This is a genomic window from Leucobacter sp. cx-328 (assembly GCF_014530035.1).
Lineage (GTDB): Bacteria > Actinomycetota > Actinomycetes > Actinomycetales > Microbacteriaceae > Leucobacter.
The window spans coordinates 1-57,671 of record NZ_JACVMX010000011.1 but is presented as its reverse complement, the minus strand read 5'-3'; the positions used below and the strand labels follow the sequence as shown (position 1 = coordinate 57,671).

Sequence of the window (57,671 nt, the reverse complement as noted above, 5' to 3'; positions counted from 1 at the left end):
TGAAGGAGGACGCCGCGATCGGGATTGTGTTCACGACGCTCTTCGCGCTTGGGCTGGTACTGATCTCGGTGACACCGTCCAACACTGATTTGAATCACATTATCTTCGGCAATCTCCTTGGAGTATCGAGTCAGGATCTCGTGCAGATCTTCGTGCTGGGTGCGCTCGCACTGGTGGTGTTGGTAGTGAAACGACGTGACTTCACGCTCTACGCGTTTGACCCTACGCACGCGTACGCAATTGGGCTGAATCCGCGTTTGCTCGGTGCGGTGCTGTTGGGACTGCTTGCTGTGACATCGGTGGTTGCGCTGCAAGCGGTCGGCGTGGTGCTCGTGGTAGCGATGTTGATCATTCCTGGCGCAACTGCCTATCTGCTGACGGATCGTTTCGGACGAATGCTCGTTATCGCGCCGCTGATTTCCGCAGTGTGCGCAGTGGTGGGGTTGTATACGAGCTATTACCTTGACACTGCTTCTGGTGGCATGGTGGTGCTTGCGCAGGGAGTCGTGTTCGGGCTGGTGTATTTGTTTAGCCCGCGGCATGGCCTTGTGGGGGTAAGGCTCCAGGCGTGGCGGCGGAGCAAAGAGCTCCAGCAGGCGGGTTCCGTGGCAAATGTGTGATTGGTAGTGGCCTGGGGGAAGAGTAACGCTTCGATTTCAGTCGTCAAATTTGAAATTGACTACTGAATCAGTGCCCATATAATGAATTCACCAACGTATACGTGCAAAAGAGGGGTAACGGTTGCCTCCCGCGTAGCGTTGCATCATTTGGAGTGATACTCGTGACCGCCCCAGGCCACACCCCCGGTTTGCCTTCGCAAACCACACCCCCGTCCAATACTCATGCCATTCCGGCCGAGATTCTTTCCGCAACAGTGACCGGCCCGATCGCCGCAATCACCGGGGGCATTTCGCTCCCTGTTGTCTCCGCTAGCGTGAAGCCTGCGCGCTTCTTCGGGGGTTCCCCCGTGCTGCGCCGCGTGGTATTCGTTATCGGATACGAAGGATTCAGCCTGCTCTTCACGATCTTCGTGCTGGGTATGCTTCTTGGTCATGGCGGAGCCAACTCAACCCTGACCGCGGTGCTGCTGACGCTCACCGCGACCGGCTGGAACTATGTCTGGAACATGATTTTCGAGTTCATCGAACGTCGTTCCGGAGTCACCCACCGCGGCCCACTCATGCGTGCGATCCACGCATTCGGCTATGAAGGTGGCGTACTCATCTTCACTATTCCGCTCGTTGCCATCACCCTTGGCGTGAGCCTGCTCGAAGCGCTCGCTATCGAGTCCAGCCTGCTTGTCTTCTTCCTTGTCTTCACCGTCGTCTACACCTGGGCGTTCGATAAGGTCTGCGGCCTACCCTCCGCTGAATAGTTGTGGCGCGGATCGATCCGCCCATAGAGAAAGCCCCCGGTGTTGCGATCTGCAACCCCGGGGGCTTTTGCTAGTTAGCTACTTGCGTCGCTAGTTCCAGGCTACGTGTGAACCGTCTGCCTGGGTTGCCTGCCAGACCCCACCGCACTGCTGGATGTCGGTCAGAGCGCCGTCTGCAATGAGCAGGATGCTCGCGGTTGAGTTGGGTGATGCATCGCCAGGCTTGCAGCCATTGGTCATTGCGTCACCTTTCCAGGCGATCGCGAACTCGTCGTCGTTTACTTCAACGCGAAGATCCTTGGTTGCAGGGAAGTCCTTGGGAATGCTGCCTGCGTTCTGCAGGTCTCCGAAGAGGGTGTCAGCGTCTTGAACTGGCGAGGTGTCGTTCGTGCCTGTGTTTGTGCCAGTACTCGTTCCGGTTTCTTCGTCGGTGCTGGTGTTGTCGGCGCCGCATCCGGTGAGGAGGAGGGGGATTGCGGCCGCAAGTGCTACCGCGGAGATGAGGGGTGTCTTCATTGGTCTTCCTCTCTTGTGGAACTCCCAAGTTATGTTTTGGGGGTGTAATTGCACTGTATGCCTACTGTGAATCCCCTGCAAGCAATTCTGTGGTTACCTCACAGGGAATGCCTAGATAGTCGCTTCTTCGCTGCGTTCTTGTGGGGGCGGGCAGCGGAAGTGAGTCGGCTTGCCCGGGCCGCCGCGGTCAAAGTGGTGCTGGTTCATGGGGGATTTGCAGATTGGGCAGGCGGGGTTCGCCGGACGCACATACGCCGGTTCGCCACGCTTGCCCAGCTGTGACGGGCCCGAGAACTGATAGATCAGTCGTCGGAGGAAGGGCGCCAAGCCAGGATCGCCATCCCACGGGGTTTCATGCCAGAGTCTTCTTCTTCGTTCGCGCACAAACGAAATCATAGCATGTTCGTTTGTGCACAAACGAGGGTAGGATTGCGGGGTGAAACTCAGCCCAGACGATGCACTCGAACTCGACCGCCAAGTGTGCTTTGCGCTTTCCGTAGCGAGCCGCAGCGTCATTGGAATTTATCGGCCGATTCTCGAGCCGCTTGGGCTGACGCACCCGCAGTATTTGGTGATGCTTGCGCTCTGGGGTGACGCACCCCTGCGATTCCGTGAGGTCGTCGAGATGCTGCACCTCGACCCCGCGACACTTTCACCGCTTATTAAGCGGCTTGAACAATCGGGGCTTATTGAGCGCGTTCCCGTCGACGGTGACGAGCGCACCTTTGCGCTCGTGCCGACTGACGCGGGCATGGCGCTGCGAGAGAAAGCACTCGCAGTGCCGCCGGCCGTCGTCGACCGCCTGGGGTTGCCGGTCGAGCAACTCATGGCGCTTCGCGATGAGCTTTCGGTGTTGATTGATTCAGTCCACCGCAAAGAGGACTGATTATTCGGTGATGGGATCCGCCAAATCGACGAACTCGGCGTCGAAGGCGGCTGCGAACTCATCAACGTTCACGCGGGCTGCCACCTGCGGCTGACCAGCGCCGAGCATGATCTGCGTGCCAGCAAGGCGCACATCGATATACACCGGCCAGGGAATCTTCGCTCCGAGCGGGCTGATGGTGCCCGGGTGGTAGCCGGTCGCTTCGTAGGCGACCTCGGCGTCTGGCAGTGAGACACGGTTCACACCGAGGTGCTTGCGCAGACGCGGCCAGCTGAACCGTGAGGCAAGCGGCGCGATGACGAACGCGAAGGTGTCGCCCTGCTTCACAACCACGCTCTTCGCGACGGGGGTGCCGTCGAAATCTGCGAGCGTGGGGCGGCCAGTAGATTCGCGGGTGAGAAACTCCACGGCCAGCCCGCGGTTGTCAGCATCCTGCTGTGCGCGCTCGGTCACGCTGACTCCAATGTTGGGGTGTGCTGTGTGTCCTTCGCGCGGTGTTCGCGCACGACATTGTACGAACGCTGCAGCGCAGACATGACGGGCGGGCCGAGCACCATGCCGAGTGCGCCAGCGATGACGCCGCCGGCCATGGTCGCAACCAGCACGGTGACGGGGTGGATCTTGAGCGACGAGCCAAGCGCCCACGCGCTCACTACGTTCTGGACCGGGCCGTTCGAGATGAGCAGGCCGAGACCGACAATGAGGGCGGCCGAGGGGCCGCCGTATCCGAAGGCGATGAGGATTGCGAAGACACCGGTGAGCCACGCACCAAGGAACGGGATGAACGACAGTACGAAGTACAGAATGATCATCGGGATGACGAGTGGGATGCCCAAAATGAGCAAGGGGATCACAAAGATGGGCCCGGTGATGAGCGCGGTGACTGCGGTGCCGCTGAAGTAGCCGCGCAGCGACTGCTGCACCTGGGTGTCGATCTCGGTGAAGAGTGCCTGATCCTGGCCGGTCATCCGTGCGAGCCACGCAGGGAACATGCGGCCGTCACGGAGCACGAAGAACAGGAAGTAGATTGCGAAGAAGAGTCCGAGCGCGAGGGTGATAGTCCCGTAGACCGCACTTGTGACGAAACCGAGGGCTCCGCCGCTCAATTTGCCGATGAGGTCGTCGCCTGCTGTGCGCAGCTGATCGAGCCAGCTTGAATCAAGATCCAGGGACTGCATCCAATTTGCAAACTGAACCCAGCCACGAGCAAGCTGATGCGAAATTTCCGGAATCTGATGTACGAACCCGCGCACGAGGATGATCGTGAGTACGGTCGTGACCGCGCAGGCGAGCAGGAGCACGATCGTCGCGGCGAGCGTGCGCGGAATGCGGTACCTCGTCAGCCAGGTCACGATCGGTTCGAGCACGGTGCCGAGAATGACCGCGATGACGAGCGGCACCACTACGTTACTTAAGGCAGCGAGGCCGGCCGCGATGACCAGGACCAGCAAGATGATGCCGATGGCCGACCAGCTGCCCATGCCCAATCTGCGGAGCTTGCCGTACCCGGATCCTGGAGTTTCACTCATAGAGAGGAGCTTACTGCGGGCTCGCTGCGAGGCTGAGGTCGGGTGCCGGCAAGCCGTAGTCGTCGCGCAGTGACCTGAGCGCGGCGTACCAGCCAGACAGGCCGTGTACGCCTGGGCCAGGCGGGGTCGCTGACGAGCAGAGGTAGACGCCTGTTGCCGGAGTCTTCCACGGCGCTGCAGAAATCGTGGGGCGTGCGAGGAGCTGCGGCAGCGATACCGCGCCGGCGCTAAAGTCGCCGCCAACATAGTTTCGGTTGTAGCCTGCGAGATCCGCCGCCGTCGTCACGTGCACCGATCGAATGCGGTCCCGTACACCAGGCGCATATCGCTCGATCTGGGCGATCACTCGCTCCGATACATCGAAGTTGGAATTTGCGGGAACGTGCGTGTAGCTCCAGACCGCGTTGGCATCGGCGGGATTTCGGCGCGGATCAAACGCAGTCGGCTGCGCGAGCAGCACGTATGGGCGGTCGGGATGCTGCCCACGGGACACTGCGAGTTCAGCGCGGGCGGCCTCGGCGCGCGATCCGCCAAGGTGTACGGTTGGCGCGAGTGAGACCCGGTCGTCAGCCCACGGAATTGGGCCGTCGAGCACCATGTCAACCTTGGTTGCGGCATCGCCAAACTTGAAACGGCGCAGCGCGCGCAGGTAACGAGCGGGGAGCCGTCGCCCGGCAATTTCCGCGAGGCCGCGCGCTGACGTGTCGAAGAACACGGTGTCGAAGCTATCAAGCTCGCCAATGTCGCTCACTGCGTGATTGGTGCGGATCGTGCCACCGTGCGCCACGAGGTCGGCCGCGAGGGCGTCGGTGATTGCGCGGGAGCCGCCGACCGGGACTGGCCACCCGTCTGCGTGGCCGAGTACGCCAAGCATGACACCGACCGCTGACGTTGCGAGGTTTGGCATCTTGCCAATGCTGTGTGCAGCGACGCCGGAGATGAGTGCCGGTGCGGCAGACTCGGTGAAGCGCTGGTTCCAGAGTGGAGTGCCCTGCTCGAGGGTGCGCAGGCCAGTTGCCGCGGCGGCAAGAAGGTCGCGTGGCATGCGCAGCATGCTGCCGCCGAACGCAAAATCGATCGCGCCGTCGAGGCGGTTGAGGAGTGGGGCGTAGAAATCTGCGTATCGCTTGCCATCGCGGCCGAGCTCGTCTGCGGTGCAGTCGAGATCACGGTAGGCGATGGCCGCGCGATTGTCAGGGCTTCCGCCTGCTGCGTCGAGGGGATTTGCATACGACGCGTCGGGTGTCACGAACTCCATGCGCTTTTCGAGTTCAAAGGCCTTGAAGAAGCCAGTGGCCACCGCGGTGGGATGGATAGCGGAGCACATGTCGTGCAGCACGCCTGGCTCGACAATCTCAAGCGTGCGCGTGCCGCCGCCGATGGTTTCTGCCGCCTCGTAGACCGTGACCGAGACGCCTGCGCGGGCCAGGGTGACAGCAGCGGCAAGGCCGTTGGGGCCTGCGCCGACGACGGCTGCGGTCATGCGCTTACTTCGCGCCGGGGAAACCCTGCTGGCGCCACGCCTCGTACGCTGCGATTGCTGCGCAGTTGGCGAGGTTCATTGACCGCCTGCCTTCAAGCATGGGAATGCGAAGGTGGGCGGTCACAGCCGGGTGCTCAAGCACCTCGACTGGCAGGCCGGTGGGCTCTGGGCCGAACATGAGAATGTCGGTCGGTTCGTACTGCACGTCGGTGTACCGCGTGGAGGTGTGCGCGGTGAATGCGAACAGACGTGCGGGGAGCAGCACCTCGAGCGCGTCCTCCAGGGTCTCGTGCACGGTGACGTTTGCGAGGTCGTGGTAGTCGAGACCTGCGCGACGAAGCTTCGCGTCTTCGAAGTCGAACAACGGCTTCACGATGTGGAGTTCGTCGCCGGTGCCGGCGGCCAATCGGATGGTGCTTCCGGTATTCCCGGCGATACGTGGTTCGAAGAACAAAATGCGGCTCACCTGTAAAAGCGTACCCGGTCGTGCTGAGGATGTGAGTGTCGAGACTTCACCGACCGTTCACCGGCCGGTGGTGTTGCGGGCTGCTTTCGGCTCGTACCGTTGGCGGTATCGGGCAACGTGCCTGGTCGGGGCGGTGAACTTTCACCGCAGTGAGAAAGGGATAGCCGCCCTGCGAGAAGTAACCGTCTCGAAGGAGTCCCCGTGACCGATTTCCCACGCACCCACCGCACCGCACACTTTGCCGGCACAGTCTCGCCCGAGGTGCTGCCACAGGATGAGCGCACCTACGTGCTTGATACGTCGGTGCTGCTGAGTGATCCGCGCGCCATGTTCAGGTTTGCCGAGCACGCCGTAGTGATCCCGGTCGTGGTGATCTCTGAGCTGGAAAAGAAGCGGCACGATCCCGAGCTCGGGTACTTCGCGCGAACGGCGCTCCGATTGCTCGACGGGTTGCGCGCCCAGCACGTGCGTCTTGATTTTCCGGTGCCAGTGGGGGAACAGGGTGGCACGGTCTACGTCGAGTTAAACCACTCGAACGAGACGGCGCTTCCGAGCGGGATGCGGCTCGGAGACAATGATTCGCGGATCCTCGCGGTCGCGCTCAACCTCGCGAGCGAAATGCCGAACGTGACGATTGTCTCCAAGGATCTGCCAATGCGAGTCAAAGCGGCTGCCCTCGGGCTTGGTGCTGAGGAATACCGCGCGGAGCTTGCCACTGATGATTCCTACACCGGCGTCGTCACGGTTGATGTCGCTGAGCAAGCGCTCGCCGATCTATGGGCTGAGGGTCAGCTTGACGGGGTAGCTGAGGTAGCAGACGTGCCACTTGGGACCGGTGTCATCGTGTCTTCAGTGGGAGGATCCGCGCTCGCGCGAACGACTGGTTCAGCATCACTGCGGCTCGTGCGGGGCGACCGTGAGGTGTTTGGGGTGACCGGGCGTAGTGCTGAGCAGAGGCTCGCCATTGACTTGCTCCTCGATCCCGCTGTGGGGATCGTCTCGCTCGGTGGCAGCGCGGGTACGGGAAAGTCAGCCCTCGCGCTTGCGGCAGGTCTCGAAGCTGTGCTCGAGCGACAGGAACACCGGAAGATTATGGTCTTCCGGCCCCTGTATGCGGTGGGCGGGCAGGAGCTTGGATACCTGCCAGGGGACCAGCACGAAAAGATGGGTCCGTGGGCTGAAGCTGTGTTTGACACACTTGGCGCGATTGTCTCGCCAAACGTGCTTGCAGAAGTTGAAGCGCGTGGGCTTATCGAAGTGTTGCCGCTGACGCACATTCGTGGGCGATCGTTGCACGACGCATTTGTGATCGTCGATGAAGCGCAATCCCTCGAACGCAATGTCTTGTTCACGATGCTGAGCCGCATTGGTCTCGGGTCGCGAGTGGTGTTGACGCACGATGTTGCGCAGCGTGACAACCTCCGGGTCGGCCGACACGACGGTGTTGCGGCGGTAATTGAACAGCTCAAAGGTCACCGTTTGTTCGGGCACGTCACACTGACGCGGAGCGAACGAAGTGAGATTGCGGCTCTCGTGACGGGCATCCTGGACCGGTAGAACATGGTGAGGTATTTCTGCCCTATCAGGCCTACATCGGCCGCCACTCAAAAAATTCAGTGCGTTGACGGGATATCCCATGTACTGTTGAAAGCAGCGTCCGGCTCATATGTCATGCGCGTGAGAGCGTAGTCATAGATGCCTGCGCACTCTTTTGTTTCATCGGTCGCTCTGCGACCCAACTTGATCGGCTTTAGTTCTTTTTGCAGTACCTCGCCAGGCTTACAGCCTCAGCTTCTTTCGCGTCACGGGTGATCTAACAGTGCAGTTAGTTGTTTCCCTGAATGCGGCATCGCTGCGCCGAGCTGCGCCCACAATCTCCGGGGCGACGCCGTCGCTGCGGTACCCCCGGTCGTAAACCGACCCAAAATGAAGGAAATAACATGGCTACTGGCACCGTGAAGTGGTTCAACTCGGAAAAGGGCTTCGGCTTCATTGCTCCCGACGACGGATCGCGTGACGTTTTCGCTCACTACAGCGCAATCATCGGCTTCGGTCACCGTAACCTCGAAGAGAACCAGAAGGTTGAATTCGAGATCGAAGAGGGCCCCAAGGGTCCCCAGGCTGCATCGATCAGCCCCCTCTAAAGATTCACCGCAAAGTGCGGGTGGCCTTTTGGTCACCCGCACTTTGTCATTTCTTGGGCTGAATCTTTTTCCTCTCGGCAAGCTGGCGCCGCACCCTTCTCCTGTGGTACAAATGTACCGTTACATTTGTACCGTAAGGTCTGCAGATGAGTAGACCTGCAAGAGGGGGCGACGTGGTGGAGCCAAAGCCGCGCAAGCGCGATCCAGAAGCGCGTCGCCAGGCGATCCTGCAAGCGGCAGCCGACATGACCATTGAGAGTGGATCGGCATCACTCACGCACCGCGCCGTCGCCGCCCGTGCTGGTGAATCGCTCGGTTCAATGACCCGCTTGTTCGCCTCGATCGAAGAACTTCGCGATGCTGCTCTCCAGCGACTTGCCGTTGAACTCACCGACGAGCTCAGCGGTATTGAGCGCACAATAGCGGCTGCTCCGAACTTTATCGCGGGATGCACGCAGATTATGGTCGAGTTTCTTGCAGACAAACATGTGGTGCGTTCGAGCATTGCGTTGGTCACTACCTCGACGACTGACCCCAAAACCTGTGCGCTTGAGCTGGCCTGGTCAGCACGATTCAATGCGATCCTGCAGCAGTATGTGAGCACGCCAGCTGCGGCCGCGCTAGAACAATATTTCAACGGACTCATGGTGCACGTCGCGTTGCACGATGAAATGCCTGTTGAGGCAGAAATGGCTGCGGTGATCCGCGCCCTCGGCGATCTCCCGGATATCGCCGCCGTCGACCCGTCAGCCGCGGCAAGTGCGTCGGCGTTGGCAATCCGATAGCGGCAGCCGACCCGCAACACAAACGCATTTTCTGCATTCCCAATGCTTGACATATCTCAAAGGATTTACTGTGACTCAGCTCACGCGCGCACGCCGCTGGGGCGCGCTGGTCGTACTTAGCGCGAGCCTCTTCGTCGTCATTATGGATATGACGATCCTGAACATTGCCATGCCAGAATTGGCTGGCGAACTACACCCGACCGCGACACAGCAGTTGTGGATCATCGACATTTACTCGCTTGTCCTCGCCGGATTGCTGGTGTCGATGGCAGCGATTGGTGATCGCTGGGGTCGCAAGCGCATGCTCATGCTGGGCTACGCGATTTTCGCGGTGGCGTCTGTGCTCGTGCTCTTTGCCGATACGGCAAACCATGTCATTGCGATCCGCGCCCTGCTTGGCGTTGGCGGCGCCATGATCATGCCGACAACGCTTTCGCTCATTCGTGTGATTTTCACCGACTCGAAGGAGCGCGCGACCGCGCTCAGCGTCTGGGCAGCGGTGTCGGGTCTTGGCGGCGCGATTGGCCCGCTCGTTGGTGGCCTGCTGCTTGAGCACTTCTCGTGGCACGCGGCATTCCTCGTGAATGCGCCGCTTATGGTGGTCGCGGTAATCGCTGGCATCATTCTGCTGCCAGAGTCGAAGGTGTCGAACCCAGGCCGCTGGGATGCGTTCGCCGCACTCCTCTCGTTCGTCGGCATGGTGCTCCTTGTCTGGAGCATCAAGGACTTCACCGCGCAGGCAAGCTTTGCCGTGCCGCTTGCGTGGGCAGCGCTGCTCGGTGCCGCTGCGGCACTCTTCTGGTTCGCGCGCCGCAGCATGAAGAGCGATGCGCCGCTGCTCGACCTGCGACTGTTTGAGAGCCGCACGTTCACGGCCGGTATCATCGCGGCGTTCGGTTCGACCTTCGCGATGGGAGCATCCTCGCTGCTCATTGCACAGTGGATGCAGCTCGTCGACGGTGCAAGCCCGATCGAGGCTGGCCTGCGCATGGTTCCGGGTGCGATCACCGCGGCGCTCGCATCGCTCGCGGCGCCCCCGCTCGCACGCCTGATCGGTACCCGTACCGTGCTCGCTGGCGGGCTCGGCTTTGCGGCGCTGGGTATGTTTATGCTGGCGATCCGCCCCGATAATCTCACCCTCACGATGGTGATGGCATGCATCGCGCTCGTCGGCGTTGGTATGGGTGCGCTGTCGATTGCCTCGGTGCTGATCATGAGCGGATCGCCAGAAGAAAAAGCCGGCAACGCTGGCGCGCTGGAAGAAACCTCCTACGAGCTTGGCGCGACCCTCGGTATTGCAATTCTTGGCAGTATCTCGGCGTTGCTCTACCGCGCGACCATGATCGGCAATGGCGCAATCACGGGCGTCCCCGCAGAACTCGCGGTGGAGGCTGAGAACTCCCTTGGAGCGGCCGTAGCGATCGCTGAGGAGACCGGAAACCCCGGGCTCGCGGAACACGCGGCTGCAGCGTTCGTTGAATCGCTCCAGCTCGCGGGTCTCGTTGGCGGCGTTCTCATGACTGTTGTCGCGATTACCGTGTTTATTCTCACGCCGAAGGGTACCGAGGCCGTCGGCTCACACTGAGGCTAGGAGCGGCCATCAGCGGGGTGCATAGCGCCAGGTGCGCAGCACGCCTCATCTCTGCCGCTAACCCCGCGATACTCAACCCTGCGAAACTCAACCCCGCGATACTCAACCCCGCGAAACCGACCGTTTCTCTCGAGATCGCCCGTTTCATACGTATGAAAGGGTCGATCTCGGCAGAAACTACAAGTTTCGCGGGGTTGAGGCGCGGGTGAGGACGCGCTGCGCGGGCAGCCTTGTCAGAAGCAGTTACGCCCGAGCGGTGCGGTCGATGAGTTCCGCGAGCAGTGCGACGCGGCCGGGCACAGATGCCAGCTCGAGCCACTCGGTAGGGCTGTGATCGCCACCACCGACCGGGCCGAGGCCGTCGAGCGTCGGCACACCGAGCGCTGAGACGCGGTTGCCATCGGACACTCCACCAGTGCGTGCGAGGCCGGGTGTGAACCCGAGCTCAGCGGCAATCGCCACCGCTGTTTCACCGAGCGCCATGCTTGCGGAAGTCTCCTCGAGCGGCGGGCAGAAGTCGAGTTCGTGCACGCTGATGGTGGTGCGATCCACCACGGGTGCTGCGGCGCGGGCGCGGAGCTTTGCGAGCGTCTCATCGAGCACCTCGCGCTGGGCCGCGCGCATCTCCACCTTGAGGAGCGCGTGATTGGGCACGATGTTCGTGCGATCACCTGACTGCAGAATGCCGACGTTGACCGTGAGCTTGCGGCTGGGGTCAGCGAGCTGCTGCAGGAAAATCGTCAGGTGAGCGGCCTCGAGAGCAGCGTGCGCGCCGCGCTCGGGCTCAATGCCAGAGTGAGCAGCGACGCCGTGCACCTCGATGTCGAGGTCAACCGCACCCTTGCGTGCAATGACCAGATCCCCGTTCTCGCGGGCGCACTCCAAGCTAAAGCCAGCGTCAGCATTCGCAGCGAGTGCGGCAAGCGCAGGCGCACCAACGGGGGAGCCGATCTCCTCGTCGGGGGTGAATGCGAGCACCAGCTCGCCGTAGTTCTCTTCGCCGAGCGCGATGAGGTGCTCTGCGGCGTGAATGCCAGCAACAACACCGGCCTTGTCGTCGGTGACACCGGGCCCGCGACCGTGACCGCGCTCGTCGATCGAGAACGGTCGCAACGCTGCGTCGCCCTGCTCGAAGACGGTGTCCATGTGCGCGAATAGCAAGATGCGGCGTGAGCCTGTGCCCTGTCGGCGGGCCACGATCACGTCGCCGTGGATCCCATCGGTGGTGATTTGGCGTTCAATGGTGAAGCCTGAGCGAGTGAGGCGATCCGCGACCCAGTCAGCGACGCGATTCACGCCCGCAGCATCGAGCGAACCTGAATCAATTCCTACGAGGGCTGCGAGATCGCGCTCGTAGGTGTCCTGCGCCGCTTCAGCGAGGCGCAGTAGGTCGAGTGCTGGCATGCACGAGCCTCCGAATTCCATAGTCGCAATGTTTGTTGCGATGTTGCAATGAGTATTGCAGTTCCGCAACATACGTTACATGGAAGAAACGTCCGTTTCAACGACGTTTTAGGAATACAAGTGAAATGCTGGGAGAAATGGGTGCTGCGCGGTGTGTGAGATTGAAATCTGGCAGGCCAAAATGGCCGCGCACTTCTCGCTGCGCGCCCGGCTGTTGCGCGAACTAGATGAGTTGGTGCTCCTGCGCTGACTGCTCGATCGCTTCCATGCGCTCACGCGCTGCGGGGCCAATGCGATCCATGGTGGCGGTGAAGATGGCCTCGATAAGTGCCATGACAGGGACCACGGAGTCGAATGCGCCGCGCTCCACCGACAGGCTTGTGAGTACGGCGTCGGCATCGCCCGCACACGGAGACACCCATGCGTCGGTGATCAGAATGATGGTGGCCTTGCGGTTCTTTGCGTGCTGCACGACCTGGCGGGTGCGCTCTTCGTAGCGACGGAAGTCGAACGCGATAATGACATCTTTTGCGTCGAGGTCAATCATGGTCGCCGCGCGAACGCTTGCCATCTGGGGAACCATGCGTGCGCCGGGTCGCAGTTGCTCCAGGCTCGAAGCGAGGTATTCGGCGAGGTAGGTGCTGTAGCGACCGCCCGTGAGCCAAATGCGACGCTTGGGGTTTGCGAGCGCTTCAATGGTTGTGTCGAAGTCGTGTTGTGAGAGCCCAGCAAATGTCGCTTGAATGTCTGAGGCCGGCCCCTCGCCAAGCTGGGCAAGGTCTCCAAGGGGCGCGGATCGCTCACCGGTGGTGCGCGCATACAGCGCCGCGGGAGACGCGCTGCGAAGCTCAAGCTCTTCGCGGAGTGCGCGCTGAAGATCGGGGAAGCCACCGAAGCCGAGGCGGGTGCTAAAACGAACGACCGTGGCGCCGCTCACGCCTGCGAGCTCTGCAAGTCCAGCGACTGTTTCGAACCCTGCGACCGGATAAGCCGCAAGTAATGTGCGTGCAACCTTGCGTTCTGCGGGAGAGTAATCGCCCATGCGTTCGCGAATGCGTGACGCAACAGTCTCGCGCTCGACCTGCTCGGCTCGGGTATCTCCGGATTCGAGATTCACTGCTTCTCCGATCGGTAGCGCGTGGTCACTGCGCTCGAGCGAAGTGGCTAACCGCGGCCAGTGCGGTCGAACCTGAGTGTATCAACCGGCAAGTGTGCATTGTCGAGAGCGAATCTGAAATATCTGTTTCGAGATTGCAAAAAACCCAGCAGTTATGAAACACTTTGTTCAACCTGCGGTTCGCCGCACCCTCATCGTCGAGAATATGGAGACTGCGTTGCTCAACACACACCATCAGCGTGCAGCCGATCTCATATTGCCCGGGCCGCTATTTCTTATCGGTGGCGCCCTCGACGAAGACCCAGTCCTGCTCGAGCGTTTTGCGGCCCTCACTCGCGAAGCACATCAAGCACATCAAGCGCACAATCACGCAACCGACGCAAAGACACTGCCGCGGATCGGTATCTTCACCACCGCGTCCGAGCCAGCATTTGCGCCACTCGATGGGAACCCTGAGACCGAGAGCGACGAAGCCGACGGCGAGTATTACCGCGAGGTATTCGCGAGACATCAGCTCGAGGCGATCCCGCTTCCTGTGGGCCGTGCGGCTATCGCGCCGTACCCTGGCGCACCCTACATTCGCGAGGCCGCAGACGACGCGCAGCTTGCTGAGCTGGTTGCAGGCCTCGACGGCCTCTTCTTTGGCGGTGGCGACCAGACGAATTACATTTTTGCGCTGTTCCGCGACCCTGCGAGCGAGACCGCAACCGGGAGCTCGGCAGAAGGCACCCCGCCAGGTGTTGGCCGCACTGAGACCGCGGTTATGCGCGCGATCCGAGCCCTGCACGCCCGCGGCGGCGTGATCGCTGGAACAAGCGCAGGCCTTGCGATCCAGCAGGGGAGCGGCATGGTGACGGGCGGAACGAGCGTACGTGCGTGGCACGACGGTGTAACCCCCGGCTACGAGGACGACGAACAGACTCGTTTCTCGGTAGCCGGTGGCTTTGGATTCTTCGCAGAAGGGCTGCTCGACTCACACTTCAATGAGTGGGACCGGGTAGTGCGAGCTGTCTGTCTCGGCCGTGCAACCGGCAATCGCCTCGTGTTTGGCGTCGACGAACACACCGCGCTCCTGTACTGGCCAACGGAACGCACCGGCGAGGTGATCGGCTCGGGCGGCGTTTCCATCATTGATCTCGAAGAGGCAGAGTGGAGCAGCGAAGCAGCCGCTGCCACGGCGCTCGGCGTTCGCTGGCATCACTTGCTCGCGGGCGACCAGTACCGCTTCGACACCGAGGTGATTACGCGCGCCGCAACCGAGCAATTCGAGCCAGGAACCGGTCCGCTCCCCGAGACCGCACAGTCGACCGGCGGCGAAGACGTCGGTCCGGTGCTGCTCCGCCAGGCACAGGCACTGACGAGATCCGCCGGTGCTGTTGCTGCGCTCGACTACATCGCGACCGATCCTGGCTATCACGTCACGCTTCTCCGCGATGAGCGGACGATCTGGACGGCCGCTGGCGGATTCTCCGCTCTCAAGCTCTCAATCACCCCACTCAAGCATTCCCCGATTCACCAGAAGTAAGTAGTTAGAAGTAAAGGAAGGCACAGCATGCTGAAGCACACTGCACCACGCACCGCGCGCCGACTCGCTGCCGGCGCTGCCGTCATCACTGCGGGCGCGCTGCTCCTCACCGGTTGCTCCGGTGGCGGCTCAGAAGCGAAGGACGCGAAGACTGACGTCGTCAACCTCGTGACTCCTGCGCAGCCGGAGAGTCTCGATCCGCAGATTTCGACCGATTCGATCATGGGCGAGATCACCCTCCCCGTGTTTGAGTCGCTCGTCACGATCGACAAGGATCGCCAGGTTGTTCCGATGCTCGCTGAATCGTTCGAGACGAGCGATGACGGCAAGGAATTCACGTTCAAGCTTCGCGAAGGCGTGAAGTTCCAGGACGGCAGTGATCTCGATGCTGACGACGTCGTCGCATCGATGAACCGCTGGAACCGCGTCTCGATTGCAGCACAGGAGCTCTTTGCCGGCGCAGAGTGGACGAAGGTTGACGAGACGACCGTGAAGCTCACCGTGCCAAGCGCGAGCTTCATGCACCTGCTCTACCTCTCCTCGATCGGTACCGCATACTCGGCGATCATGCCGTCTGAGGTCATCGACAAGGTTGGCGACGAGCCGATCCAGGACATCGCTGACATCATTGGCACCGGCCCATACAAGCTCACTGAGTGGCAGGCGGATCAGAAGATTGTCATCGAGAAGTGGGACGACTACGTCTCGGTTGACGAGCCTTCGAGCGGCCGCGCTGGTAAGAAGGACGCAGTCCTCGACCAGGTCATCTTCAACTTCGTCGCTGACGCGCAGACCCGTACCCTTGGCCTGCAGTCTGGTCAGTACGATGCGACCACCGAGCTGCCATTCGACAGCCTGGACCAGTTCAAGGATGACCCGAACATCAAGCTCGACACCTACATGGTTGGGCCGATCAACCTCGTGTACAGCGATGCTCCCGATGGCGTTTTCGCCAATGTTGAGAACCGTCAGGCTGTGAACGACGGCCTCGATCGCGACCCGATCATGCTTGCGGCTGTCGGTAGCGAAGATCTTTACGATCTCGTGCACCACAACATGACGCTTGAGCAGCAGGCGATCTGGGACACCGAGGTTGGCAAGGCTGACTTCAACAAAGCAGACGTCGCCGGAGCGAAGGCTGCGCTTGAGAAGACCGGTGCTGCTGGCAAGAGCATCACCGTGCTCGCGAACAAGGACTACTCGGAAGCGTACAACTCGGCAGTTGTTGTCGTTGAGCAGCTCAAGGAGCTCGGCTTCGACGCAACACTCGACGCATACGAGTGGGGCGCGTTCAGCGAGAAGTACCGCGAGAAGCGTGACGAGTGGGATGTTGTGGTCTTCCCGTTCGGCACTGAGACTGACCCTACGCAGACCCTCGGCTTCCTGCCCGACCGTGCCTGGTACTCCGATGCACCTGAGCTCCAGGATCTCCTCAAGCGATTCCGTGCGGCACCGACGCAGGCAGACGCGAGTGCGATGTTCGATGAGATGCAAACATACATCGAGGAGACCCGTCCGATGAGCCGTCTCGGCGACGCACACAATGTGTACGCTGCGAACAAGGATCTTGACCTTGCATGGTTCGACGGCCACTTCACTTGGTGGAACGCCGCCTGGAAGTAAGCGATCACGGGGCGGTAGCTGGGCATCTGTCGAGCCGCCGCCCCGTTTTTAATTGTCATTTGCGATGTGAGTCGCCGACTTTGGAACACCGATGTTCAAATTCATTCTTCGCAGGCTGTTGAGCCTGATTCCGGTTCTCTTCGTGGTCTCCGTGGTGATCTTTTCGCTCATTCACTTGACCCCTGGTGATCCTGCTCGCCGTATTCTCGGCGAGAAAGCCTCCGATGATGCGGTTGCAGCACTGCACGCAAGCATGGGCCTCGACCAATCGATTATCGTGCAGTACCTCAAGTGGGTGGGCGGCGTCGTGACCGGCGACCTTGGCGATTCGTACTTCCTCCATAAGTCGGTCGTGCAAGCGATCGCTGACAACTCCGTGCCGACGATCCAGCTCGCGCTCATCGCGATGCTCGTCGCCGTCGTGCTGTCGATTCCGTTTGGCACGCTTGCCGCGCGCTACCGCAACGGTGCGTTCGACAAGGCGGTGACAGGGTTCACCCTGCTCGGTATGACGGTGCCCAGCTTCGTCCTCGCACTCGCGATGATGCTGCTCTTTGGCCTGACCCTTCGCTGGCTTCCGATCTCGGGCTATGTCAATCCGCTCGAAGATCCGGTGGAAGGACTGCGCACCCTGCTGATGCCGGGTATCGCACTTGGTGCAATCACTGCGGCGCTCATCACACGAACGACCCGTGCAGCAGTGCTAGATGTGCTCAACGCCGACTACATTGACTCGGCACGGTCACGCGGTGTCGATGAGGGCCGTCTGCTCTTCATGCACACGTTGAAGAACGCGAGCCTTCCGGTGCTGACAATCGTCGGATTGTCACTCGGCTCGCTCGTCACGGGCGCAGCAGTGACCGAGACGATCTTCAATATTCCTGGTCTTGGACAGCTGCTCGTGAACTCGATTTCACGTCGTGACTACCCGGTGATTCAAGGCGTGATCCTATTCATCACCCTGATCTATCTCTTGACGAACCTGCTCATCGACCTGCTGTACGGCATCGTTGACCCGCGGGTCCGAGTCGGAAAGGGGAACTAACCATGAATGCCCCCATCGAACCCACCGACCCGCGCGCGCCTGAGGGTGAAAAGCTGCGGCGATCCGCGCCCTCGACGCTCGCCGTCGACGTGCCGAGCACGCAGATGCTCTCGCTAGTTCCTGAGCGAGACAAGACTCCGAACTCGATCTGGCGTCGCATGCTCGATAACACCCAGCTCATGGTCGGCATCGTCATCGTGCTCGCGATCTTCATCATCTCGTATGTGCTGCCGCCGCTGTTGAAGCTCGATCCGCTCGCGGTCGACCCGGCGAACCGTCTTGCGCCACCGTCGGCTGAGCACATCTTTGGCCTCGACAACTTCGGCCGCGATTTGTTCGCGCGCATCGTCTCGGGTGCCTCGACTTCGCTCATCGTTGGTTTTGTCGTTGCACTCGTCAGTGGTGTGCTCGGCGTCATCATTGGTGTTGCTTCAGTCTTTAACAAGGTGCTCGATGCGATCCTCATGCGTGTGTGCGACGGACTCATGGCGATTCCTGCGATTCTGCTCGCGGTTGCCCTGACGGCGGCCCTTGGCCCAAGCGTCTCGAACCTCATCATCGCGCTCTCGATCGTCTATACGCCCGGTATTGCTCGCCTTGTGCGTGCGCGTGCGCTCGCAGTGATGAGTGAGACGTTTGTGACCGCGAGTGTCATGCAGGGCGCAGGCCCGCTCCACATCATGTGGAAGCACATCCTCCCGAACACCATGTCCGTGCTCGTGGTGCAGGCGACCTTCACCTTCGCAGAGTCAGTCATCACCGAGGCGGCCATGAGCTTCCTCGGCGCCGGCGTTCCCGCACCGCAGGCATCGTGGGGCAACATCCTGTATGACGGCAAGTCCGTCATCATGCAGGCGCCTCAGATGATCATCCTCACAAGTGCGTTCCTCATCATTACCGTGCTCGCGCTCAACATGATCGGTGACGGGCTGCGTGACCTCGTCGATCAGCGCTCACGCGCGCTTGTCGGCAAGCCCGGCATCTTCTCCCGTTTGCTCGGTGTCGTCGGCCCGCGCCGGGTGCGCACGCTGCCCACCGCCGCACGCGGTACCAACTCAGAGGAGGCCGGACGATGACCACGAATCAGAAGCACGCCGCGGCAACCCCCGCGTCGCCACTCGCCTTCGCCAATTTCACTATCGATATCGATGCACCGCAGGGCACGGTGCACGCGGTCAAGAACCTGTCGCTCGAGCTTGAGCAGGGGGAGATCCTCGCGATCGTAGGCGAATCAGGGTCGGGTAAGACCCTCACCGCCCGCGCCGCGCTTGGGCTGTTCCCGCCACGCACCCGCACCCGCGGTGCAGTCGTGCTGCAGGGCTCAGATGTGCTCACCGTTGACGCCGCCGAACTGCGCCGCATGCGTGGTAGCGAGGCAGCAATGATCTTCCAGGAGCCGTCGACCGCACTGAACCCTGTATTCCGGGTGGGCTGGCAGCTCGAGGAAGGACTGCGTGCGCACGGCATGACCGATCGCACCGCGCGTCGCACCCGCGCGCTCGAAATGCTGCGGGCCGTCGGTATTCCCGACCCCGAGCGGCGGATCAATGACTACCCCCACCAGTTCTCCGGTGGCCAAAAGCAGCGCATCGTCATCGCGATGGCGCTCGCGCTTCGACCGAGCGTCATCATCGCCGATGAGCCAACGACGGCGCTCGATGTCACGGTGCAGGCCGAGATCCTCGATCTACTGCGCGAGTGCCGTGACGAGTTTGATGCGTCGATCGTGCTCATCACCCACAACATGGGTGTCGTGGCGGATCTCGCAGACCGCGTCGCAGTCATGTACCGTGGCGACCTTGTCGAGGTGGCACCCGTTGACGAACTGTTCGCGAACCCCAAGGAGCAGTACACCCGCGACCTGCTCGCTGCGGTACCCCGGTTGGGAAGCGGCCTCGGACCCGGTGGCGAGGCGCGCGTGCTCGGCGAGGTTGCAGACGGTGCAGCTGGCACGGCTGGCACGGCTGGCACAGCCGGCACCGCTGCGGCGAGCGCTGCCGACCCTGCGGTGCGGCTCGACAACGTTGAGGTGACGTACTCCAGTGGGTTCGGCAAGCACCCGGTACGCGCGGTGCAGGGCGTGAGCCTGGAGATCGCCCGTGGTGAGGTCGTTGGTCTTGTGGGTGAGTCAGGCTCAGGTAAGTCGACGATCGGGCGCGCGATTGGTGGTCTCGAACACGTGACCGGTGGAACGCTTGAGGTGTTTGGCGAGGACATCACGAGGATTCGTCGGGGAGCGCTGCGGAAGCTGCGTCGTCGCGTCGGCTTTGTGTTCCAGGATCCCGCTGCATCGTTCAACTCGTTCATGACGATTTCGCAGTGCATTGCGGAACCCATGCAAGTACACCGCATGCCCGGTGGCAAGCGCGCTCACCGCGCCCGCGCCCTTGAGCTCCTCGACGCAGTCGAGCTGCCCGCAAGCTACGCAGACCGGTTCCCGTTCGAGTTGTCTGGCGGGCAGCGTCAGCGCGTTGGCCTTGCCCGCGCGCTCGCACTGGACCCAGACTTCGTGATTGCAGACGAGCCGACCTCGGCGCTCGACGTGTCTGTGCAGGCGCGCGTGCTCGATATCTTCTCGTCCCTGCAGCGTGACCTCGGCTTCGCGTCGCTGTTTATCAGCCACGACCTTGCTGTGGTGGAGATGCTGTCGCACCGCGTTGGTGTGCTGCAGCGCGGCACCCTGGTGGAGCTCGGCGCGACCGAGCAAGTGCTGCATGCGCCGCAGCACGAGTACACGCAACGACTCATCGCGGCGGTGCCAGTGCCTGACCCAGCGGTACAGCGGTTGCGCCGCACTGCCGATGCTGAGGCGAACCTCGAACACCCGATCCTTGATGCTCAGGAGAACGCATGACGACCCCGATCCGCGCCGATCTCGTACTGCTCGGTGGCCGCGTGCACACCGGGACCACAGGTGACGACGGTGACGCGCTCGCCGCAGTTCCGGGCGCCGCAGCCCCGACCGCCGTGGCGATCAGTGGCCGTGCGATTGTCGCTGTGGGCACTCGTGTCGATGCTGCCGCGTGGGACACGTCGGCGGCCGAGGTCATCGATCTTGGCGATGCGACGATCACGGCGGGCTTCGTTGATGCGCACGTGCATCCGCTCTCTGGTGCGGAGTCCAGGCATCAGGCGCTCATGTTGCACGACTGTGAGACCACCGATGAGGTTGCGGCGCGCATCACCGAGTTCGTGCGCGATCTCGGCCCTGATGAGTGGGTGCGCGGCTTCGGGCTTTCATTTGACATGTTTGTCGGTACCGAGGCCTCGAACGCTCCGTTCGCGGAGGCGTTCGGCGGTCGCCCCGGTTACTTGCTGCTGTTTGACGGCCACTCGATTATCGCGAGCCCGAAGGCCCTCGAACTGGCCGGGATCGACGGCCCGCGCGACTTCGGCAATAACTCTTCGATTGAGGTGTACGCCGACGGTACCCCGACCGGATTTCTCATCGAGTCTGACGCAGAGATGCTCGTCACCGAGCTGTACCCGCGCATGCCGTTCGATCATCGCGTGCGCGCGGTGCGCGGCAAGCTCGAGGAGTTCGCAGCATCGGGCTACACGTCGCTCCACCAGATGAACATGGAGGAGGGCGACATCGACGTGCTCCTCGCGCTTGAAGCTGAGGGGGATCTGCCAGTGCGGATCCGCGTCTCACCCATCTGGCGCGCGACCGACCCGTGGGCAGAAACTCTCCAGCGCATGATCGCGCTGCAGGGCGTCGGTGGCCGTCGGTGGCAGATCGAGGGCGTGAAGTTCATGCTTGACGGCAGCATCGACAACGGATCGGCCTGGCTGTTCGAGGCAGACACTCGCGGCGGCGGACTCGAACCGTACTGGGCCCCAAGCACGCTTTTCACCCAGACGATCCACGCGCTCGCAGAGAGCGGCGTCCCGACCGCCACTCACGCGATCGGCGATCGTGCGGTCGAGTTCACCCTCGACGCGATCGAGTCGATCCCGGCCCATGCGCAGCACGTCACGCACCGCATCGAGCACCTGGAGACGATCCCCGATCACCTCATTCCGCGCTTCGTCACCCTCGGCGTTCCGGCGAGCATGCAACCCATCCACGCGTTCACCCAGCGGCCAGATGGCTGCGACATGTGGACAACCCTGCTGGGGCGCGGATCGGTGCGCGCGGCTCACGGCTGGCGGGTAGCCAACCTCGACACGGCCGGGGCAATCGTCGCCCTCGGTTCTGACTGGCCCGTCGAAGAATTCGATGCTCGGCGCGTATTTGCTGCCGCGGTGAACCGGCGCCGGCACGGTTCGCCGAAGCCCGCCGTCGATCCGCACCAGGGTCTCGCGCCAGAGCGCGCCCTCGCCGGACTGACGGTGAACTGCTGGGCATCGATCGACCGTCCGGCCGACGGCCTGGTGGCTCCCAGGTCGATAGCGGATCTCACCGTGTGGGAAGACGATCCGCTCGCTGTCGACGCTGCAGAGTTCGCGGAGGGTAAGGTGTTGCTGACGGTCGTGAACGGCCGCATTGCACACAGAAACGAGGAAGTTCGCGTATGAGTGGTTCGTGGTCGATGGGGGCGTCGCCCGCTGTGGCACAGATTCGAAATGTCACGCTGCTCGGACACGCAGGGCTCTCAGACATCACGATCGCGGGGGAGCAGATCGTCTCCGTGACCCCTGCCGGAGTGCTCCCGGCAGGCGCATCAGACGGCGCGTGCGTCATCGACGCTGACGGCCGCTGGCTCACCTCAGGGCTCTGGGACGAGCACGTCCACTTCGCGCAGTGGGCAGAACAGTCGACCCGACTCGACCTCGGTGCAGCGACCAATGCGAACGAGGCAATTGCGATCCTCATCGAGGGTCTTGCCGAGGTCGGTGTAAGCGCCGTTGCGCCCGCAGCTGCCGAGTTCGTTGCGATGCGTGCCCGTGCGGCGAGCTGGCCAGACGCGATCTCCCGCGACGCGCTCGACGCGATCTCGGGGGAGACCCCGCTCGTCGTCATCGGCATCGATCTCCACGGCCTCTGGCTGAACTCTGCGGCAATGCGCTCGCGCGGTATGGAGCCGCAGGGTGACGGCCACATCGTTGAAGATGACTGCTTCGCGCTTCTGCGCGAGCTCGACAACCGGCCGGCAGACGAGCTCGACGTGCTGGTCGAACGGACGTCGCGATCCGCCGCTGCACGCGGAATCGTTGGCGTCGTTGATCTCGAAATGCGCTGGTGCCTCGACGACTGGGCTCGCCGCGAGGCAGCCGGGTTCGACCTGCTGCGCGTTGAGTCCGCGGTGTACCCAGACCAGCTCGACCGCGCGCTCGCTGGCTCGTACCGCAGTGGTGATCCGCTCACCGACTCAGGCCGACTCCGGGTTGGTCCACTCAAGGTCATCACCGATGGCTCGCTCGGCACCTCGACCGCATGGTGCTGCGACCCCTATGAAGACGGATCGTTCGGCCGCTCACTCGTGTCGGCCCCCGATCTACAAGGCCTCATGCGACGCGCGAGCGACGGTGGGCTCGACCTCGCCATTCACGCCATCGGCGACCAAGCTGGCGCCCAGGTGCTTGACGCATTCGAGGCGCTCGGCATCGGTGGGCGGATCGAGCACGCCCAGCTCCTCCGCAACGAAGACCTAGCGCGCTTCGCCCAGCTCGGAGTTGAAGCGAGCGTGCAGCCGACGCACCTCGTCGATGACCGCGAGCTCACCGAACGCGTGTGGCCCGGCCGCGCGCCACGAGCATTCCCGTTCGCGTCGCTCAATGCGCTCGGCACCAAGCTGGTCTTCGGCTCTGACGCACCCGTCGCACCCCTTGACCCGTGGGAAGGCATCCACGCAGCCGTGAACCGCGCCCGCCGCGGCGACACCGCGTGGACTCCGTCGGAGTGCGTGCCGGTCGAACTCGCGCTCGAGTCTTCGATGCGTGGCCCGCTCGTGCCAGGTGTCGGAGACATCGCCGATCTTGTACTGCTCGACGCCGACCCGCTGAGCATGCCAGCTGCGCGTCTCGACGACATGACTGTCGCTGTGACCATCGTCGGTGGGCGCGTGACGCACCGCGCGATGTGAGTACGGTACGTCACGCTTGCATTTAGTGCGTGCGTCGCGCTCGGAGACGATTGATGGTGAGAACCGTTCCGCTGCCAAATAGCAGCAAGGCACCGAGAGCCACAAGCCATGGGCCTGAATCTGCGCCAGTGCGAGAAAGCGCGGACACGGTGGCCGCCGCTCCTGTGTGAGCTCCAGGTGAGTTCGGATTCTCTCCCAACTGTGGGGCAATACTGATCTTGGTTTCGCTAGGCAGATGATTCAGATCACCCGTGTAGCGAAGGAATCCCTGTAGCGACTCGGGGACCGCGAATTCCGCGATGCCGTCAGTATTCAGCTCGGCTTTGGAAAGTTCGTTGCCTGTGGCGTCCAGAAGCACGGCCTCGCCGGTGGGAACGGTGCCGTGCACCCCCACGATCGTGGCAGTGAGGCGCGCCGATGAAGCGTCATGCGTTGGCGCTTCCGTATTGGGCTTCCCGACTTGGTACGTAACGGAGGTCTCGGCCTGATTTACCTGCAGGGTCGCAGTGGCATGTGCGACACCGTGAGTTGTGGAGTCGAGCTCTGCGGCTACAACGTGTGTTCCAGAGTCGTAGGCCGCAGCGGGGAGCTGGAAGGTCGCCTTGCCAGCCATGAGTGTCCCCTCGCCAGCGGGGGCACCGGAAACTGTGAAACTGACGATTTCGCCATCCGCAGTAGAAGGGCTGACCAGGGCTACGAGTGATGCCGCCTCACCATATGTGTGCGTGATGTCTGCGAGCGTCATCGATAGCGTTGGCGCCGTATAAGTGAGCTCAAGTGGCGCTGAGCTGCCGAATGCGTTCGTAACGATCACTTCGGCAATTCCCGCAGGATGCGGAGGCGCATTAAACCGAAGTGAGTGTTCCGCGAGGCCCTCAAAGGGAACCTCTTCGCCGTCAACAGTTACGGCGGTGACACGTGAGAGATTCTCACCGGTGAGGGTGAGCTGAGACTGCCCTGATAGCGGAACTGAGTTCGGTGTAATGGTCCGGGCCACCGGTGCTCCATCAAAAGTGAGGGTATATGCCAGCGTTCCAGATCGTGAACCAGCGAAGGCTCCCACCCATTTGTTCGGATTCGTGAGGTCGTCCGGAGTCAGTGCAAGCTGCGACACCCAGTGCGAACCGCCCGTGCTGAATCCCAAGCTGATTGGAGTACCCACGGACTGTGAGGGATTCGCGTCGAACAGTGTGGTGAGCGCCACGAAATAATCGGTATGAGGTGCGAGCTGTGCGTCAAGCGGAAACGTCATCAGCTGCATGTGAGGGCTTGGCAGACTCGTCAGCGGAATGCGCTGTGGCTCAGAGAGCGCAACGAGTGCGCCAGCGGGGGCATTGATCTCCGCGTTCCAAGGCACAACAACAACGCGGAACTGAATATCTTCATTCGCGGGGTACTGGTTATACACGTAGACCGAAAGCGATTCTAACGTCGTGTCATGGTCGTTGGGGGTTTGGATGACACTGCCGTCAACCGAATTGAATCTTCCAAAGCCGGCACCCGGGCTGGACTCCACTGCTGCGCCAAACCCTGAGGAGGCGTGGATCGGTCCTTCTGGGCTTTCGACAGTGAGCGCCGACGCAGCCGGCACGTGGAACGACAACATCCAGGCGCCGATGATGAGGATCGCGATGCCGATAGCTATGCTGCGCAATCGCGCAATGGGTCTGGTGAATGAGTACATATTGAGTACCTCCGTAATGTTTTGCGAGGTACGTTGTTGGAGCGCTGCGAATACTCCGATGTAACCGCTCAACCCAACAAAAGTTGTGGAGCACCTGAGTGCCAATATAATTCTGCGCCAACACATTGCCGCACCAGCGCTCCGCTGTAAGACGTGAGTATGGATGCACTGAAGTTGAGTAGAAGCGCTGCTTAGGTGCCGCAGCGACCCAGCCCTTCGAGATGGCCCCGTTCTCTCGAGATCGCCACTTTCATGCGCATGAAACGGGCGATCTCGGCAGAAACTGCCTGTTTCGCGTGGGTGAGCGCGCTAGGCGCAGCCGCACCTCGCCACCGGCCTAGAGCAAAGAAAAAATCCCCGTCTCAACTGGAAACCCAGGAGACGGGGATTTTAAGTGGCGGTGACGGCGGGATTTGAACCCGCGGTGCAGGGTCACTACACACAACATTTCGAGTGTTGCACCTTCGGCCGCTCGGACACGTCACCAAGAACGAGATTACGGGATCGAGACCTTCAGTGCGAATCGAGCGGGGTATTTTCGGTGGCTCTGGCGTGTCGGTTCATGTATGGCCTTCACACGTCATTGCAGCCCCAGCGCGGTGAAGCGGAGGGACTGCAATGACATGTGAAGCTGCGGGTATCGCGAACTACTGAGGTGCCCGAGCGGAACGTCGTTTGTTCAGAAGCAGGCTCGTTGCGCCGAGCGCTACTGACGCAAATGCCAGGCCAGCAAAGGGGCCCCATTCCCCGGAGCCGGTGTTAGCCAGCTGCTGTGAACCTGGGGTTGGAGTGGGCTTCGGGGTTGGGGTGGGCCTTGGCTCTGGCTTCGGGTCGACAGGCGGAACCACTGAAGGCTCGGTGGCCTTGAGGTGGAAGAGTTTCGAGTCCGTGCCAAAAATATCGGTCACGGTCACTGTGAAGGTGTACTCACCAGCCTTGGGCGCAGTGCCGGTGATCTCACCGGTGCTGCTATTCATGGCGAGGCCTGCTGGCAGGTCGCTGCTCGACCAGGTCATCCCCGCCTGTCCTGTTGCGGTAATGGTTTCCGCGGGGTAGCTCTTCTCTGCTGACACCGAGGGGAGATCATCGGCACGCGTGATCTTTGGGCCCTGAGTGGTCATCTCCGCAAGAGCAGAGTTCTGCTCCCCCCAGAAGCGATCGAAGAAGTGGCGGCGATACTTCAGCGCGATGCTGTCTTCAGTGGCGGTGAGGTTGAGTTCGGGGCCGTCGGCGCCCTTAATATCAGTCCACGTCACCCCGTCTGGGGAAGACTGCCAAATCGACCCAAACGTTGAAGTCTGACTCGTCACGCGCCCAGCCGGGTCTTCCGTGGGGTCAGACATGGCGAGGCCTTCTGCAACAGCTGAGAACGTCACACTTTGGCCGAACGCAGTGACCGCGGCTGAGCCGGGTGCTGCAATCTTTGGCCCAACAACCAGGCCAAGCTGACCGCTTGAATAGTCTTGGTAGATGAGATCTCCGGTAGCCGCGACGCGGGAAAAGTTGATTGGGAAGCTATCTGACACGCGCATGCCAAATGAGGTCTCGTCGGAGAAGTCACCGGCAGCCATGGGAGTTGTTCCCACAACAAACCAGCGGTTGGTGCCGTCTGCGTACATCGTGCTATTCAGCGGGAGAATTTCAGTGAGCTCTACTGACGGGAATGCTGGGTTTCCTGTTTGCCAGTCGATGTTGGCAAGTGTCTGAGGTCCGTCCGCAAACCTTCCCCAGAGCGAAGTCCCAGAGGCATCAAACATCACCGGCGTGAATTGATTGTCAATTCCGCCCTCAACCGTGCCAAGTGTCTCACCAGTTCGCATATCCACGACGACCGTAATAACGCGATCTACGTGATTAGTGTCTCTGTACGATTCGAAGTACAGCATGCCATCTTCAGACATTCCGCTTTCACCCTCGGGAAACGTGTCTTCCGGCCTAAATCTTGTTTCTTCGGTGAAGTCTGACCCATCGAAGCTCAAGAATTTTCCAGTCCCAGCGATTGCCGTGACGTGACCGGTTTCATCTGCGACGAGGTGCCGCAGTCCGGGCCAGTTTCCTTGCGCATCACTGAAATACTGGACGTCATCGGTGCCGAGCTTGATGAGTGCATATTCGCTGTTGTTGCCGTAGATTGCAAAATAGGGGCCCACCGCGACCCTGGTCTTGGCAATTTCGCTGCGGTAAAACTCCAGGTCGATCGGTGCGTTTCGCCCCGTCACTGTGCGAGTTGCCAGGTCTATTGTGGTGCTCTGACCTTGCCCCTGGTTGTCACCGAAGCCGTATGCCGTGCTGCCGTCAGCAGAGATGACATAGGTCTGAGTTTCGCCCATGGTACCTAATTGCAGCACAAGCGGCGTGTCTTCATCGCTCACTGTGGCTGAAGCCGGTGCCGATGCCAAGCCGAGAAAGAGTGCGCCAACTGTGGCTGCGAGCGCAGTGAGTTTTGCTGTGCGAAACGTCATTGAATCTCCGATTTACTAACGCGTATCTAGACCTAACAGTAGGTCTCAACACGTGTGTGGTCAATGAAATTGGTTTTAGTTTCCTTAGGGGCTTCTCGCGATTGTTTCAAACAATACGATAACTATTGTTTGCGTCATTCTTGTAACGTAAGTTACGCTGCAGGTGATGGGGCACAGCAGGTGCAATCCCGTCGGATCATCCACCGACAAGGGAGTCTTCACACGCAATGGCTGACCAACAACTCGCGGCAGAGTCCGCTCATACCCAGACATCGCGCAGGCGTAAGCTTCGCGTCTGGGAAGTTACCGCCCTGTCCGTAGGCTTCATGGGGCCAGTCATGGCGATGGCGCTCAACGGCATCGGCGTCGCAGGGCTCGTCGGGAAATCAGTCCCGTTCACGTTCTTGCTCGCGTTCATTGGAACGCTGCTCGTCGGCTACGGCTTTATTCGCCTGACCGGATACTTCAGTCACGCTGGCTCGGTGTACGCGCTTGCTGGCGCAACCATTGGCCCGCGTGCTGGCTTCTTCGGCGGGTTCGCGCTTCTCGGAACCTACCTATTCTTCGCGGCATGCATCCTCGGCGCGACCGGCGTCTTCTTCCAAGCGTGGGCAGATGAGTTCGGTGGCGCGCTCGCGAACATTCCATGGATCTTGGTTGCACTCGTTGTCTCGGCGCTCGTGGTCATCCTCAATGTGCGTGAGTCTCGAATCGTCACCCGCGTACTGCTCGTCATCGGCGCCATTGGTGTCGCCGCAATGCTCGTGCTCGCAATCGTCATCTTCACCAAGGTGGGAAGTGGCACCGGTCCGGTCGAAGGCGCAACCATCGACTGGAGCACCTTCCTGCCTGGCAACGCGACGGCAGTTGGCATTCTCACCGCTTCGGTGTTTGCGTTCTTGTCGTGGGCTGGTTTTGAGTCGGGGGCCTCGCTCGGTGAAGAAACTGAGAATCCCCGTCGCGTCATTCCGAAGGCGCTGCTCGGCGCAATCGTTGTCGCTGGTCTGCTCTACACCTTCATGATGTTTGCGCAGACGATCGGCTTCGGAACTGATGAAGCTGGCGTCGCCGCATTCGCTGGTTCGAACTCGACGCTCACCCAGCTCAGCACGATGTACATCAGCCGCGAGTACGCGATGCTCATTGCGTTCGTTGCATTCGTCGTTGCATTCGCCTCGGTACTGAGCTCGACCGCGGCCGCAGCCCGCCTTATCTACGCTCTCGCACGTGACGGCTTCGGCCCGAAGCGACTCGGTGTCGCACACCCGAAGACCGGTGTTCCTGTCGCTGCAGTGGTCACCACGATCGTGCTTGCGCTGCTGCTCGCTGGCGGTATTGCCGTCTTTGGCGGATCCGCCTTCGATGCCTACTACTGGTACGCAACGATTGCGACCCTGTGCATGGTGGTGGCCTACGGCATGACCTCGGTGGGTGTCATCGTCTATATCTTCCGCGCAAAGGGCACCAAGATTCCCAAGTGGGAAGCGATCATGCCGGTGCTCGGTCTGATCTACCTTGCGTTCGTGTACGCCATTCAGGTGATTGGCCAGGAGGCGCCGTACACGTACTTCCCGTGGATCGCAGGCGCATGGTGCATCATCGGCTTCATCATCATCCTTGCCCGCCCGCAGCTGGCCAAGCGCATTGGTGGCCGCCTCTCCGTCGAAGACCTCGACTAACCTCTCCAATTCACACTGCTCTTTCGAAAAGGAACCTAGATGTCCGTTCAACGTCTCGACGTGTCAGCGTTTGCAGAAGTCCAACTGATTGATCATCACTGTCACGGTGTGATCGAGCACGTCCCGGACCGCAGGGAATTCGAGAGCATGATTACCGAGTCGAACTGGGATGCGCCGGCTGGCACGACCGTGTTCGATTCACAGCTCGGGGTCGCGATTCGCCGTCATTGCGCGCCGCTTCTCGACCTCGAGCCCCACGCTTCCGCTGAGGCGTACCTCGCTCGTCGCGCAGAACTCGCACCGGCAGAGGTCAACGACCTCCTGCTCAAGGCATCGGGTATTGATCGCTACCTCATTGAGACCGGGCACCGTGGCGACACGATCCTTTCCCCACAGGGCATGGCGGATCGGTCGGGGGCGACCGCAGACCAGATCATTCGTCTCGAGCGTCTGGCTGAGCAGATCGCAGAGTCGCAGCCTGCCCCGGCTGAATTTGCGGACCGCTTCCGTGAAATGCTGCGTGCGCAACTGCGCACCGCAGTGGGCGTGAAGTCGATCGCCGCATACCGAATCGGCCTCGACTTTGATCCCGTGCGACCGAGTGATCGCGAAGTGGAGCTTGCTGCTGCGGCATGGTTCGCCGAGATTGAAGCGGGAGCCCCGATCAGGATTGCTGACGCCGTACTGATCCGGTTCGGTATCTGGACCGCGGTCGATGAACGCTGCGCGATCCAGTTCCACATTGGCTTCGGCGATGACGATGTCGATCTGCACCGCTGCGACCCGCTGCTCCTCACTGAGTGGCTGCGCATGACGCGCACGAGTGGCGCACGCGTGACGTTGCTCCACTGTTACCCGTTCCACCGCAACGCTGGCTTCCTGGCGCACGTGTTCCCGCACGTGTACTGCGATGTGGGGCTCGCCATCAACTATGTTGGCGCGCGTTCGTCGCAGATCATTGCTGAGTCCCTCGAGCTGACGCCGATGGACAAGGCGCTCTTCTCCTCCGATGCTTGGGGTCTTCCCGAGCTGTACTTCTTGGGCTCGCACCTCTTTAAGAAGGGTCTGCTGCGGGTCGTCAACGGCTGGATCGATGATGATGAGTGGAGCGTCGCAGACGGCGAAAAGCTCATTCGCCGCATCTGCAACGACAACGCCGTTCGCGCGTACGAGCTCTCTGAGTCACCGCGCTTCATTGCCCCTGGAGTTTCCGCATGACCACCAGCACCCCGAACCGCGATGACCTTGCACGCGACCTCATCGCCCGCACGCTTGAAAAGGTCGCGGTAGCCACCGAATACCGCGAGGAACTGCACCGCGCACCCCGCATCTCCGGTGAGGAAGAACCCGCCGCCGCTTGGATTGCAGAGCGCATGCCCGTGCCGATGGAGCGCATTGCTGACGCCGGCCGGATCGGGCTGATCGGTCCGGCAGCTCGCCCCGCGATTGCGATCCGCTCAGAACTCGATGCGTTGCCCGTGACCGAGGCAACCGGTGCCGCGTTCGCCTCGGCCAACGGTGCGATGCACGCGTGCGGACATGACGTGCATCAGGCCGCCCTAATTGCTGTGGCGCAGGCGGCAGCGGAGTGCGATCTGCCCTACGGACTCGTGCCGTTCCTGCAGCCTCGTGAAGAGGCGTACCCCTCGGGTGCGCTCGATATCGTGAACGATGGCGCACTTGATCGTCTGAACGTGCAGGCCGTCATTGCCGCACACGTGCACCCCCGCATCCCGGTTGGGTCGGTTGCTACCGGCAAGGGCCCGACGAACGCAGCCGCAGATGAGGTTTCCGTCGTGGTTATCGGTCGCGGTGGTCACGGTGCGTACCCCCACGAAGCAGCAAACCCGATTCCCGTGCTCGCCCACATCGTGACGGGTCTCAATGAGGTGCTCCGACGCGTGTGCTCGCCGATGCACCCGGCCCTACTGACAGTCGGACTGTTCGAAGCCGGCGACGCAGCAAACGTCATCCCTGAGAGCGGACGCTTCGCCGCGACCCTGCGGACGATGAACCGTGAGGAGCGGCCTCGCGTGCACGAGGCGATCCGCGAATATGTCGAATCGCAGGCACGCGCATTCGGTGTCACTGCGACCGTGAACATCACGACCGGTGAGCCAGTCCTGGAAAACGACCCTGACTTCGTCGACTTTGTGGATCGCCGCCTGATCGAAGCAGGCATGCGGGTGAGCGAGCCGATGCGTTCGTGCGGTGCTGACGACTTCTCGTTCTACTCTGAGCGGTTGCCTGGCGTCATGGCGTTTGTCGGCGTGGAGACCGAGGGCGCACCGTCGCAGCCGAGCTTGCACAGTGCGAATTTCCTGCCCGATGCTGATGCGGTTCGCCGCGTCGCACTCGCGTTGGTGTCTGCGTATCTTGGTGCGTGCGACCTGCTCGATGAGCGTGTGTGATGACTATCGAAACTGAACTCGGCACGGCTGCGTTGCCAGAGCGAGACGCGAAGCTCATCGGGGCAAACCAAAAGCTTCGCTTTTTCCCGCTGAGTATCGCCTCGGCGAGCGGTAGTGAGGTCACCGATCACACTGGCCGCGCGCTGCTCGACCTTTCGGCAGCCTGGGGCGCCAACGGCGTTGGTCATGCGCATCCGCTGGTGGTGGCGGCCGTGCAGGAAGCTGCGGCTGCTGGCGGGAGTGCGAGTGTGCTCTCAGCGATGAGTCCCGCGGCGACCGCGCTTGCGGAGAAGCTCCTGAGTATTGTGCCCGCAGCCGTTCCTGGGGACCAGCGCGTCATTCTCGGGCACTCCGGCACCGATGCTAACTCTGCAGCACTCGCAGCGGCACGTGCTGCGACTGGTAAGCCTGGCGTAGTCGCCTTCGCCGGCGGATACCACGGTGGATTCGGAGCGGCGCAGCAAGTGAGCGGCGTCTTCATTGCTGACGGACTTCCCGCTGCGGCGGGCACACGCCTGCTCGAATTCCCTGTTGCAACGGGGGACGCGGATCGCGACGCTCAGACGCGCGACACCGTGTTGTCCGCGCTCGATATTGCACTGGCTGACGGCAGCATCGCTGCGGTGATTGTCGAACCGATGCAGTCCGATGGCGGCGTACTGGTGCCGCCGGCAGGGTTCCTCGCGGGTGTTGCAGAGCGTGCCAAGGCGGCAGGAGCCCTGTTGATCTGCGACGAAGTGAAGATTGGCCTCGGCCGCACAGGCAAGTGGCACGGCTTTTCGCATGAGGGAGTCATTCCCGATCTGGTGACCTTTGGGAAGTCGCTTGGCGGCGGCCTGCCACTGTCAGCAGTGACCGGGCCGGCTTGGGTGCTTGACGTCGCGCCAGCCAGCACACTCTTGACCACGGCTGGCAACTCGATTGCAGCTGCGGCAGGCCTTGCGGTGCTGAACGTGATCGAGTCGGAAGGCCTCGCTGCGAACGCACTTGAACGTGGCGAGCAGTTCCGCACCCTGATTCGCGAGGCGCAGGCGCAGCGCCCGGAGATTCTTGAGATTCGTGGCCTCGGCCTGAGCCTCGGCATTGAGCTCATTGATCCGCGCACCCCCGAAGATCTGACCGCCGCAGCTGAATTCACGCGGCGCGTGATCTTCCGCATGTGGCAGCTCGGGGTCGTGTGCTACCTCGTACGCGGCAATGTGATTGAGCTGACGCCGCCGTTGAACCTCAGTGCGCAAGACGTTGAACGCGCGTGTGAGACCCTCACCCGCGCCATCGCGGACGTGCGAGACGGCCTCGTCACCGATGCCGATATCGCACCATACCTAGGTTGGTGAAAGGAAAGGCAATGGAGAATCACGCAACCGACAATCAGACGCTCGCCGGGATTCTGAAAAAGAATCTCGACACCATGAGTCCTTCAGAGAAGAAGGTCGCACGCGCGTTGATTGCGGACTACCCGGTTGCCGGTCTTGAACCGGTAGCGAAGCTCGCGGAACGGGCGAGCGTGAGCGCTCCCTCGGTGCTCCGTATGCTGTCGCGGATCGGCCTGCACTCGTACCCCCAAATGCAGGAGCAGCTGCGCGAGGAAATCTCACAGCGCAATGCTTCGCCGATGGACATGTACGAGGCTAAGAGCGGCACCACCCGTAGCGACGATCATTTGCTTGCCCAGGCAAACACCGTCTTCACGCGGGAACTCTCTGGCACCTTTACAGAGGTTCCAGATACCGAGTTCGACGACGTTGTCGCGCTACTGGCAAACCCGAAGCTTCGAATTTGGACGGTCGGTGGACGCTACAGCAGCATGCTCGCCGAGTACCTCACCATGCACCTGCGAATGCTGCGACCGGATGTGCACTTCGTCGGTCGTGTTGAATCAGACAAGTCCCTCGCCCTCCTCGACTTTGGTCCGAGAGATGTGCTGATCGGGTTCGACTTCCGTAGGTACCAGAGCAGCACGATCGAATTCTTTGCGCGCGCAAAAGAAAGCCGTGTGAAGACTGTGCTCATCACAGACCCGTGGCTCTCACCAGCGGCGAAACATGCGGATCTCTTGCTGTCTGCCTCGGTGGAAGCACCAAGCCCGTTCGACTCCCTTGTCCCCTCGCTCGCGCTCACCGAGATGCTTGTCGCCGCTGTTGTCGGCGCGCTCGGTTCAGCACCCCTCGGCAGAATCCAGGCGTTCGACTCCTGGGAGTAACCCAGCTGGGGTAACCCAGCGACATCAACATCAGATTTTCCCATCCCCCAGGCCACAATGAGTGTGGCCGGCCGGATCGTGAACACCACAAGACCCACACAGAAGTTCGCGGATCATCAGCAACGTAGCGATCCACGGCACGAGAAATACAACGAAGGAATCACAGTGCGAAAAGAACCACTTGGAATCATTCTGACCGCAGACCTGGCTGCAAAGGCGCGTGGCCGAGCTTTCCCTCAGCAAGACCTGCAGAAGTACCTTGGCACCGGTTGCGGTTGGGTACCTGCCAACCTCGCAATCGACGCGTTTGGCAGCATCGTTACCCCAAACCCCTTCGGTTCGGTCGGTGACCTGCGCCTTATGCCTGACGTCTCGAGCATCGCATCGGTTGCGCTCGGCGAGAACGGCGAGCAGACCACCATGGTGCTGGCCGACATCCACACGATTGAGGGTAAGCCCTGGGAGTGCGATCCGCGCACCTTCCTGAAGCGCGCCATCGCAGACCTCAAGAACGAGACCGGTCTGAGCGTTGTGTCTTCTTTCGAACACGAATTCATGCTCCTCGATGACAACGGCAGTCCCGTCAACACCCCGTTCTCGCTCGAGTCGTACCTTGAAGAAGAAGAGCTCGGCGGTCGCCTTGTTGCTGCACTGTTCGACGCTGGTCTTGACCCCGAGATGTGGCTTCCCGAATTCGGTCGCAACCAATTCGAAATCACGCTGGCACCCGCAAATGCACTCGTCGCTGCCGACCGCGCGGTCTACCTGCGTGAGATCACGCGCCACGTTGCAAGCTCGCTCGGCAAAGCCATCACCTTCTCGCCCATCATTGAGGAGAACGGTGGAGGCAACGGCGTGCACGTACACGTCAGCCTGCGCGACGAAGAAGAGCGTTTCGTCACCTACGATCAGACGCGTCCCGGTGGCCTCTCGGAGGTTGCAGGGTCGTTCGCCGCTGGCATTCTCAAGTATGCGGAGCAGTACCAAGCGATCGCTGCCTCAGCGCCGCTCTCTTACGAGCGTCTCGCGCCCAACCGGTGGAGCGCAGGCGGCGTCTTCCTTGGCGAAAACAACCGTGAAGCGCTGCTGCGTATCTGCCCGCTGTTCGACCTCCCCGGCGCGAACCACCAGAAGCAGTACAACCTTGAGTACCGCGCGGCCGATGCGACGTCGAACCCCTGGCTCGTGCTCGGCTGCATCATTCGCGCAGGACTCGAAGGCATTCGTGAAGGCCTCGCTTCGCCCACGATCGTGAGTGGCGAGTCGAGCGACTTCACTGCTGAGCAGCGCGAGGAATACGGCATCCGCCCGCTTCCCGTCACCCTCGAGGAAGCGCTCGTTGCGTTTGAACAGAGCGAAACCGTGCGCAGTTGGTTCGCGAAGGACTTCGTCGACACCTTCTTGCTCGTGAAGCGTGCGGAGATTGCACGCGTTGAGGCGATGACCCCTGAGGCGCGCTACGACGCGTACGCTACGACGTACTAACACCTCGCTGGCTGGCCAGCTGGGTGCCCAATAGGTTCCCGCCAGCCGGGCGGCCGGGCAGAGGGCTTATTGCCGTTTCGGGCAAAGAAAAATCCCCGTCTCAACTGGAAACCCAGGAGACGGGGATTTTTCGTGGCGGTGACGGCGGCCGACTTTTCAGAGCTATGGCCATCCTTCGTCAGATCGCGGCACTTTGATGCAATTTCACCTGGCGTTCAACGCTCCGAATAGCCTTTTTAACTGGGGGTAAGAAAGGAACTGATGAATCTTATGCGTTGTAGACCCCTGGTATCAGTTGGAATTGTGAGCGCCTTGAGTCTCTTCCTGCCCTTGGCGGTGGATGAACCTCGACACGGCCAGGACTTGGACGAAGGCAGAGCCGAATCGCACATGCGTGGCACAGAAGCGGCTGAATCTGGAAAGGCTGATATCGCTGACATCCTTGAGACCTCTGTTGACCCTGAGGGTGTTGGGCTTTTGGAAGGCGTAATTGAGCTCAACCACGATGAAACACCAGGGATGTTCGTTGAGAACTTTGACGGTGTAGAAATTGAGATTTCGAGCGACCCACTTGAAGACATAGTTATGCGGAACGAAGAAGGTTCGGAAGTGCGGGTCACGCTACCTGTCACAGACCAAAGCCAGATTTCCTCCAGTTCGGGGATTGCCCAGATTGAAAATGAAGATGATGTGGTCTTCATCCCTCAAATAATGGAAAGTGGGGACCTGCGAGTCTTGGTAGTTATGGAATCCGCGGATGCGCCTAGCAGGCTCGAATACGGTTTCTCATCAGGGAATGGCGGCCGAATTGTTCCTCAGGACGATGGAGGGTTCTTGGTGCTGGACGCCGAAGACAATGAAACAGCGAGCATAGATCCCCCGTGGGCATTTGACGCTTTGGGGCAGTCGGTACCGACGAGATTCGAGTTCGAAGGGGAAAAGGTCTTTCAGCTGGTAGACATCGCGAGTGTTCAACCAGACGCGTTTCCTGTCGTCGCGGACCCCGTCGTGCGTGCTCGTCATTTCTATTACAAGGTCATAGACATTAGGCGCCAGCGAGCACAACCCAATTATGATCAGCGCATTGGTGGATGCATTATCGGTATTGGGGCCGGAAGCTGCTCCGTGAAGCGGGGGCTTTCTGCGTATCGAACTATTCAAACTGAGGTGGGAATCTCGCGTGGTGCGGTAGCCGCTCGTCTAGGAGTTGAGAGCGGTTCCCAAGTTAATGTCTCTGTCTCGTGTACAAGTCAAACCTATAAAACGAACAAGGCGGACATTCATTACAACGTGTACGCGGTCGGCGATTTTTACACATACAGAGTCGAAAAGTGGAAACGCTACACCGTGGGAGCCCGAACGAAACATACGAAAGTCTCGACCTCTCCAACTAAACGCGCGTTCAGTCCTTCGCCTGAGCTTTTTAAATGCAAAGTCAACTAATGGAAGAGCCAGCACTGATTTCTGGGAATGACATAGAGGTGACTGGGACGCTTCCTCCGGACAAACAGATGTTGAGATGTTTGGGTCTCGCGGCGCTTGGCCTCTGCATGGCAGTAGGCGGTTTCGTGCTCCTGCTGTTGCCCCGCGAAAAACTTTGGTTTGACTACTCCGGAAGAGAGCCCCTGATCGTCAGCGTTGAACAGATTACTTGGCTGCCAATATGCGGAACAGGGTTGATCGTATGCGGTGTTCTTGTTGTTCAGATCGGGCTCGTATGTCTTGTTGTATTTGGTCGTGGCAGACCAAAACTTGGCTAACGGGTGCTGGGCGATCTTGTCGTAATGACAACCATCGCGAGTCCGTAGTTCTGTAGCCGTCCGCCATACACCCGATCGCTGCAACCGTAGTTCGGGCAAAGAAAATCCCCGTCTCAACTGGAAACCCAGGAGACGGGGATTTTTAGTGGCGGTGACGGCGGGATTTGAACCCGCGGTGCAGGGTCACTACACACAACATTTCGAGTGTTGCACCTTCGGCCGCTCGGACACGTCACCAAGAACGACTTTAGGGGATGTTTGCGCCGCGACGCGAATCGAGAGCGATATTTCTTCAAAAAATCCGCAACGGGTCACGCTCAGTTCAAATGTCAGTGGTCCCAGCTACGCTCAAAACATGGCAAAAACAAGCGCGGCATACGCATGCACCCAGTGTGGGTGGCAGACCACTAAGTGGGTCGGCCGCTGCGGGGAGTGCCAGCAGTGGAACACCGTAGAAGAGCGCGGCAGCACCGGTGCCTCACTTGCCAAGACCACTCGTGTCACCCGACCCAGTGATTCGCGCCGTGCGCTGCCGATTACTCAGCTCGACTCAACGAGCGTTGCGCACCGCCCGACGACCATCGGCGAGCTCGACCGCGTGCTTGGCGGAGGCATCGTACCCGGCGCAGCGGTGCTGTTCTCAGGCGAACCGGGCGTCGGAAAGTCGACGCTGCTGCTCGACGTGGCCGCGCGTATTGCGAGTCTCGGAGCAAAGGTGCTCTACGCGAGTGGCGAAGAATCGACGGGGCAGATCCGCATGCGTGCGGAGCGCACGGGAGCACTCGAAGAGACGCTCTACCTCGCAAGTGAGACTGACCTCTCGACGGTCTTGGGGCACATCGATGAGGTGCAGCCTGCGTTCCTCGTGGTCGACTCCGTACAGACACTCGTGAGTGACCAGATCGACGGCATCGCCGGTGGCACCTCACAGGTGCGTGAGGTGGCCGCTGCGCTTATCCGGGTAGCCAAGGACCGGGGAATCCCCGTGTTCCTCGTTGGCCACGTCACGAAGGACGGCAGTATTGCTGGCCCGCGATTGCTGGAGCACCTTGTTGATGTTGTTTGCCACTTCGAAGGTGACGCCAACACTTCGCTGCGATTCCTGCGAACCCTGAAGAACCGATTCGGCCCAACCGACGAGGTCGGCTGCTTCGAGATGGCAGGCGACGGCATTCGCGAGGTTGCAGACCCAAGCGGGCTGTTCCTCAGTCAGAGTTCGGGGCCGGTGAGTGGCACCTGCACAACAGTCTCGATGGAAGGGCGTCGCGCGCTCCCAGCAGAGATTCAGGCGCTCGTCGCCAAGAGCGCGACGCCCAACCCGCGACGCGTTACGAGTGGGGTCGATCCGTCACGTGTTGCGATGATCCTTGCGGTGCTCGAGCGTCGAGCAGGTGTCCGGTTGCATGATCAAGACGTGTACGTCTCGACTGTCGGCGGCGTAAGGCTTGTAGAACCAGCGGCAGACCTGGCCATTGCGCTCGCAATTGTCTCCGCAGCGACAGACACACCGCTGTCCCACGAGCTCGCGGCATTCGGGGAATTGAGTCTCGCAGGCGAGATCCGCCCCGTCACTTCTGGGACGCAACGTGCCAACGAGGCAAGCCGATTGGGCTACACCAGAATCATCGATGCGAGTGCCGGAAATCTGGCAGAGGCGCGACGACTTGCGAGCTAGGGGTAGAATCACATTGTGAGTAAGAACACGGTAGATGTCGTCCTCATTGGCGGCGGTGTAATGAGCGCTACGCTCGGCACCCTGATCAAGCAGGTTCAGCCCGACTGGAGCATTGAGATTTTCGAGTCTCGCAACCAGGTCGCAACGGAGAGCACCAACGCGTGGAACAACGCGGGCACTGGTCACGCTGCGCTTTGCGAGCTCAACTACATGCCCGAGGGCAAGAACGGCGAGCTTTCCGCCGACAAGGCGATCGACATCAATGAGCAGTTCCAGCTGTCTCGTGAGTGGTGGTCCTCGCTTGTTGAGCAGGGCACCCTTGGCGAGCCGACGAGCTTCATCAACCCCACTCCGCACATGACTTTCGTGCGTGGAGAAGAGAACGTTGATTACCTTCGTCGTCGTTACGAGCTGCTGAAGACTCAGCCGCTCTTCTCGAACATCGAGTTCAGCGATGACCCCGCTGTAGTCGCTGAATGGGCGCCGCTCCTCATCGACCGCCGCGACAAGAGCGAAGCGATCGCAGCGACCCGTTCGGTCAGCGGCACCGACGTCGACTTCGGTTCGGTCACCCGTCAGCTCTTCGACAAGCTCGTTGAGAACGGTGCAGCAATGCACATGGGTCACCGCGTGCGCAAGCTGAAGCGTCGCAAGGACGGTACCTGGGACGTATTCGCCCGCAACCTCAACGGCCACGGCCGCACCATTACCAACGCACGCTTCGTGTTTGTTGGCGGTGGCGGTGGCGCACTCCAGCTCCTCCAGTCTTCGGGTATCCCCGAGATCAAGGGCTTCGGCGGCTTCCCCATCTCGGGCAAGTTCCTCAAGACCTCGAACCCCGAGATCGTCAAGCACCACAATGCAAAGGTGTACGGCAAGGCAGCCGTCGGCGCTCCGCCGATGTCGGTTCCGCACCTCGACACCCGCATCATCGACGGTGAAGAGAGCCTGCTCTTCGGCCCGTACGCAGGCTTCAGCCCCAACTTCCTGAAGAAGGGCTCGTGGTGGGACCTCCCCGGTTCGATCCGCCTGCACAACCTTGGCCCGATGATCAAGGTCGGTCTGACCCAGTGGTCGCTCGAGAAGTACCTCCTCACCGAGCTCCTCGCGAGCCGTGAGAAGCAGATGAACACCCTCCGCGAGTACATGCCCACCGCACGTACCGCGGACTGGGAAATGATTACCGCTGGCCAGCGCGTGCAGGTCATGAAGAAGGACCCCGTCAAGGGCGGCATTCTTCAGTTCGGTACCGAGGTCATCACCGGTGGCGAAGGCTCGATCTCGGGTCTCCTCGGTGCATCGCCCGGCGCTTCGACCGCCGTCAGCGCAATGCTCGGTGTCCTCGAGAAGTGCTTCCCTGAGCAGTACCAGCAGAGCTGGAAGGCACAGTTCAAGAAGCAGATCCCCTCGATCGGCGAAGACCTTAACGCAGACGCAGACGCAGCAGCGGCATCGCTCGCTCGTACCGCAGCTGCATTAAACCTCACCGCGTAAGCCCAGAGCTGCTCCGGCAGCGAAGCTCACGCAAAGCAAAGAACCCCCGACCAACGGTCGGGGGTTCTTTGCGTTTCCGCTCGTGCTCGGTCGTCTCTGCTTCGCGCCTTCAATATGCGATCTGCCGAAGAAATGACAAAAATACCCGCAAACAACATATTGATGGCAGATTACATATCTTCGGCAAGTGAACGCGGCCAAAGGCAAATAGCAAAGTTGGGCGCAAGCTCAACTGCGGCAGCGGGTATGAAGCGGCATCGAGTGGGCAGAGAGAAGGCAATATGGCTGCCGGGGGTGAGCTTGCGCTCGCCCTTGCCCAGGGCTGGTTTTTGTCCGATTTCTAGATGAAGGTGAAACCTACTTGAGCCTTGAGCCTGAGCCCGCGCTCTTCACCCGAGGCCGAAAGGCAGAAACTACGCAGCGAGCATCCGCTCGAGCAGCGCAACGGTGTCTTCCCAACCTTCGACAGCCTCGCACGCAACGCCCATCGCGAGCACTGGGTAGTCGTTCCCGTCGGGGTCGAGGCGATCGCCGACGAACACCATGTCGTCGAGTGAGATGCCGGTCTGCTCAGCAAGCTTACGCATGCCGTAGGCCTTGTCGATGCCGGCGCGAGTGATGTCGACCGAGGTGGATCCGCCGCTGCGAACCTCGAGCTGGGGGAGACGAGCAGCAACCGCGGCACGGAGGGTGTTCTTCTTCTCACCGGTGGGATCCCATGCCTGCTTCGCGGCAACGGGAGCTTGCTGGCCGAGGGCTGAGAAGGTGACCTGCGATCCGCGATCCTCGAGAATCTCCCCCCAGGTCTCAGGCTCCCAGTATCCGAGTCGCCCAGCCTCCTCACGCAGCGCGGTGAACGCTGCATCGCGTTCCTCAGCCGAGAGGTTTTCACGGTACACATTGGTCCATGCGCCGTCGACACGACGCTCGTAGCGGGTGCCGCAGGTGGGCAGCAGGTGTAGGCGTTCGAGTGCGGCTTCGGAGGTTCCCGAGAATGCGGTGAGGCGATCCACCAACTGCATTTCGAACTGCTCAAAGTTGCCGCCGGAAATGACCGCAACCGAGGTTTGTTCGAGGAGTCGCGCGAAGACGTCGAGCATTTCCGGTTCGACCGGAGACTTCGAAGGTGCGAGCGTATCGTCAAGATCGAAAGCGATGAGCGCGGGAATAGCTGGCGTAGTCACGCCTATAACTCTGCCATGCCTAGGTGTGGTTCGTCGCTTCGCACTGGAAGGTCACTGTGATCCGATAAACTGAAGCGCATGATTCGACACATGCTTCGTGATGACGACCTGACCCATGCAGAGCAGCTCGAGGTGCTTGACCTCGCTGCACGTCTGAAGCGTGACCGATTTGCAGAGCGTCCGCTCGAAAATGGTAAGACCGTTGCCGTTATCTTTGACAAGACTTCGACCCGTACCCGCATTAGCTTTGCGGTGGGTGTCTCTGACATGGGCGGCTACCCGCTGCTGATGGATTCACAGTCGTCGCAGCTCGGCGGCAAGGAATCTATCGAGGACACCTCGAAGGTTATGTCGCGCATGGTGGAAACCATCGTTTGGCGTACCTTTGCGCAGACCAATGTCGTCGAGATGGCAGAGCACGCGACCGTTCCCGTGATCAACGCGCTCACCGATGATTTCCACCCGTGCCAGATTCTTGCTGATCTGCAGACGATTCGCGAGCAGAAGGGCGAGCTGCGTGGCTTGACCGCGACCTACCTTGGTGACGCGGCAAACAACATGGGTCACTCGTATTTGCTCGGTTTCGCGACCGCAGGCATGAACATTCGCGTGGCATGCCCCGAGGGCTACCAGCCTCGCGAGGACATCGTGGAGGACGCGAAGCGCATCGCTGCAACGACCGGTGGCAGCGTGGAGATTTTCACCGACGCAGCGGCTTCCGTGCAGGGCGCCGATGTGGTGATCACTGACACTTGGGTCTCAATGGGCCAGGAAGCAGAGAAGGCTGAGCGCGTTGCGACGTTTGGTAGCTACCGCGTGACGGGAGAGCTCATGGCGCAGGCCAAGAGCGACGCGATCTTCATGCACTGCCTGCCCGCATACCGCGAGTACGAGGTTGCTCCCGAGGTCATCGACGGCCCGCAGAGCGTCGTTTGGGACGAAGCAGAGAATCGCATTCACGCGCAGAAGGCGCTCATGGTGTGGCTCCTCGCGAAGTCGCAGGCAGCGTAGCTCACAGGCTGAATTCCAATATTTCTTATTGATCCGCGCCCCTATTGATATCTGGGGCGCGGATCATTACTTTCCAACAGATAGGCTGGTCACGTGACTGAGGCAACTGAGAACTCCGAAACTGGTAACCGCGCGGCAGAGGCTGGAGCCCTGTGGGGCGGCCGCTTCGCGAGCGGTCCGTCGCCCGAGCTGCAGCTTTTGAGCAAGTCGACCCAATTCGACTGGGTGCTGGCGCAGTATGACATTCGCGGCTCGAAGGCACACGCTACGGCGCTTGCTGCTGCCGGCTACCTCAGCGAGCAGGAGCTCGTTGACATGCGTGCGGCACTCGACGAGCTGTCGGCTCGCGTAGCTGACGGCCGTGCTGTCGCTGCAGAAGAAGACGAAGACGTGCACTCGGCACTCGAGCGCCTCCTCATCGAGATCACCGGCGTACAGCTCGGCGGCAAGCTTCGTGCAGGCCGTAGCCGCAACGACCAGATTGCGACGCTCGTTCGCATGTTCCTGCTCGATCACGCGGCAGTGATTAGCGACCTGCTCGTGGACCTGCTCGTTGCAATCGAGGGCCAGGCAAAGGCTCACCCCGACGCAATTCTTCCGGGCCGCACGCACCTCCAGCATGCGCAGCCCGTGCTGCTCGCGCACCAGCTCGGTGCACACGCATGGCCGATCGTTCGCGATCTCGAACGCCTGCGTGACTGGGCAAAGCGCGCGCGCTTCTCGCCCTACGGCGGCGGTGCACTCGCTGGCAGCTCCCTCGGCCTTGACCCCCGTCTCGTAGCGGCAGAGCTCGGCCTTGGCGATCCGCTCGAAAACTCGATCGATGGCACCGCAGCCCGCGACGTCGTTGCAGAGTTCGCATTTATCTGCGCACAGATCGGTATCGATCTCTCGCGTCTGAGCGAAGAGATCATCATCTGGAACACCAAGGAGTTCGGCTTCGTGCGCCTGCACGACGGCTACTCGACCGGTTCCAGCATCATGCCGCAGAAGAAGAACCCCGACATTGCCGAGCTCGCTCGTGGCAAGTCAGGTCGCCTCATCGGTAACCTCACCGGCCTGCTCGCAACGCTCAAGGGAATGCCCCTCGCGTACAACCGCGACCTGCAGGAGGACAAGGAGCCCGTCTTCGACTCGATCTCGCAGCTCGAGGTGCTCCTGCCCGCCTTCACCGGCATGGTTGCCACCATGAGCTTCGACACCGAGCGCATGGCAGCCCTCGCACCGCAGGGCTTCTCGCTCGCGACCGACGTTGCTGAGTGGCTCGTGAAGCAGGGCGTGATCTTCCGTGATGCTCACGAGATCTCGGGCGAACTCGTTCGTTACTGCGAGGAGCGTGGCCTCGAGCTGCACGAGCCTTCCGACGAAGAGCTGCTCACCGTCTCGGAGTACCTGACCCCCGGCGTTCGCGACGTCCTCACCATCGAGGGCTCGGTCAACTCGCGCATCGGTGCTGGTGGCACCGCACGCGTGCGCGTTGACGATCAGCTGGCTCTCCTGGCTGAGCGGATCGCGGAGTTCCGCGCGTAAGTTCCGCTTCGCGCCGCCGGCCCGCGCCGGCGAGCGTTGCTCCCAGAGCCCTCAACTGCTTCGGCGGTTGGGGGCTCTGTCGTGTTCGGGGCGGTTTGAAGAGAGGCCAAAGTAGTGCTGCTTGCGAATGAAGGTGTTAGCCACACACGAATTTGACGAGCTCTGTTGCTCAAAAGTCATCAATTTCTGGGATCACAGTGACTGCGTGAAACCATTTCCTTGAACACCGGTTTTCAACTTCTCAATTACTCGCACCAAACGCATTCCCGGGCTGTCCGCATATGAGCAGTCTGCAAAATGCTTGGTGCCTAGAACAAGCTGGTGAAGACATGAAACTACGTATGAGAGTCGTCGCGGCAGTGATGGCCGCGATGATGATTGGAAGCGCGACCACTGCGGCCGCCTCAGCGGCTTCGGCGTCGTCTGCCTCAATGAATGTGTATGACCAAGCCGCACAGGGTGGAATAGCGGTCGTAGGACTGGACGGACAAGAGAGATTGATATCTCCAGATCCCGTGAACACGACCCACGTGCGCGGGCTCAGTGCGAATCTGAAAATTCAAGACACAGACCGGGTAGTCCTACAGAATGACGGTCGAACATTTTTGCTTAAAGATGAAGCTGGAAACGTCTTGCTTTCCTCAGTCGATCCCTTGATTGACGTCGCTAATCATTCTCAAAAAGGAAAATTTGTTGTTGTCGGAGACAAGCTTGTCGTAACTCCTGCGAGCGATTCATTAAACAAGAACGCCTTCGAACTGAGAATTGGTGGGCGAGCAGCATGCTGGTCTTCTTTTGCTGGGCAAATGATTTTTAACGTAGGGATGACCGGGGTTTGCGCAGGAATTGGTGCTGGTACGGCGGGTATCGGGGGAGTAGCTTGTGGCCTGGCTGCTGCAACTGCCTCTTCATCAATTAACTGGGATAAGCAATGTCGGTGACTATGCTTAGAATTTGGGAGTTTCTGAAGAGGAAGCCCGACTGGCATAAGCCGCGGGAGATCGGTCTCCTAGTGGTGTTCCAGTTCCTGTCTTGCTCAATTGCTCTGCTCATCATTTATGCACTGAAAGTCCTGATGGGGACCCGTGAATGGCATGAGATTCCAGGGCTTTTGGCACCCACCTTGCTGGGGATGGTGATTGGTTCGGTGCTCTTCTGGGGAAGCAGTGTTCTTTCCGCTCGCAGTAAGAAGAAACGGGAGAAAGGGAAGCCTGCTCACGAAAGCAGTGGTGACAGTACCCCAGCGGAAGACTGACTGGCCAAACTTGGTGAGGGTTGCTCACGGGGCCCCGGTTACTTAAGTAGCCGGGGCCACCGTCAGTTTCCCAAGGAAACCTGTGGAGGCTGACACGGGCATCGGCAGCACACGGTACGATATCTAGTGTGTCTGTAGTAGATGAACGCGCAGCAATGATGTCCGCCCAGAGTAACGATGCGAGCTTCCCCACCCTGTGGGCTGAGCTTGAGTGGCGTGGTCTTATCCACGTATCCACCGACGCTGAGGCACTCTCTGAGCTGATCGAAGGTCAGCCGTTCTCGTATTACTGCGGCTTTGACCCGACGGCGTCGAGCTTGCACCTCGGCCACCTTGTGCAGCTCCTGCTCATGCGTCGCCTGCAGCTGAAGGGCCACCTTCCCCTCGGCCTCGTTGGCGGCTCGACGGGTCTGATTGGCGATCCGCGCCCCACCGCAGAGCGCACGCTCAACTCTCGCGAGACTGTCGCCGAGTGGGTGAGCTCGCTCGGTGAGCAGGTGTCGCGTTACCTCAGCTTCGAGGGCGAAAACGCTGCACGCCTCGTAAACAACCTCGACTGGACCGCGCCGCTCTCGGCGATTGATTTCCTGCGCGAGATTGGCAAGTACTTCCGCGTCGGCACGATGATCAAGAAAGACATCGTGGCGAAGCGCCTCGATTCCGACGAGGGCATTAGCTACACCGAGTTCAGCTACCAGATCCTGCAGGGTCTCGACTTCCTCGAACTCCACCGCCAGTACGGTTGCATGCTGCAGTCGGGTGGTAGCGATCAGTGGGGCAACCTCACGAGCGGCACCGACCTCATCCGTAAGGCTGAGGGTACATCGGTCCACGCGATCGGCACCCCGCTCATCACCAACGCTGACGGCACCAAGTTCGGCAAGAGCGAGGGCAACGCCATCTGGCTGAACCCCGAGATGTGCTCGCCGTACGCGTTCTACCAGTTCTGGCTCAACCAGGCTGATGCTGACGTCGTCGATCGTTTGAAGGTTTTCACCTTCCTGTCGCGTGCAGAGATCGAAGACTACGCTCGCCAGGTTGAGGAAGAGCCATTCCGTCGTGCAGCGCAGAAGCGCCTCGCGCTCGAGGTCACCAGCCTTGTGCACGGCCGCGCTGCAGCGCAGGGCGCAATCGATGCTTCGGCTGCACTCTTCGGCCAGGGCGACCTCGCAACCCTCGACGAGATGTCGCTCAGCGGCGCAATCTCAGAGCTGCCCCAGGCAGCGGGCGAGCTCGGTGCAAGCGTTGCGCAGTTGCTCGTCGACGCAAACCTTGTGAAGAGCCTCGGCGAAGCACGTCGTGCGATCGCGCAGGGCGGCGTGTACATCAACAACGTTGCGGTAGAGGCTGACGGCCGCGTGCTCGAAGCAGGTGACTTGCTCCACGGCAAGTTTGCGGTGTTGCGTCGCGGCAAGAAAGCAATGGCGGGAATCACCCTCTAACTCAGATTCATCACGTAGATCCGCATAGATCTACTGACGTAACGCCTCGGTGACATGTTTTGTCTCGGGGCGTTACGCATTATCAGGGTGTGCACTACCTCCGGTGTTACGGTCGAGTCATGAGAATTGCGCTGATGCAAGACGAAGCTGTTCCGCTGAACATCGAAGCAAACCTCGCGACGATGCGTTGTGCAGCAGAGGTGGCAAGTGAGACCGGTGCCGAACTGCTGCTCACGCCAGAGCTGTGGGTGTCTGGTTACGCACCCCGTGCGCTCGCCGAATGGCTGACGGTTGAGCGGATTGCGACGATCCGCCCAGCAATCTCTGCGATGGCAAAAGACACCGGAATTGCGATCGCCGCGAGCTTCCCGCTCGCCCGCGAAGACGGCGGATTCTCAATCGCAGCCGGCCTGTGGGATGCGTCGGGTGCTGAAGTGCTTCTGTACGAAAAGGTGCACCTCTGGGCCGACGAAGAGCCGCTCGCCTTCACACCGTCGACTGCGGCTCCCGCAATCGCAGAGTGGAATGGGCGCAGAGTCGCGTTCCAGATTTGCTACGACATCGAATTCCCCGAGCCCGCACGATATCTGGCACAGCAGGGAATCGATCTGCTCCTCGTGCCGACCGCAATCGATGGCTTCTCACGCTACGTCCCCGAGGTGTTGGTGCGCGCTCGCGCCGCAGAAAACAGCATGGTTGTGGCATATGCGGATCACGCTGCGCGCCGGCATCAGGGCGATGATCCGGCCGCGGGTTTCACCGGTATGAGCACGGTCGCTGGGCGCGATGGACTCCTGCTCGCAAGTGCCGGTCGCGAGACTCAGCTGCTGTTTGCAGACCTGCCTGAGGTAGAGCCTGTTGAAGACATCGCCGCTGACTACCTCGCAGATGTACAGCCGCAGCTGTATGCGACTTGGGGGTAGGTGTAGCCCTAGTTCGACCCACTCCACGCGGCCGGTGCCAGAATCCACATGAGTTCTGCGCCGGCCTCGTGCGTTTCCCAGGTGTGCGGCTCGCTGCCTGCGAAGGTGAGGGTATCGCTGGCGGCAAGGGGAACGCGGCGGTCAGTGAAGATCAGGTCGACGCTGCCTGAAATGACATGAATGCTCTCAACCTCGCAGTTCACCGTGTAGAGCTGCACGCCACCGTTAGCGTTGGGTTCGAGGGTGGATCGCAGCACCTGTACGCGATGTTCGGAGCGCGGCGTGACGAGTCGCTCGACCGCGCCAGTACCGCCCATGTTGATCTTGGGGGCGTCTGCGAGTGACACCAGTTGCACCTCTGGCTCCTCGAAGAGCGAGCCGACCGGCAATGAGAGCGCCTGACAAATCTGCACGAGCACGGGAACGCTCGGGGTCGTGTCGTCGCGTTCGACGCGGCTCAAGAATCCTTTGGTGAGGCCGCAGGCCGTCGCGAGCTGTTCCATCGTGATGCCCTGCGAAGTGCGTGACGCGCGCAGCTTGGCACCGATCCGCACAGGGGTGTCTCCCGCGGTGGGATGTACGGGGCGCATGGCGACCACCTTCCGAAGTTGCACGTCTGCTGACAGCGTCGGCCAGCCGCGTTTGACGTGGTGTTGATTCTCAGTCTATTCTGTCATCAAGTTCACTAATAGAGTCTACTTGTTTACTTGCATGAAACTTATATTGGTGCGCACGCTCAATGATGAACACCCCTGAAAGGAATGTGGACAGTGACTGATCACACCCCCGTAGGCCCCGTAGACGCAAGCCTCACCCCGCGATACGCGGGCATCGCCACGTTCGCAAAGCTGCCCCGCATCGAAGACGTGCCCGCAGCAGACATCGCAGTCGTAGGTATTCCCTTCGACACCGGTGTGAGCTTCCGCCCCGGCGCACGTTTCGGCCCGAGCCACGTGCGTGAGGCTTCGCGCCTGCTCCGTCCGTACAACCCTGCGCAGGACGTTTCGCCCTTCGAGCGCAAGCAGGTTGTCGACGCTGGTGACATCGTTGCGAACCCCTTCAGTCTTGAAGAAGCTGTCAACCAGATCGACGCCGCAGCTACCGAGCTCGGTGAGAAGGTCGACAAGATCGTCACCATTGGCGGCGACCACACGATCGCGCTCCCACTCCTTCGCGCGATTAACAAGAAGCACGGTCCCGTCGCAGTGCTCCACTTCGATGCGCACCTCGATACCTGGGACACCTACTTCGGTGCACCTACGACTCACGGCACTCCGTTCCGTCGCGCATCGGAAGAGGGCCTCATTGACATGACTGCGTCGATGCACGGCGGCACCCGCGGCCCGCTCTACGGCAAGAGCGACCTTGAAGACGACGCAATGCTCGGCTTCCAGATTGTCACGACCGAGTTCGTTGAGGAGCACGGTGTTCCGGCGGCGCTGGAGAAGATCCGCACCCGCGTTGGTGACAAGCCCCTCTACATCTCGATCGACATCGATGTCCTTGATCCCGCGCACGCGCCCGGCACCGGTACGCCCGAGGCTGGTGGGCTCACGAGCCGCGAGATGCTCCGCATCATCCGCGGACTTGCTGACCTGAACATCGTTGGTGCTGACGTGGTTGAGGTCGCGCCGGCGTATGACCACGCGCAGATCACCGCGGTGTCGGCAAGCCATGTTGTCTACGAGCTGGTCTCGGCGATGGCGGCTCGCGACTAGTCACGCAGCTGTATCGCGACTGATCCGCGCGGCGTACGATCGAGGGAGACCTCGCACTCGTGCGTCGCGCGGATTTTGTCATTTCGGCACCGAACGGCACCGAACCGCGGCCGATCCGCAGCAGCGTCCAGCACTCGAAAGGCCCCATGCGCTTTGTTGATCTGAGTCACCCGCTCGCTACCGGCATGCCCGTGTACCCGGGTGACCCGGCGGTCACGATCGCGCCGGCGCTCACCGTCGCAGCAGATGGCGTTGCGGTGGCACGCCTCGATCTCGGGTCGCACGCTGGCACGCACCTTGACGCCCCGGTGCACGTCATTCCTGGCGGACGCACGGTCGAGGAGATCCCGCTTGCACGGCTGTGGGGTGAGGCATTTGTTGCGCGGATCGATGCGGCAGTCCCGGACACGGCGATTGTGGCAGCTGACGCGTCAACCCTGCCGACAGCGCTCCCGCAGATTGTCTGCATCGACACTGGCTGGGACGTGCACTTCGGCACGGATGCGGCTCTGGCCACCCGTACCTTGCGCTCGAGCTTGCCGAGCTGTTGTGGGAGCGCGGTGCTCGCGTGCTGTGCGTGGACACGTTGAGTCCTGACGCTATGGGGAAGGAGTCCCTGCCGGTACATCAGTTCTGGCTCGGCAATGACGGTGTGATTGTTGAGAACCTCAGGGGGCTGTCTGAGATCCCAGATTCAGTGGAACTCTCTGTGCTGCCCCTCAGGCTTGATGGGATCGATGGGTCACCGGTTCGAGCCGTGGCCCGTTTCATCGGCGAGTGACCCGCCCTGCTCAATCATCCGGCCACCGAGCAGGCGGTCGAGGCTCCATTCGTAACGCTCTGCCCAGATATGCGCGTGCACCCAGGTGTCGACGATCATGACGCCTGGCTGTTCGCGTATGTCGCGGACAAGTTGCGCGAAGTGGGGGATCGACCGTGCTGAGATCGTTGCGATGAACGAATAGGTTCCCATCGTGCGTGCGATGAATTCAATGCCTGGCAACTCCACGAAGAGCTGCTCGAATGCCTCGGCGGTGGTTTCTGAGCCGCTGAGGGTGATGCCAACGCCGGCAAGGAGCGAGCTGGTTGCAGCTCGCCTCGCGCGTACGGCACCGATCCGCATCGCATTTGAATCGAGCAGACGCATGACTCGCGTGCGGCATGCAGAGGCGGATCTTCCCAGTCTGCGGCTGAGCTCCCCAAAGGTATAGCGCCCGTCTTCCTGGAGTAGGGCCATGAGTTCGACGTCAAAGTCGTCAAACGTGTGCATAGGCACGCGGGGATCTTGACTCAAACGCAGACGTCGAATGACTTGTTCGTACAGGCTCGTTTGGATTTCAATAACGCCGGGAATCGCGCGGATCTGCCTGGTGGCGCGTGCGGCTGTCTCCCAGTCAGCAGCCCAGAGTTCGACAATGACCTGCTGCGGGCCGGTGATTTCCGAGAGGAATACGACGTCGTTACGCGTGAGGAGTTCTTCGAACACGTGAGTGGTGGAGCCGATGACCCGCAGCCGAAGGTTCACCTGTACTGGCATGCCCAGAGCGCTCGGGTGTACTGCGGCGCGAATGCTGATCTCGCCAGTCTCGATGAGTTCTTGCACGCGCTTCGCAACAAGTGTGCGGTGCACGCCGAGTTGGTCAGCGAGCGTGGAGAATTGCGCGCGGCCGTCGAGCTGGAGCGCACGAATGAGGTCTTCGTCGAAGTCTTGCACTCGCTCAAGCTATCAGAACTGGACGTGTCGTAATTCGACAAATTGACTTTGTGGCTCCATCAATTGTCGCAACTGGGTGTCCTTATGCTGCCCAGTGTTGACAAATCTGCACTGTGAGATTCTTGTCGCGCAATTCTGTCTTGGAATGGGGCTAGCCTCGTCTTCGTACACAGACAAAGGAGTTCACACAGTGCGTAAGTTGGCATTCACGAAGGCCTCGGAAATCGCGGCCCCCCAGATCATCGTGGCGAAGAAGATTTACGCGCTCGATACTGAAGGAACGACTCCTGAAGCGTTCTTGGTCATTGATGACCGGATCCGCCAGGTCGGCACCGTCGCGGCGTGTGAAGCAACCGCGGCAACCATCAGCGCTATTGCTCCCGAGATCGTCGATCTTGGCGAGGGTGTCGTGGTTCCCGGCTTCATTGATGCGCACGCGCATCCCCTCATGCACGGCCAGATGATGAGCTGGGTCGATTGCGGCCCCGAGCAGGCATCTTCGATCCCTGAGATCGTCGCGCTCCTCAGTGAAGCAGCGAAGAAGCTCCCCGCAGGCCGCCCCGTTCGCGGCTTCGGCTACGAGCAGCGCAACCTCGCAGAGCAGCGCCACCCCAACCGCTTCGAGCTCGACCAGGTCGCAACCGACCGCGAGGTCTACCTCATGAACGCATCGGGTCACGGCGGTGTCGTGAACTCCTACACCTTCGAACTCCACGGTGTTGACCGCGATACGCCGAACCCCAAGGGTGGCGAGTTCTTCCGCGACGCAGACGGTGAGCTCACCGGCGAGCTGTCTGACGCGGCGTGCAACATGCTCACCGGCCTTGAGGGCGTGAAGATCGGCCACCACGGCCCGAACTTCCACCTCGCAGACGAACCCGAAGAGCACAAGCGCCAGCTTGCAGCAGCGCAGGAAGACTTCTTTAAGGGCGGCGTCACCACGATCGGTGACGCGCAGGTCAGCCGTCGCGAGTTCGACATGTACCTTCGCCTCGCTGAGAGCGGCGACCTGAAGATGCGCGTGAGCATGTACCTGCTCTCGCACCTCCTCGACGAAGCGATCGAGATGGGTCTGCACGGCCAGTTCGGCAACGAGTACCTTTCGTTTGCTGGCATCAAGTTCTATTCGGACGGCACCCTCGGTGGCTGGACCGCGTACTTTCCCGACGGCTACGTTGGCGACCCCTGCCGCACCGGCCAGCTGTACCACGATCCGCGTGACTACACGGCGCTCATCAAGCGGGCGCACGCTGTTGGTCTCCAAACCGCAACCCACTCGCAGTCGCCCGTCGCGCTCGAGATGGTGATCAACGCGATCGAGGAAGCGCTCGCAGAGCACCCCGATGCTGACGCACGTCACCGCATCGAGCACTGCGGTCTGCCCACTCCCGAGCAGATCGAGCGCATGGCACAGGCAGGCATCATGCCCGTCAACCAGCCGCAGCACCACTTCAACTGGGGCGAGGGCGTCGAGCACGCAGTCGGCACCCCCGGCGAGCGTTTCAACCCGCTCGGTGAGTTCGAGCGCGCTGGCGTCCCGGTCACCATTTCGTCTGATGCTCCCGTCGCCGAGCCCCGTCCCCTCGAGGCCCTGCAGGCCGCGACCTCGCGCATCACGCGCCGTGGGCACCAGCTCGGTTCGGAAGATCTCGCAGTATCGGTCGACACCGCACTGCGCGGCCACACGATCAGCGCGGCTCGCACGCTCGGCCGTGAGGACGAGCTGGGCAGTCTCGAGATTGGCAAGCGCGCTGACTTCGCAGTGTTGGGCGCGGATCCTTACACGACGCCCGTGACCGAGCTCGCCGAGGTGCAGGTCGACTCGACCTGGGTCGGCGGCACGAAGGTCTACACCCGCTAATTCTCTGATCGCGGGGCCGGCAACACCGCTGGCCGGCCCCGCACCTTCTGGTTCGAACCCAAAAATACGGCATCCGGCAAAGGAGCTCACATGTCAACAACCTCTATCCCTACACAGGGGAATACACATAGACGCGCGCTAAAGAGTGGCTTCGCCGCTCTCGTAGGTACCACGGTCGAGTGGTACGACTTCTACGTCTACGCAATCGCTGCGGCGATCGTCTTCCCGCATGTGTTCTTCCCGAACGCGGATCCCGCACTCGCGACCCTCGCGTCGTTTGGTACTTACGCGGTCGCGTTCTTCATGCGCCCCCTCGGTGGCATTATCTTTGGCCACGTCGGTGACCGTCTCGGCCGTAAGCCCGCACTCACTATCACGCTCGTGATGATGGGCGTTGCAACGGTCTGCGTTGGTCTGCTTCCGAGCTACGCCACCATCGGTATCTGGGGTCCGATCCTCCTTATCCTCTTCCGTATGGTGCAGGGTCTCGCTGTTGGTGGCGAGTGGGGCGGCGCAAGCCTCATGGCTGTCGAGAGTGCTCCTGATAAGTGGAAGAACTTCTACGGCGGCTTCACACAGCTCGGTAACCCGCTTGGCGCGCTGCTCTCGTCGCTGGCGTTCTTCTTGCTCGCGCTCATGGGGGACGACGTGCTGCTCGCTTGGGGCTGGCGTATTCCGTTCCTCTTCAGCGTCGTGCTCATCGGTGTCGGCTTCTGGGTTCGCTACCGCGTCGAGGAGACCCCGGTCTTCGAGGCAAAGGTCGAGGGCAAGAAGCAGTCCACGCCGCTCGTCTTCGCGATCAAGAACAACTGGTTCCCGATTCTCATGGGCATCTGCATCGTGGCAATGTCGTCGGGTGGCTACGTCATCGCGACCACCTTCGTACAGAACTACGCAACGAGCCCCGAGATTGGCATCTCTGCTTCCGTGATCCTCGGCGCGATGAGTATCGCTTCACTGGTTGAGGCGATCGTGACCCTGCCCGTCGCAATGCTCGGCGACAAGATCGGTGCCAAGGCCGTCATGCTTGGTGGCATCATCCTGTCGTTCATCTGCATGATCCCGATGATTCTTGTCATCGAAGCACACAACGTCGCGCTGATCTTCCTCTTTGCATCGCTCCTGCGCATCACGCTCAGTGGCGCATGGGCTCCGCTGTCGACGCTCATGGCGCAGATGTTCCGTCCGCAGGCGCGCTACACCTCGATGTCGCTCTCGTATGGCATCGGTGCGGCGCTTTGGGGCGGTCTCTCGCCCGCAGCCGCTTCGGCGATCATGCTTGCGACCGGCAGCGTCTGGGCCGTCATCGGCTTCTTCGGCGTGCTCACTGTTGCAGCGCTCATCGGCACCATCTTTGCTCCCCAGCACTCGGACGTCGCTCCCGTGACGGGCTCCTTCAAGGCCCGCACTGATACGACTGCCGTCACCATTTCAGAAGGAATCTAATCATGCAGACCGCCGTCCGACGCACCACTGGCTGGGTCGTCATCGAAACCCTGAAGAACTACGGCATCGACACCGTGTTCGGTATTCCGGGTACGCATAACCTCGAGTTCTACCGCCCGCTCACTGAGCTTGGTATTCGCCCTGTGACCTCGCGTCACGAACAGGGAGCCGGCTATGCGTCGGACGGTTGGTCGCTGCAGACCGGTAAGCCCGGCGTCGTCATCACCACGAGTGGCCCCGGCCTGCTCAACGCGCTGTCGGCCGCAGGCACCGCATACTGCGAGTCGCGCCCGATGATCCTGCTGGCCCCCGGCCCGGCACTCGGCAACGAGTTCGCTGACATCGGAACCCTGCACGAAACCAAGGATCAGCTCAGTGCGGCCTCTGCGATCGTCGAGTGGGGCCGCCGGGTGAAGTCGGCTGAAGAGGCCGTCGCTGCAGTGCACGACGCATTCGAGCTCTTCGCAACCACTCGCCCCCGTCCCGTGTACATCGAAGTTCCCCTCGACGTGCTCGAGGAGGTCACCGAGATCGCGGCTGCAGAGCTCGCGCCCCGTACCTTTGCCCCGGTCCCGGCGGCGGATCCCGCACGCATCGCCGAGGCCGCTCGCCTCCTCGCGAACGCCGCAGATCCCGTGATCCTCGCTGGCGGCGGATCCCGCGAAGCTGTTGCCGAGATCCGCGCCCTCGCGGAGCGACTCGGTGCCCCGGTCGTCACCACCGGCAATGCAAAGGGTGTGCTCGACGAGCTCCACCCGCTTTCGCTCGGTGCAAACCTGCGCCTCGCTGCGGCACGTGATCGTGCCCGCGACGCCGACGTGCTCGTCGTTGTTGGTTCGAAGCTCGGCGAAGCAGAGCTCTGGGTCGACAAGCTTGATGCGCAGGGCGCTGTGATCCGCATCGATCTGCTCGAATCACAGATCAACAAGAACCAGGACGCAACGGTCGGTCTCGTCGGATCAGCGCAGGCAACCCTCGCGGCGCTCGTCGCCGAACTCGGTGAGGGGACGGCGCTCGACAGCGCGGCACGCACCGCCGAAACCCTCGTCGCCGTGCGCAACGAGGTGCGCGAGCTGTCGCCCGAGAACGCTGCGCTCGCTGAGATCATCGCTGACGTTCTCCCGGCCGACGCGATCGTCTCGACCGACTCGTCGCAGATCGCATATTGGGGCCTGCTCAACACCATCAAGGCGTCGAAGCCCAACTCGACCCCGTACATGACCACCTACGCAACCCTTGGTTACGGCCTGCCCGCAGCGCTCGGTTCGCGAATCGCGGATCCCAGCCGCCCCTCGTTCGTGGTCATTGGCGACGGTGCACTCATGTTCTCGATGAACGAGTTCATCACCGTCACTGAGCAGCGGGAAGACGTGACCGTCATTGTTGTGGACAACGGTGGCTACGGCGAGATCAAGCAGAATGAGATGGACGCCGACATCGCACCCATCGCGGTCGATCTCGTACAGCCAGACTGGGCAGCACTTGCTCCCGCATTCGGTGGCGCAGGTCACCGCGCGGCAAACGCAGCAGAACTCGATGCCGCAGTGAAGGTTGCGCTGCGGGACGGCGGCCTGCAGGTGATCCACATCGATCAGGCCACCTTCCAGATCAACGGAGGAAACTAATCATGACCGAGGCAAAGCGCCCCGTCGTTGTCTACACCGACATCGACGACACTGATCCCGCGATCGGCATCGCCCTGCTCGAAGCAGCAGGCTACGAGGTACGCGTGCTCGGCACCCGTGACGCAGCGGAAATCATTGCGGGTTCGCAGGATGCAGTTGCCCTGCTCCCCGGATACGCAGCGATCACGCGCGAGATCATCGAAGCGCTTCCCGAGCTGAAGATCATCGCACTCATGTCGATGGGCTTCGATTACGTCGACCTCGAGGCAGCCACCGAGCGCGGCATCTGGGTGACCAACGTTCCCGGTGCAGCGACCGAGGAGGTTGCGGTGCACGCGCTCGCGATCATCCTCAGCAGTGTTCGTCAGTTGCCGTTCTACACCGGTTCTGCGGTGCCCGGCACCTGGAATGACCGCGCGTCTTCGGCTCCGCCGCGCCTGAGCGAGATCTCGCTCGGCATCATCGGCCTCGGCAAGATCGGCCGCGAACTCGCGCGCATCGCCGGCCCCATCTTCGGCTCGGTCATTGGCTACGACCCGATGCTGCCTGACACCCCTGAGGTGGCCGCAGATCTTGAGGCCCTCGGCGTCGAGCGCATGAGCCTCGAGGAAGTACAGGCGCGCGCCAACGTCCTCTCGTTGCACCTGCCACTCTTCCCGTCGACGGCGAAGATGATTAACGCGGAATTCATCGCAGGCATGCCCGCAGGCAGCGTGCTCGCGAACGTGTCGCGCGGTGGTCTCATCGACAATGAGGCGCTCGTCGCTGCGCTCGACAGCGGACACCTCGCTGGTGCTGCCCTCGACGTACTCGACCAGGAGCCACCCGCAGCCGATCACGTGCTGCTTGGCCGCCCCGATGTTGTGCTGACGCCGCACATCGCGTACTTCTCGGCTCGTACCGAGATCGAGTACGTGCGAATTCAGGCGCAGAACGTTGTCACGCTCGCTGAATCGGGTACGCCCGATTCGCCTGTGAACCGACTGGGCTAAGGCTTCTGGCTGTGCATCATGAGTGGGGCGCTTCGGAATACTCCGGGGCGCCCCACTTTTGTGTGTAGGTGCAGGGCTGTACTCCGCACACTGCTGGACGTGGCATAGGTCCACCCGAGGGATCGCAATCGGACGTTTTCTCAAAACTGGCTGTTTCATGCGTCAGAAAGTGCCTCCTTTGCCAGGATGAGCCTGCTGTGCTGGTCTGGCTGAAGGTCGAACAGGACGAGCGGGCCAGATGCCCGAGACTCCCGTGGATACAACGCGAACCTGAGGTTTCCCCAGGTCCCGCCTGAGTGTTGCGAACGCGCTTTCGAGAGAAACAGCGAAATCAGCTTTCAGACACGCCGAAGAATGTGCCAAAGTTTGCGCTCGGCCGTGGTTGAGCGTAATGTATTCCCTTGTCGCCGCAACGCAGCCGGGCAGCATCGCTGGCCTGGTTGATTTTGTTTGCGGTTAACCGGAATCGTTTGGTTTTGGTTGTTGGACTGCTTTTCGGAGGGCCATTGGTTTGGTCGGTACGGGGAGTGTCTGGTCCTTGAGAACTCAATAGTGTGCACTTGATTGTCAAATGCCAATTTTTTATCCCTGGCATGAAC

49 protein-coding genes and 2 tRNA genes (1 of these 51 running past the window's edge) are annotated in these 57,671 nt (G+C 61.2%); 36 read left to right on the top strand and 15 right to left on the bottom strand.

The genetic code is table 11. The features are described from left to right. Both ICL81_RS11315 and ICL81_RS11310 read left to right on the top strand, forming a co-directional pair. A protein-coding gene (locus ICL81_RS11315; RefSeq protein WP_188034980.1) for a metal ABC transporter permease crosses the window boundary here: on the top strand, positions 1-620 show its 3' portion. 271 nt of this gene lie to the left of the window's left edge; the window shows 620 of its 891 coding nt (coding positions 272-891); the start codon falls outside the window, past its left edge; its stop codon occupies positions 618-620. 254 nt (positions 621-874) lie between these two features. Continuing rightward, the gene (locus tag ICL81_RS11310; RefSeq protein WP_188034979.1) at positions 875-1,375 is read left to right on the top strand and encodes a PACE efflux transporter; all 501 of its coding nucleotides are present in this window, start codon (positions 875-877) and stop codon (positions 1,373-1,375) included. A 90-nt stretch (positions 1,376-1,465) separates the two neighbouring features. On the opposite strand, the gene ICL81_RS11305 is transcribed toward ICL81_RS11310, so the two are convergent. Further along, positions 1,466-1,891, bottom strand: a complete 426-nt coding sequence (locus tag ICL81_RS11305; RefSeq protein ID WP_188034978.1) for a hypothetical protein — start codon at positions 1,889-1,891, stop codon at positions 1,466-1,468. Between the two features lie 436 nt (positions 1,892-2,327). On the opposite strand from ICL81_RS11305, the gene ICL81_RS11300 reads away from it, so the two are divergent. Beyond that, positions 2,328-2,777, top strand: a complete 450-nt coding sequence (locus ICL81_RS11300) for a MarR family transcriptional regulator (protein ID WP_188034977.1) — start codon at positions 2,328-2,330, stop codon at positions 2,775-2,777. Here ICL81_RS11300 and ICL81_RS11295 read toward each other — a convergent pair whose 3' ends face one another. From ICL81_RS11295 to ICL81_RS11280, 4 genes are read right to left on the bottom strand one after another with little or no spacing between them, the layout of a single operon-like run. Further along, positions 2,778-3,230 carry a YbaK/EbsC family protein gene (locus ICL81_RS11295; protein ID WP_353055518.1) on the bottom strand — a complete coding sequence of 151 codons (453 nt, stop codon included), beginning with the start codon at positions 3,228-3,230 and terminating at the stop codon, positions 2,778-2,780. Further along, positions 3,227-4,306 carry an AI-2E family transporter gene (locus tag ICL81_RS11290; RefSeq protein WP_188034976.1) on the bottom strand — a complete coding sequence of 360 codons (1,080 nt, stop codon included), beginning with the start codon at positions 4,304-4,306 and terminating at the stop codon, positions 3,227-3,229. The genes ICL81_RS11295 and ICL81_RS11290 overlap by 4 nt, the downstream gene beginning before the upstream one ends. 10 nt (positions 4,307-4,316) lie before the next feature. After that, the gene (locus ICL81_RS11285) at positions 4,317-5,789 is read right to left on the bottom strand and encodes an NAD(P)/FAD-dependent oxidoreductase (protein ID WP_188034975.1); all 1,473 of its coding nucleotides are present in this window, start codon (positions 5,787-5,789) and stop codon (positions 4,317-4,319) included. A 4-nt stretch (positions 5,790-5,793) separates the two neighbouring features. Beyond that, entirely contained in the window at positions 5,794-6,255 is a 462-nt protein-coding gene (locus ICL81_RS11280; protein WP_188034974.1) for a tRNA (cytidine(34)-2'-O)-methyltransferase, read from the bottom strand. 261 nt (positions 6,256-6,516) lie between these two features. Here ICL81_RS11280 and ICL81_RS11275 point away from each other — a divergent pair, with 261 nt between their 5' ends. The 4 genes from ICL81_RS11275 (at position 6,517) to ICL81_RS11260 (ending at position 10,769) form a co-directional block, all read left to right on the top strand. Continuing rightward, positions 6,517-7,812 (top strand): PhoH family protein, encoded by a 1,296-nt coding sequence (locus ICL81_RS11275; RefSeq protein ID WP_353055520.1) that lies wholly within the window; start codon positions 6,517-6,519, stop codon positions 7,810-7,812. Between the two features lie 383 nt (positions 7,813-8,195). Further along, on the top strand, positions 8,196-8,399 hold the full coding sequence (locus ICL81_RS11270; protein WP_188034973.1) for a cold-shock protein: 204 nt from the start codon (positions 8,196-8,198) through the stop codon (positions 8,397-8,399). Positions 8,400-8,545: 146 nt separating this feature from the next. Next, positions 8,546-9,184: a TetR/AcrR family transcriptional regulator gene (locus tag ICL81_RS11265; protein WP_188034972.1), complete on the top strand. Its 639-nt coding sequence runs from the start codon at positions 8,546-8,548 to the stop codon at positions 9,182-9,184. A gap of 70 nt (positions 9,185-9,254) precedes the next feature. Continuing rightward, positions 9,255-10,769, top strand: coding sequence for an MFS transporter (locus tag ICL81_RS11260; protein WP_353055517.1), 1,515 nt, complete (start codon positions 9,255-9,257; stop codon positions 10,767-10,769). 249 nt (positions 10,770-11,018) lie between these two features. Here ICL81_RS11260 and ICL81_RS11255 read toward each other — a convergent pair whose 3' ends face one another. Then, positions 11,019-12,179 (bottom strand): M20/M25/M40 family metallo-hydrolase, encoded by a 1,161-nt coding sequence (locus ICL81_RS11255; protein WP_215394795.1) that lies wholly within the window; start codon positions 12,177-12,179, stop codon positions 11,019-11,021. Positions 12,180-12,402: 223 nt separating this feature from the next. Next, complete coding sequence (locus tag ICL81_RS11250) at positions 12,403-13,296, bottom strand: MurR/RpiR family transcriptional regulator (protein ID WP_353055516.1); 894 nt, start codon at positions 13,294-13,296, stop codon at positions 12,403-12,405. 154 nt (positions 13,297-13,450) lie between these two features. Between ICL81_RS11250 and ICL81_RS11245 the strand changes: the two genes are divergently transcribed. The 7 genes from ICL81_RS11245 to ICL81_RS11215 all read left to right on the top strand — a co-directional run bounded on the left by ICL81_RS11245 (position 13,451) and on the right by ICL81_RS11215 (position 23,518). Next, complete coding sequence (locus tag ICL81_RS11245) at positions 13,451-14,821, top strand: cyanophycinase (RefSeq protein WP_188034970.1); 1,371 nt, start codon at positions 13,451-13,453, stop codon at positions 14,819-14,821. A 27-nt stretch (positions 14,822-14,848) separates the two neighbouring features. Continuing rightward, positions 14,849-16,444: an ABC transporter substrate-binding protein gene (locus ICL81_RS11240; protein WP_188034969.1), complete on the top strand. Its 1,596-nt coding sequence runs from the start codon at positions 14,849-14,851 to the stop codon at positions 16,442-16,444. 91 nt (positions 16,445-16,535) lie between these two features. After that, positions 16,536-17,489, top strand: a complete 954-nt coding sequence (locus ICL81_RS11235; protein WP_188034968.1) for an ABC transporter permease — start codon at positions 16,536-16,538, stop codon at positions 17,487-17,489. 2 nt (positions 17,490-17,491) lie between these two features. Then, positions 17,492-18,565, top strand: a complete 1,074-nt coding sequence (locus ICL81_RS11230) for an ABC transporter permease (RefSeq protein WP_215394794.1) — start codon at positions 17,492-17,494, stop codon at positions 18,563-18,565. Next, positions 18,562-20,343 (top strand): ABC transporter ATP-binding protein, encoded by a 1,782-nt coding sequence (locus ICL81_RS11225; protein ID WP_188034967.1) that lies wholly within the window; start codon positions 18,562-18,564, stop codon positions 20,341-20,343. Before ICL81_RS11230 ends, ICL81_RS11225 begins: the two co-directional genes overlap by 4 nt. After that, on the top strand, positions 20,340-22,010 hold the full coding sequence (locus ICL81_RS11220) for an amidohydrolase (RefSeq protein ID WP_188034966.1): 1,671 nt from the start codon (positions 20,340-20,342) through the stop codon (positions 22,008-22,010). The genes ICL81_RS11225 and ICL81_RS11220 overlap by 4 nt, the downstream gene beginning before the upstream one ends. Further along, the gene (locus ICL81_RS11215; RefSeq protein ID WP_188034965.1) at positions 22,007-23,518 is read left to right on the top strand and encodes an amidohydrolase; all 1,512 of its coding nucleotides are present in this window, start codon (positions 22,007-22,009) and stop codon (positions 23,516-23,518) included. Before ICL81_RS11220 ends, ICL81_RS11215 begins: the two co-directional genes overlap by 4 nt. 22 nt (positions 23,519-23,540) lie before the next feature. Here ICL81_RS11215 and ICL81_RS11210 read toward each other — a convergent pair whose 3' ends face one another. The 3 genes from ICL81_RS11210 to ICL81_RS11200 form a co-directional block, all read right to left on the bottom strand. Then, positions 23,541-25,202 carry an IPT/TIG domain-containing protein gene (locus ICL81_RS11210; protein WP_188034964.1) on the bottom strand — a complete coding sequence of 554 codons (1,662 nt, stop codon included), beginning with the start codon at positions 25,200-25,202 and terminating at the stop codon, positions 23,541-23,543. Between the two features lie 395 nt (positions 25,203-25,597). Next, positions 25,598-25,688: transfer RNA gene (locus ICL81_RS11205), tRNA-Ser, on the bottom strand. A gap of 161 nt (positions 25,689-25,849) precedes the next feature. Further along, complete coding sequence (locus ICL81_RS11200) at positions 25,850-27,664, bottom strand: Ig domain-containing protein (protein ID WP_188034963.1); 1,815 nt, start codon at positions 27,662-27,664, stop codon at positions 25,850-25,852. A 227-nt stretch (positions 27,665-27,891) separates the two neighbouring features. Here ICL81_RS11200 and ICL81_RS11195 point away from each other — a divergent pair, with 227 nt between their 5' ends. The 8 genes from ICL81_RS11195 (at position 27,892) to ICL81_RS11160 (ending at position 37,202) form a co-directional block, all read left to right on the top strand. Beyond that, the gene (locus tag ICL81_RS11195) at positions 27,892-29,343 is read left to right on the top strand and encodes an APC family permease (protein WP_188034962.1); all 1,452 of its coding nucleotides are present in this window, start codon (positions 27,892-27,894) and stop codon (positions 29,341-29,343) included. 39 nt (positions 29,344-29,382) lie between these two features. Further along, complete coding sequence (locus ICL81_RS11190) at positions 29,383-30,561, top strand: amidohydrolase family protein (protein WP_188034961.1); 1,179 nt, start codon at positions 29,383-29,385, stop codon at positions 30,559-30,561. Next, positions 30,558-31,754: a M20 family metallopeptidase gene (locus ICL81_RS11185; protein WP_188034960.1), complete on the top strand. Its 1,197-nt coding sequence runs from the start codon at positions 30,558-30,560 to the stop codon at positions 31,752-31,754. Before ICL81_RS11190 ends, ICL81_RS11185 begins: the two co-directional genes overlap by 4 nt. Further along, positions 31,754-33,091 (top strand): aspartate aminotransferase family protein, encoded by a 1,338-nt coding sequence (locus ICL81_RS11180; protein WP_188034959.1) that lies wholly within the window; start codon positions 31,754-31,756, stop codon positions 33,089-33,091. Before ICL81_RS11185 ends, ICL81_RS11180 begins: the two co-directional genes overlap by 1 nt. Positions 33,092-33,102: 11 nt before the next feature. After that, positions 33,103-33,957 carry a MurR/RpiR family transcriptional regulator gene (locus tag ICL81_RS11175; RefSeq protein ID WP_188034958.1) on the top strand — a complete coding sequence of 285 codons (855 nt, stop codon included), beginning with the start codon at positions 33,103-33,105 and terminating at the stop codon, positions 33,955-33,957. A 165-nt stretch (positions 33,958-34,122) separates the two neighbouring features. Continuing rightward, a complete protein-coding gene (locus ICL81_RS11170) occupies positions 34,123-35,442 on the top strand; it encodes a glutamine synthetase family protein (protein WP_353055515.1) in 1,320 nt (439 codons plus the stop codon). A gap of 312 nt (positions 35,443-35,754) precedes the next feature. After that, complete coding sequence (locus ICL81_RS11165; RefSeq protein ID WP_215394793.1) at positions 35,755-36,885, top strand: hypothetical protein; 1,131 nt, start codon at positions 35,755-35,757, stop codon at positions 36,883-36,885. After that, positions 36,885-37,202 (top strand): hypothetical protein, encoded by a 318-nt coding sequence (locus tag ICL81_RS11160; protein WP_188034955.1) that lies wholly within the window; start codon positions 36,885-36,887, stop codon positions 37,200-37,202. Before ICL81_RS11165 ends, ICL81_RS11160 begins: the two co-directional genes overlap by 1 nt. Before the next feature lie 146 nt (positions 37,203-37,348). On the opposite strand, the gene ICL81_RS11155 is transcribed toward ICL81_RS11160, so the two are convergent. After that, positions 37,349-37,439 (bottom strand) — tRNA-Ser (locus ICL81_RS11155). A gap of 118 nt (positions 37,440-37,557) precedes the next feature. On the opposite strand from ICL81_RS11155, the gene radA reads away from it, so the two are divergent. Continuing rightward, a complete protein-coding gene (gene radA, locus ICL81_RS11150) occupies positions 37,558-38,877 on the top strand; it encodes a DNA repair protein RadA (protein WP_188034954.1) in 1,320 nt (439 codons plus the stop codon). A 60-nt stretch (positions 38,878-38,937) separates the two neighbouring features. Next, positions 38,938-40,371, top strand: coding sequence for a malate dehydrogenase (quinone) (gene mqo / locus ICL81_RS11145; protein ID WP_223160714.1), 1,434 nt, complete (start codon positions 38,938-38,940; stop codon positions 40,369-40,371). A gap of 413 nt (positions 40,372-40,784) precedes the next feature. Here the strand turns inward: mqo and ICL81_RS11140 are convergent, their stop codons facing one another. Continuing rightward, complete coding sequence (locus ICL81_RS11140) at positions 40,785-41,555, bottom strand: HAD-IIB family hydrolase (protein ID WP_188034952.1); 771 nt, start codon at positions 41,553-41,555, stop codon at positions 40,785-40,787. Positions 41,556-41,633: 78 nt separating this feature from the next. Here ICL81_RS11140 and argF point away from each other — a divergent pair, with 78 nt between their 5' ends. The 6 genes from argF to ICL81_RS11110 all read left to right on the top strand — a co-directional run bounded on the left by argF (position 41,634) and on the right by ICL81_RS11110 (position 47,716). Beyond that, a complete protein-coding gene (gene argF, locus ICL81_RS11135) occupies positions 41,634-42,566 on the top strand; it encodes an ornithine carbamoyltransferase (RefSeq protein ID WP_188034951.1) in 933 nt (310 codons plus the stop codon). Between the two features lie 93 nt (positions 42,567-42,659). Further along, on the top strand, positions 42,660-44,096 hold the full coding sequence (gene argH / locus ICL81_RS11130; RefSeq protein ID WP_188034950.1) for an argininosuccinate lyase: 1,437 nt from the start codon (positions 42,660-42,662) through the stop codon (positions 44,094-44,096). Positions 44,097-44,377: 281 nt separating this feature from the next. Beyond that, positions 44,378-45,037 carry a hypothetical protein gene (locus ICL81_RS11125; RefSeq protein ID WP_188034949.1) on the top strand — a complete coding sequence of 220 codons (660 nt, stop codon included), beginning with the start codon at positions 44,378-44,380 and terminating at the stop codon, positions 45,035-45,037. Then, the gene (locus ICL81_RS11120; RefSeq protein ID WP_188034948.1) at positions 45,028-45,351 is read left to right on the top strand and encodes a hypothetical protein; all 324 of its coding nucleotides are present in this window, start codon (positions 45,028-45,030) and stop codon (positions 45,349-45,351) included. Before ICL81_RS11125 ends, ICL81_RS11120 begins: the two co-directional genes overlap by 10 nt. A 158-nt stretch (positions 45,352-45,509) precedes the next feature. Continuing rightward, positions 45,510-46,793 carry a tyrosine--tRNA ligase gene (tyrS, locus tag ICL81_RS11115; protein ID WP_188035015.1) on the top strand — a complete coding sequence of 428 codons (1,284 nt, stop codon included), beginning with the start codon at positions 45,510-45,512 and terminating at the stop codon, positions 46,791-46,793. Between the two features lie 119 nt (positions 46,794-46,912). Next, positions 46,913-47,716, top strand: a complete 804-nt coding sequence (locus ICL81_RS11110) for a nitrilase-related carbon-nitrogen hydrolase (protein WP_188034947.1) — start codon at positions 46,913-46,915, stop codon at positions 47,714-47,716. A gap of 8 nt (positions 47,717-47,724) precedes the next feature. Here ICL81_RS11110 and ICL81_RS11105 read toward each other — a convergent pair whose 3' ends face one another. Continuing rightward, positions 47,725-48,306, bottom strand: a complete 582-nt coding sequence (locus tag ICL81_RS11105) for a helix-turn-helix domain-containing protein (RefSeq protein WP_188023206.1) — start codon at positions 48,304-48,306, stop codon at positions 47,725-47,727. A 180-nt stretch (positions 48,307-48,486) separates the two neighbouring features. On the opposite strand from ICL81_RS11105, the gene speB reads away from it, so the two are divergent. Next, complete coding sequence (gene speB, locus ICL81_RS11100) at positions 48,487-49,434, top strand: agmatinase (RefSeq protein ID WP_188034946.1); 948 nt, start codon at positions 48,487-48,489, stop codon at positions 49,432-49,434. A gap of 59 nt (positions 49,435-49,493) precedes the next feature. Next, positions 49,494-50,024 (top strand): cyclase family protein, encoded by a 531-nt coding sequence (locus ICL81_RS12075; protein ID WP_353055514.1) that lies wholly within the window; start codon positions 49,494-49,496, stop codon positions 50,022-50,024. Between the two features lie 152 nt (positions 50,025-50,176). Here the strand turns inward: ICL81_RS12075 and ICL81_RS12230 are convergent, their stop codons facing one another. Further along, positions 50,177-51,148, bottom strand: coding sequence for an Lrp/AsnC family transcriptional regulator (locus ICL81_RS12230; RefSeq protein WP_188034945.1), 972 nt, complete (start codon positions 51,146-51,148; stop codon positions 50,177-50,179). 190 nt (positions 51,149-51,338) lie between these two features. Here ICL81_RS12230 and ICL81_RS11085 point away from each other — a divergent pair, with 190 nt between their 5' ends. The 4 genes from ICL81_RS11085 (at position 51,339) to ICL81_RS11070 (ending at position 57,072) form a co-directional block, all read left to right on the top strand. After that, positions 51,339-53,009 (top strand): amidohydrolase, encoded by a 1,671-nt coding sequence (locus ICL81_RS11085; protein WP_188034944.1) that lies wholly within the window; start codon positions 51,339-51,341, stop codon positions 53,007-53,009. Between the two features lie 90 nt (positions 53,010-53,099). Continuing rightward, entirely contained in the window at positions 53,100-54,455 is a 1,356-nt protein-coding gene (locus ICL81_RS11080; protein ID WP_188034943.1) for an MFS transporter, read from the top strand. Positions 54,456-54,457: 2 nt separating this feature from the next. After that, entirely contained in the window at positions 54,458-56,080 is a 1,623-nt protein-coding gene (locus tag ICL81_RS11075; protein WP_188034942.1) for a thiamine pyrophosphate-binding protein, read from the top strand. 2 nt (positions 56,081-56,082) lie between these two features. Next, the gene (locus tag ICL81_RS11070) at positions 56,083-57,072 is read left to right on the top strand and encodes a C-terminal binding protein (RefSeq protein ID WP_188034941.1); all 990 of its coding nucleotides are present in this window, start codon (positions 56,083-56,085) and stop codon (positions 57,070-57,072) included. A gap of 331 nt (positions 57,073-57,403) precedes the next feature. Here the strand turns inward: ICL81_RS11070 and ICL81_RS11865 are convergent. Continuing rightward, positions 57,404-57,671 (bottom strand): hypothetical protein (locus tag ICL81_RS11865; protein WP_215394791.1); only part of this gene is annotated, 268 nt, incomplete at its 5' end.

What these genes read in the sequence shown, in the direction of transcription:
- ICL81_RS11305 (WP_188034978.1), bottom strand. Translation starts at nt 1,891, where the DNA reads ATGAAGACACCCCTCATCTCCGCGGTAGCACTTGCGGCCGCAATCCCC.
- ICL81_RS11290 (WP_188034976.1), bottom strand. Translation starts at nt 4,306, where the DNA reads ATGAGTGAAACTCCAGGATCCGGGTACGGCAAGCTCCGCAGATTGGGC.
- ICL81_RS11285 (WP_188034975.1), bottom strand. Translation starts at nt 5,789, where the DNA reads ATGACCGCAGCCGTCGTCGGCGCAGGCCCCAACGGCCTTGCCGCTGCT.
- ICL81_RS11270 (WP_188034973.1), top strand. Translation starts at nt 8,196, where the DNA reads ATGGCTACTGGCACCGTGAAGTGGTTCAACTCGGAAAAGGGCTTCGGC.
- ICL81_RS11265 (WP_188034972.1), top strand. Translation starts at nt 8,546, where the DNA reads ATGAGTAGACCTGCAAGAGGGGGCGACGTGGTGGAGCCAAAGCCGCGC.
- ICL81_RS11255 (WP_215394795.1), bottom strand. Translation starts at nt 12,179, where the DNA reads ATGCCAGCACTCGACCTACTGCGCCTCGCTGAAGCGGCGCAGGACACC.
- ICL81_RS11245 (WP_188034970.1), top strand. Translation starts at nt 13,451, where the DNA reads ATGAAACACTTTGTTCAACCTGCGGTTCGCCGCACCCTCATCGTCGAG.
- ICL81_RS11240 (WP_188034969.1), top strand. Translation starts at nt 14,849, where the DNA reads ATGCTGAAGCACACTGCACCACGCACCGCGCGCCGACTCGCTGCCGGC.
- ICL81_RS11235 (WP_188034968.1), top strand. Translation starts at nt 16,536, where the DNA reads ATGTTCAAATTCATTCTTCGCAGGCTGTTGAGCCTGATTCCGGTTCTC.
- ICL81_RS11230 (WP_215394794.1), top strand. Translation starts at nt 17,492, where the DNA reads ATGAATGCCCCCATCGAACCCACCGACCCGCGCGCGCCTGAGGGTGAA.
- ICL81_RS11225 (WP_188034967.1), top strand. Translation starts at nt 18,562, where the DNA reads ATGACCACGAATCAGAAGCACGCCGCGGCAACCCCCGCGTCGCCACTC.
- ICL81_RS11220 (WP_188034966.1), top strand. Translation starts at nt 20,340, where the DNA reads ATGACGACCCCGATCCGCGCCGATCTCGTACTGCTCGGTGGCCGCGTG.
- ICL81_RS11215 (WP_188034965.1), top strand. Translation starts at nt 22,007, where the DNA reads ATGAGTGGTTCGTGGTCGATGGGGGCGTCGCCCGCTGTGGCACAGATT.
- ICL81_RS11210 (WP_188034964.1), bottom strand. Translation starts at nt 25,202, where the DNA reads ATGTACTCATTCACCAGACCCATTGCGCGATTGCGCAGCATAGCTATC.
- ICL81_RS11200 (WP_188034963.1), bottom strand. Translation starts at nt 27,664, where the DNA reads ATGACGTTTCGCACAGCAAAACTCACTGCGCTCGCAGCCACAGTTGGC.
- ICL81_RS11195 (WP_188034962.1), top strand. Translation starts at nt 27,892, where the DNA reads ATGGCTGACCAACAACTCGCGGCAGAGTCCGCTCATACCCAGACATCG.
- ICL81_RS11190 (WP_188034961.1), top strand. Translation starts at nt 29,383, where the DNA reads ATGTCCGTTCAACGTCTCGACGTGTCAGCGTTTGCAGAAGTCCAACTG.
- ICL81_RS11185 (WP_188034960.1), top strand. Translation starts at nt 30,558, where the DNA reads ATGACCACCAGCACCCCGAACCGCGATGACCTTGCACGCGACCTCATC.
- ICL81_RS11180 (WP_188034959.1), top strand. Translation starts at nt 31,754, where the DNA reads ATGACTATCGAAACTGAACTCGGCACGGCTGCGTTGCCAGAGCGAGAC.
- ICL81_RS11175 (WP_188034958.1), top strand. Translation starts at nt 33,103, where the DNA reads ATGGAGAATCACGCAACCGACAATCAGACGCTCGCCGGGATTCTGAAA.
- ICL81_RS11160 (WP_188034955.1), top strand. Translation starts at nt 36,885, where the DNA reads ATGGAAGAGCCAGCACTGATTTCTGGGAATGACATAGAGGTGACTGGG.
- radA (WP_188034954.1), top strand. Translation starts at nt 37,558, where the DNA reads ATGGCAAAAACAAGCGCGGCATACGCATGCACCCAGTGTGGGTGGCAG.
- mqo (WP_223160714.1), top strand. Translation starts at nt 38,938, where the DNA reads ATGAGCGCTACGCTCGGCACCCTGATCAAGCAGGTTCAGCCCGACTGG.
- argF (WP_188034951.1), top strand. Translation starts at nt 41,634, where the DNA reads ATGATTCGACACATGCTTCGTGATGACGACCTGACCCATGCAGAGCAG.
- ICL81_RS11125 (WP_188034949.1), top strand. Translation starts at nt 44,378, where the DNA reads ATGAGCAGTCTGCAAAATGCTTGGTGCCTAGAACAAGCTGGTGAAGAC.
- ICL81_RS11120 (WP_188034948.1), top strand. Translation starts at nt 45,028, where the DNA reads ATGTCGGTGACTATGCTTAGAATTTGGGAGTTTCTGAAGAGGAAGCCC.
- tyrS (WP_188035015.1), top strand. Translation starts at nt 45,510, where the DNA reads ATGTCCGCCCAGAGTAACGATGCGAGCTTCCCCACCCTGTGGGCTGAG.
- ICL81_RS11110 (WP_188034947.1), top strand. Translation starts at nt 46,913, where the DNA reads ATGAGAATTGCGCTGATGCAAGACGAAGCTGTTCCGCTGAACATCGAA.
- ICL81_RS11105 (WP_188023206.1), bottom strand. Translation starts at nt 48,306, where the DNA reads ATGCGCCCCGTACATCCCACCGCGGGAGACACCCCTGTGCGGATCGGT.
- ICL81_RS11080 (WP_188034943.1), top strand. Translation starts at nt 53,100, where the DNA reads ATGTCAACAACCTCTATCCCTACACAGGGGAATACACATAGACGCGCG.
- ICL81_RS11075 (WP_188034942.1), top strand. Translation starts at nt 54,458, where the DNA reads ATGCAGACCGCCGTCCGACGCACCACTGGCTGGGTCGTCATCGAAACC.
- ICL81_RS11070 (WP_188034941.1), top strand. Translation starts at nt 56,083, where the DNA reads ATGACCGAGGCAAAGCGCCCCGTCGTTGTCTACACCGACATCGACGAC.